The organism is Rhizobium sp. Rhizsp42 (assembly GCF_047304155.1).
In the GTDB taxonomy this organism is placed as follows: Bacteria; Pseudomonadota; Alphaproteobacteria; order Rhizobiales; family Rhizobiaceae; genus Rhizobium.
On the sequence record NZ_JBGLYS010000017.1, the window covers coordinates 1 to 57103 of the forward strand.

Below are 57103 nucleotides of genomic sequence, written 5' to 3' on the forward strand. Positions count from 1 at the left end.
GCGTTAAGTTGGTCATCTCCGATGCCCACGAGGGCATCAAGGCTGCCGTCTCCAAGGTCCTGTGCGCTAGCTGGCAGAGATGCCGGGTCCACTTCGCCCGCAATGTGCTGGCCCATGCAGGCAAGAGTGGCAGGCGGGTTGTTTCCGCCTTCATCGGAACAGCTTTCGCCCAGGAGACCCCGGAGGCCGCAAGCAGCCAATGGCGCAATGTCGCCGATCAAATCCGCCCTAAAGTGCCCAAACTCGCTGCGATCATGGATGAGGCCGAGCACGATGTACTGGCCTATATGAGTTTTCCGAAGCAACATTGGACCAAGCTTCACTCCACGAATCCAATCGAACGTCTCAATGGAGAAATCAAGAAGCGGACAGATGTCGTCGGCATCTTTCCAAACAAAGACGCCATTGTCAGGCTCGTCGGTGCGATGCTCCTTGAGCAAAATGACGAGTGGGCGGTGCAACGGTCGCGCTACATGACAGTAGAAACCATCGGCAAAATGAGCGATGATCCAATCATCAGCTTGCCAGCCGTGGCACGTTGATCCTCCCGGCCTTGCCGGAGAGCACGGTGGCCTCGTCGGCACTTACACCATCTCATGGGACACGATCCTTCCACGCTAACAGGAGAGCAGTCTGTCAGCGCGAATTCACCAGTTGATCGTCGAACTGCGAAGCGAGTGGAATATGCTCGATGCCAAAACCGCAGCGCTCAATTCTGAGTTCTTGGCGCTCGCACGAGATGATCTTGCAAGGCGTCGGCTAACAGCCATTCCGGGTATTGGAGTGTTGAATGCCACGGCTTTGGTTGCTGCAATAGGAAACGCCAGCAGCTTCGATCGCGCCCGCGATCTCGGCGCATGGCTAGGATCACCGTCTTGACGAAAAGCGTTCCGGGATCCTTGGCTCCTCCAAGGAGCACACCGCGATGACGGTCGATATGGGCATCAAGGTATTCGTAGAGATCGAGCAGATCTGGCAGGATCAGCCGAAATGGTTTCCGCCCGAAGAACGAGCCGGAGTTTTTGAATGCGACCGAGGGGGCAAAGACCTCCCGCCCATGGTCGCGATCACTCCAGCGCTGCTCGCCGCACCTCATATCTTCAACCCGGCGTTCTGACGTCGGGTAGTTTCCACGGCGGCAGACACGAATTTGGCAAAGGTTCTTATGTCGAAGCCCGAGATGGAGGCCAGGTTGGAGGAACATGAAGGACCTGACGGCTTCGGCCGCTGGCCGTGGGTAACGGCTTTCATCCGACACGGATCACGGTCGAGAGCGATAGAGCAGGTTCGGCCCTTCGCATTCACGAGCTTTTCCAACAGAATCCTTTTCACACGGCCAACCAGGTTGTTCAGATAACAGGTCTGTCCGCACCTACGGTCAACGCTGCACTTGCAGATCTGGAGCGATTGGGCTCCGTTGATGAGGTGACTGGCCGCAAGCGTGGCCGTGTGTTAAGCTATCGATATAATTCCAAGCTAGGGCACCGATCCCCTGCCTCTCAGTTCATGAAAATAGGTGGGCCAACGGTTCCGCCTTCACCAACACTTCAAGAACCCGCTTCCGGGCGCCACTGGCATTTCACAAGCAGTTGCCGCGATCACTATGAGGCCGACTGCCGGACCTTTGACAATCTTTGTCAAATGGGTTCACAGTGGACGTAGTTGGAGTGTACCGATGGCAATAATGAACGTATCCCTACCGGATCCGATCAGGGACTGCGTCGAGGCACAAACTCGCACAGGACGGTATTCAAACGCTAGCGATTACGTGCGTGATTTGATCCGCCGTGACCAGGTCCGGAATGACAAGGTCGCAGCGATGCAGAGTTTCGTAGACGCCGGGCTCGAGAGCGGCGTTGGAGTGCGATCGAAGCATGACTTGTTTGCTGAGGCTGAAGCTCGTGCCAATAAATCATGAGATATACGTTATCTGTCGAGGCGGAAGCGGACGTCGTCGCGATCGCCGAGCAAGGTTTGCGCATATTCGGAACACCGCAGGCACGTCGCTACAACAATGAACCTTTCGATTTACTTGATTTGATCGCCGATAATCCACGGATTGCTCGCGAGAGCTTCGAGATTAAGTCGCCGGTCAGAATTCATCCTTCAAAGCGCACCTGATCGTGTTTCGGATAATCGAAGATGACAACGTGTTCGTCATAAGAATTCGTCACGGGCATGAAGATTGGGCGAGCGATCCAGCGTGGTGCGGTGGACGAAGTTTAACATTTGGTACGCAAGTAGTTCTCCCATCAAAAGCCTAAAATAGAACGCGCGTGGCTGAGCCGGGCTTCCAATCGGTGAGCGGGTTTGGACTTTTCGACGCTTTATCTAGCTGGGGTACTTGCCTTTCGACACGAGGGAAGATCGATTTCTCTGGAGGTAGTTGCCGCGTCTCTTCTGCTGGGCTAGAAGCCCATCCTTCACGATCGTCTGGCCACCCAAGAGCAGTTGCACTGGCCAGCCACGCACCTCCTGCCCTTCATAAGGTGTATAGTCGGCGCCGTGCTGCAGGATATCATTTGTCACAGTGACTCTTTTGTCCGGATCCCATAACGCAATGTCGGCATCGGCACCGATGGCAATCGTGCCTTTGCGCGGATAAATACCATAAAGCTTGGCATGGTTGGTCGAGGTCACCGCAACGAACTGGTTGATGTCGATCCGGCCCTTCATGACACCTTCAGAGAAAAGAATCGGCAAGCGTGTGGCAACCCCGGGAATGCCGTTCGGAATCCAACGGAAATGCCGCTTGCCTTTCTCATTCAATTTTCCTTCGGGGTCATCGAAACGGAAAGGGCAATGATCGGACGAAAAAAGATCGAACACGCCCTGTTCCAACCCCTCCCAGCAGGCATCCTGGCTCGCTTTGTCACGCGGCGGTGGAGAGCAGACATATTTGGCGCCCTCCATCTCGTTCTGATCCAGATCGCCGGCGGTCAACATCAGATATTGCGGGCAGGTTTCGCCAACAATTTTCTGGCCGCGCTGGCGGGCGCGGCGTATTTCCTCCATCGCCTCGCGGTTCGAAACGTGGACGATCACGACCGGCACATCCACGATTTCGGCAAGCGAAAGTGCCCGGTGGGTGGCTTCTCGCTCGGCGGCAACGGGCCGCGTCGTGGCGTGGAACTTCGGCGCGAAGTTGCCCTCTTCCTCATGCCGGCCGATCAGGTAGCGGATCGCATCCTCGTTCTCGCAGTGAACCATGACGAGAGCGCCGGTGCGGCGTGCCGCATCCAGCGTCGCAAGAATTTCGTCGTCGCGCAACCGCAGGCCTTCATAGGTCATGAAGACTTTCAACGAGGTATAGCCGTCCTGCACCAATGCTGGTAGTTCCTGGCCGAGGACTTCTGGAGTCGGATCGGTGATGACCAGATGAAAGGCAACGTCTACGTGGCATTTCCCTTCTGCCTTGGCATGATAGACCTTCAATGCCTCCCGAAGCGACTGTCCCTTTTCCTGCATGCAGAAGGCCAAAACTGTGCTGTTGCCGCCAATGGCGGCGGAGCGGGTGCCGCTGTCGAAGTCATCGGCCATGACGATGCCATCGCCGGAGGGCTGGTCAAGATGGACATGGCTGTCGATACCGCCGGGCATCACGAAGAGTCCCGTGGCGTCTATCATCTCGTCGGCATCGGTCAGGTCAGCGGCAAGTGCAACGATACGACCATCCTTGATGCCGACATCGCTGACGAACGTGTCGCTTGCCGTCACCACGGTTCCGTGCCTGATCACCGTATCGAAACGCATCATTCCCTGTCCTCCTTGTCGTTCACAGCTCAGCTTGCTTTCGCAAATCCCGCATCTCCAGCCAGAATACGGTCAAGTGCTGCCGTGAAGCGATCGACCTCTTCCAGCGTATTGTAATGAACCATGGACACCCTCAGCATGCCGCCATGGTCGGTCAGCTCAAGATATTCGGCAAGCCGTTTCGAATGGAAATCCCCGAAACGCATGGCGATGTTTTCGCCGTCCATTGCTTTGCACAACTCGCCGGCCTCACGGCCATCGAAGCGGAAGGCAATTGTAGGCACGCGCTTCTCGTCCTGGTTGGCCTGGCCAACAATCCGGCAATCGTTTCGAGATCGTAGGTAGCCCAGGAGCCTTTCCGTCAGAAGATTTTCCTGTGCGGTGATTGCCGCAAAGGCTGCCTCTATTTTCTGGCGCACCGGTCCGGTCTCGCCTGCCTGTTCGCCGAGTGCGGCTAGATAATCAACGATGCCGCATGTGGAATATGCCAGTTCATAGTTGGGATTGCCCGGCTCCAGCTTGCCTGGCACTTTGTCCTTGCCGTAGAAATAATGGTATAGCGTGTCGAGTTCGAGCAGCAGGTCATGTTTGCCATACATCAGCGCGTAATGTGGGCCATAAGTCTTGTAGAGGCTGAAGACGTAATAATCGGCGTCTAGGGCCTGTACGTCAACGGCACGGTGCGGGGCAAATGCCACGGCATCGACGCAAATTTTTGAGCCACGCGCATGCACGAAATCGGCGATCTCGCGGATCGGATTGATCGATCCAAGGATGTTGGAAACGTGTGTGACGCAGACGAGCTTGGTGCGATCGCTCATCAGCAGCGCCAGGTCCGCGAGATCGAGCATCAACGTGTCTTTGTTGAGCGGCCAGATCTTCAGCGTGATGCCCGCCTCTTTCAGCCGGTCCCAGGGGCCGATATTCGATTCGTGATCGCTGACCGTGACGACGATCTCGTCGCCTGGCGAAAGCTGGCTCTGCATCGCGCGGGCAAGGTTTTGCAGCAACGCTGTGGTGGAATTGCCGAAGACGATCTCTTCCGGATACGAAGCGTTGACCAGGTGCATTGCTGCAGTCCGCGCTTCGTAGAGCGCTTCGGCGGCCGCCTGCGATACGGCGTAGGACCCGCCGATCTGCACGTTCTTTTCGATCAGAAATTTATTGATGCGATCCAGTGCGCCTTTAAGGATCTGAGATCCGCCAGCATTGTCAAAATAGGTCCAGCCGCGGTTTAGGCCTGGGAACTGGCTGCGCACGTAGTCGAGGTCGAGCGGTGATGAGGTGGTCATTCCTAGTGTCTCCCGAATGGTCTCAGTGATTGAGGACGGCGCGAAGGAAGCCACGCGTCCTTGCCTCTTTTGGATTGTCGAAGATGTCTGAAGGTGTGCCTGCCTCGACGAGGCGCCCGCCATCCATGAAGATGACGCGGTCTGCCACCTGACGGGCAAAACCCATCTCGTGTGTGACAATCACCATGGTCACTCCGGTGCCGGCCAGTTTGCGCATGACATCCAGCACTTCGCCGACCATTTCCGGATCGAGAGCCGATGTTGGCTCGTCAAACAGCAGAACTCGTGGCTCCATGGCCAGCGCCCGGGCGATGGCCACACGCTGCTGCTGACCGCCTGAGAGTTGACCTGGAAATTTCCCTGCCTGCTCAGAAATCCCGACGCGGGCCAAAAGCTCGCGCGCCTTGCGTTCGGCTTCCGCCTCTGGTGTCTTTCGAACCCTCATGGGAGCGATCATGACGTTTCTCAGAACGGTCATGTGCGGAAACAGATTGAACGACTGGAACACCATGCCGACTTCGGCACGCACCTTGGCTAGGGCCGGGCCGGGCGCAACGCGAATACCATCTACGGTGATGCTGCTATCTGGCTGAAAGGCTTCCAGATGATTGATGCAGCGAATGAGCGTGGATTTGCCGGAACCGGAAGGGCCGATAACGCAGACGACTTCGCCTTCTGCCACATCGAGGTCAATGCCATGCAGAACGGTAAATAGCCCATACGCTTTAGTCAGCCCGCGGATCGAAATCAGTGGGGGTGTGGTCTTTTCCATCAGCGTTTCCCCCGATTGAAATGTCTTTCAAGCCGCGCCACCAGGGCGACCATTGGCCAGAGCAGGGCGATGTAGATTAGGGCCGCACCGATCAGCGGCGTCGGGTTGGCGTTGAGCGCCTGCGCTTGGGTTGCCTGTTTTAACAAGTCCGGCATGGCGACGACCGATGCAAGGGCGGTGTCCTTCATGACATTGATGCAGTTGTTGGTAAGCGGTGGAATGACGATCCGGATGGCCTGCGGAAGAATGATATCCACCATCGTGTTGCGGTTGGAGAGGCCAAGGGCTGCGGATGCTTCAAATTGACCGTGGGGAACAGCCTCGATGCCAGCGCGAAAGATTTCCGCGGTATAGGCGGCAGAGACCAAGGATAGCGCGGTCACAGCAGAGAAGAATGGCGACAGCCGGATCCCGACGAATGGGAGGGCGTAATAGATAATGATCAACAGCACCAGCAAAGGGATCGACCGGAAGATGTCGATGTAGATACGGATCAGCGGCGTGAAAGTGGCCGGCGCATAAAGACGTGCCACCGCCAGAAATAGACCGCCGACCAGACCGCAAAGGATGCTGGCAATACCGATCTGAATGGTGACAACAAGTCCCCAAAGCAATTGCGGCAAGCTGTTGAGAAATACGGGAACGTTGAAGAAGGTATTTATGAGGTTCATGCCGGACAGGCTCCCTTGGCAATCTGGCGGGACACGAGTAGTCCCGCCAGACGCGGTGTAAGCCTACTTGGCCTTGGGCATATCAAGTACGGCAACGGTCGAGGTCGTGTCCTCGGCCTTCGCGCCGAACCAAGTTTCATGCAACTTGGCGATGAAGCCCTCGCCCTTCAGCTTGGTGATAACCGCGTTGACCTCTGCGGCCAACGGATCGCCCTTGTTGAACATGATCGAGTATTTTTCGCCTGTCGGAATACGCTCGACGACCTTTAGCTCCGGCTTGTCCTTGGCGTAGTAGAGCAGTGCCGGAATGTCGGAGATATAGCCATCGACACGGCCGGCAACGAGATCGAGCATGGCGGGCTGCAATCCTTCGAACTTGCGGATTTCGCCAAGCTTGTAATCACCCTTATGGGCTTCCGCCCACATATCGCCCGTCGATCCGGTGTCTACGCCAACGACCTTGCCACTCATGTCCTTCAGGCCGGTGATGCCGGAAGCTGCTGTCACGGTCAGAGACTGATCGCTATCGTAGTATGGCTGGGCGAAGCTAACCGACGCCAAGCGCTTTTCAGTGATGGTAATCGATGAAATCGCCATATTAATACGGCCGGACTGAACAGCGGGAAAGAGCCCGTTGAACGGCGTGTTGACGAACTCCACCGACTTGCCAAGGCGCTTTGCGATTTCGTTGACGAGATCGACTTCGAAACCAACGGTTTTCCCGCTGGCATCTTGAAACTCCCATGGCACGTTACCAATGTTGGCACCGACCGTCAGATCAGCAGCATGGACGCTGAAGACGCCGAGCGCCGATATCAGTCCGGCTAGAAATGTACTTTTCATGCGTGAAACGTGAAGCATTTGAGAACCCCTTGTTTTATGATTCAAGCCAATCTACGTTGGTCTAACTGGTCAGACCAGTATGACCAGACAAGCACGCGCTTTAATCCTTTGCAAGATCCCATTTGAAAAATGTATCGAAAGAGGCAGTGTAGGTTTCAGGGAGCAAGGATCGGATGCTGAATAAAACGCTTTTACCACAATCGGTTGCCCGCGAAATCCAGGCCATGATCCAGTCTGGAGAATTGAAAGCAGGCGAAAAAGTCCCTTCTCAACGTGAGTTCTCCCAGAGATTCGGTATTAGCCGAGCATCGTTACGCGAGGCACTATTAACGCTCGAGACATTGGGCTTGCTTAAAACGGAAGCTGGGAGAGGGACATTCGTGGCCGCCGGTGATGGGACTGTCGGCCAAACGGGCAACATGGCGCCGTGGCGTTATTCCGAAAGTTATTCTGTTTTTGATGTTTTCCAGACCCGTATCCTGCTAGAGGGTGAGATCGCACGCCTTTCCGCTGGGCGACTGTCCCAGGCACAGCTCGATATGATGGAAAAGGCAACCAAGACCATGGAGGAGTGCTGGGCTAATCAGGACCTGCTCGCCAATGTTGATGCCGATCTGGAGTTTCACGGCATCATCGTGTCCGCCTGCGCCAACTCCATGCTGAAGGCACTTTACCAGACGGTGCGCGATCAGGTTACGGAAACGCAGCGTCAGCCTATCCCCATCACGGATCCGGAACGAATGCGACAATCAATTGCGGAACACCGCCGCATTATCGCAGCTCTAAAGGCCAATGACGGAGATTTGGCGCGCAATGAGATGGAAACGCATATTCGAAATACCGCGCGTTGCGCCGGATTGCAGCCGTAGAAAAGTGATCGAGGGAGACGCATCTACGACACTGTGCTGACTGAAAGGCCCTGTTCCGTTCCTAATTTAATGAATTCTACCGAGGTAATTATCTAAGTAAACGGGTGTTCGATTCCGTTGTCTAATCGCTTGCATCGGGTCAAGCAGATTTTAAACGAGGTACGTCATTGCCGTGTTGCTAGCGCGACATCTTTCCTAGATTTTCTTTCGACATCTTTCATCCCTGCAAATTCGTCCGGTGCTGGGAGCACGGTTGTCTCCGCGGTCGACATGCAGTCGCCGCATGATGGGTTTTCGCAGGGCAGGTCTTCCTATGTTCAAGACGCAGTCTCAATGAGCTGCGACGGAATCGACGGAATGACCTAACCCACGTCCACAGCAGGGACGCCCAGCATCCCAGTCGGATTGAGGTGCTGAGGCAGGTAGGCCGGCGCTTCGGTTAAGCCGCTGCGCCGCCCAATGGATTGAACGCTTCCCCGGCCTTGAGCATGCTATGCATTATGACGGCAAGTTTTCGCGCAAAAGCAACCGCGGCACGTTTGAAGCCCAGCCGCTCACGCAGCATCAGCCCCCAGGTCTTTAGACTGCATTCGGTCCTAGCAGTGGTTGTTGTTAAGAGAACGGTTGCTGCCTCGTAGAGTAATCCTCGCAGCCGACTGTCACCGCGTCGCGAGATATGGCCACCATAATCTATTTCGCCAGACTGATAGCGCCGCGTCGTCAGCCCTAGCAAAGCGCCGACTGAGCGCGAGGTGGGGAGGTTTTCGGGATCTTCGATCGCGGCAATGTACGAGACGGCCGTGACGGCACCAACGCCTGGAATCGTCATCAGGAGCTTCTTAGCCCGGCTCTGTCTGGAAGCTACGAGCAATTGGTGATCAAGATTGGATGCGCGCTTACGTATGTCGCGCCATGCTTCGAGCAGGGGCAATATCACAGCTGCCAGGCCGCTATTTCCATCTAGCAGCGCTCTCACATTAGCATCAAATGCCCCGCCTTTCCCTTTGGGTACGATGAGACCAAACGTTTTTAAGAGGCCACGTATTTGGTTGCTGAGCTGCTTGGAAATGCTTAAGAGCTGGCTACGCGCTGCCACCAGTGTGCGCGTCACCATGTTGTCGAAAGTCTTTACTCGCACGACTTTGTAAAATCCGGCTTCTGCCAACTGCGCTAGGCCATCCGCATCATTGGCATCAGTCTTGTTGAGGGTTTCAGCCGGGCCCGGTTCCAATCGTGAGCCCGTATTTCCATCTTACCGGGGGCAACCACCCATGTCAGATATTGCTGAGGCAATGCCTTTGGGGGAAACCGACCCGCGATTACCCCATGTTCAAGAGCCACAGAAGTCTCAGCTAGCGATATAGATTCTCAGCATCGGAGCTGGGCTAATTTCACCTTCCGGAAATTCGCTGGGGCCTTTCGACCCCAGGATTTTTCCTTCCATCACTGACGCGAGGTCAGATCGTCGGGCAGTTCGGCATTGTGGTACTTGCGGTAGATGTCACGCAGTACCTTGTTGTCGAAGTTGGTCTTAACCCACTGGTCGAGCCAACCTTTCAAGGCTGTCTCGCCCTTGGGGATACCGATGCCCAGATTAGTTTCCTTCTGGGTAAATTTTACCTGCAGCGGATTTGCGGTCATCTTCTTGTTGATGCCGTTGATGACCGCCGACTGGCTGGACAGTATATCGACCTGGCCAGAGACGACGGAAGTGATCAGCGTCGCATCGTCCTCGAAGCGGACGATATCGGCGCCCTTGGCCTTGGCGGTGATGTCCTGGTCGTTGGTGGTTGCACGGGTCACGCCGATGCGCTTGCCGTCGAGATCGGCATAGTCCTTGATCGCTTCATCAGCCGGACCGGCAACGACGAGAGCGAGCGTCGCGTAGGGAACCGAATAGTCGATCGCCTTCTTACGCTCTTCGGTGATGCCGAGCGACGAGACGACCATGTCGGCCTTGCCTGTCTGGACCGAGGGAACGCGGGCGGCGTTGGTTATTTCCACCAGCTCCAGCTCGACGCCGAGATCCTTGGCGATCAGCTTGGCGGTTTCGACATCCGAGCCCGTCGGCTTCAGGTTTTCGTCGACAAAGGAATATTCCGGAATGCCCATCGCCACGGCGATGCGGACCTTCCCGGCCTTCTTGATGTTGTCAAGCACGTCGGCATTGGCGACCGATGCAAAGGCCAGCAGGCCAGCTCCGGCAATAAGTGCCAGTTTCGAAATCATTCTCGTCGGCATTTGAGTCTCCTCTCACGTTTTGTCCGACCCTGCGGTTTCACGCAGGTCCTCCTCCTCAGCTCACAGCTCTTCAGCCATGAACTCCCTCAGCTCCGGCGTCTGCGGATTGGAAAGGATGTCTGCCCCTCCGGTCTCCCAGACCTTGCCGGTATGCATGTAGATGACGCGATTGGCGGCGCGCTTGGCGAAGCCCATCTCGTGGGTGACGACGATCATGGTCATGCCGCCGCGGGCTAGATCTTCCATGACGCGCAGCACTTCACCGGTGAGTTTCGGATCGAGCGCCGATGTCACTTCGTCGAAGAGCATCACCTTCGGCTGCATCGCGAGTGAGCGGGCGATCGCCACGCGCTGCTGTTGGCCGCCGGAAAGCTGTTCGGGGTAGTTGTCGATCTTCTCCATTAGGCCGACCTTGGCGAGAACCTGCCTGGAGATCTCGTAGGCTTCGTCCTTGCGAATGTTCTTCACGCGGCGCAGCGCCAGCATGATGTTTTGCGCCACGGTCATGTGCGGGAAGAGGTTGTAGCTCTGGAACACCATGCCGATATCGCGACGAAGCGCGCGCAGATCGAGCTTCGGGTCCTCGACGTGGTGGCCGCAGACTTCGATCGTGCCATCCTGGATCGTCTCCAGGCGGTTGATGCAGCGCAGCGCCGTGCTCTTGCCGGAACCGGACTGGCCGATCAGTGCCACGACCTCCCCGGTATTAATTTCGAAGGACACGCCCTTCAGCACCTCAAGGATGCCGAAACGCTTGACGACATTGGTGAGTTTAACGGCGGCCGGCATTGAGTTTCCTCTCGAGCGAACGGCTCCAGACCGACAATGGATAGCAGACGCAGAAATAGAAGAGCGCTGCAACGCCGAAGACCAGGAACGGCTGGAACAGGGAGTTGTTGATGACCTGCGCGGCGCGCGTCAGCTCCAGGAAGCCGACTACGGATGCGAGCGAGGTATTTTTGACGAGCTGAACGAGAAAGCCGACCGTTGGCGGCGTCGCGATCTTCAGCGCCTGCGGAAGAATGACGTCGAACAGCGCCTGCCAGCGGGTGAGACCCAGGCATTCGGCCGCCTCGAACTGCGTCTTGGCGATCGATTCCACCGCGCCGCGCCAGATTTCGCCGAGATAGGAGCTCGAATAAACCATCATGCCGAGGCCGGCAGCGACGAGCGGCGGAACCGCCACGCCGAAGACGCCGAGGCCAAAATAAAGCAGGAACATCTGGATTAGCAGCGGCGTACCTTGGACGATCTGGATGTAGACGAGCGCCGCGCGCCGCAACCAGCGGAAGCGCGAGATGCGCGCCAGCATGACGAAGAAGCCGGCAATGCCACCCAGCACGAAGGCCAGCGCCGAAAGCACGACGGTCCAGAGCAGGCCGTCCAGCAGGTAGAAGAGATGGTTGGTCGAGAATGCGCCGAGCATCGTCACCTCACACGCCAAGCCCGAGCCGGCGGCGGCGCGGGAATGCGATGAGGCCAAGCCCGAAGAAGGCGGCGCGCATCAGATAGGTGATCGCGATATAGAGGAGCGCGACGACGAAATAGGTTTCGAGCGATCGGAATGTGTTCGACTGAATGTTGTTGGCAACGCCCGTCAGTTCTTCGGCCGAGATCTGCGAGCAGATCGACGTCGACAGCATCATCAAGATGAACTGGCTGGAGAGTGACGGATAGACGCGCTCGATCGCCGGCAGGAGGATGATGTCGCGGTAGATCTGGAGCTTCGAGAGGCCAAGCGCCTCGGCGGCCTCGATCTGGCTTGGATGGACCGAGTCCATCCCGGCGCGGACGATCTCGGCGGTGTAGGCGCCGACGTTGATGACCATCGCGAAGACCGACGCCGCGATGATCGGCAGGCGGAAACCAATGGACGAGAGGCCGAAAAAAATGAAGAAGATCTGCACGATAAACGGCGTGTTGCGCACTGTTTCGATATAGACGCCGACGATGCCGCGCAGGATGGTCGAGTTCGAGCGGCGGGCAATCGCGCATGCCACGCCGATACCCATTCCGATGATCACCGAAAAGAGTGTGATCTCAATCGTCGTCAGTGCGCCGGTCAGGAAATCCTGCCAATAGGGCACAAGTGCCCCGAAATCGAACTGATACTGCATAACTCCTCCGTGCGCGGCGGATCACGCCGGCGCTCATGCCTTATCGTGCGAGCCAGCCGCCATCGACCGGGATGACGGTACCGTGGACGTAGTCGGATGCTGCCGATGCCAGGAACACGGCGGTACCGCCAAGCTCCGATGGCGAACCCCAGCGTCCGGCCGGAATGCGCGCCAGGATCGCGACATTGCGGTCCGGATCTTCGCGCAGCGCCGTCGTGTTGTTCGTCGAGAAATATCCGGGCGCAATCGCGTTGACGTTGACGCCCTTTCCGGCCCATTCGCAGGCAAGCAGCCGGGTGATCCCGACGAGGCCGCTCTTCGATGCCGTATAGGATGGTATGCGGATGCCGCCTTGGAACGACAGGAGCGAGGCGATGTTGATGATCTTGCCGCTACCCTTTTCCAGCATGTGCCGACCCGCCGCCTGCGACAGGAAGAATGCCGTTTTCAGATTGGTATCGATGACCGCGTCCCAATCCTCCTCGGTAAAGTCGATCGCATCGGCGCGGCGGATGATGCCGGCATTGTTGATTAGAATGTCGAGGCCACCGTAAACCGAGATGGTTTCTGCAACGATATCTTTGACCGGGGCGATTGTGCCAAGATCCGCCTTGATCGCGTGGAAGCGGACACCTGTCGTGGTGACCAGCGCTTCAGTTTCCTCCATCGACGAGCGGCCGACGGCAGCGATCGAAGCGCCCGCTTTGGCGAGCGCGATGGCGATGCCCTGACCGATACCGGTATTGGCGCCGGTAACGATGGCGGTGCGGCCCGAGAGATCGAAGGGATTGCTCATCGCCCTACCTCAGATCCGCGATGGCGATATGGTCCATGTCGGTAAAGCTCTTGTTGTCGCCGGCCATCGCCCAGATGAAGCTGTAATTCTTGGTGCCAGCACCTGAGTGGATCGACCAGGGCGGCGAGATGATCGCCTGCTCGCTGGCAACCAGCATATGGCGGGTTTGCTGCGGCTCGCCCATGAAATGAAAGACGCGTTGGTCGGCTTCCAGATCGAAATAGAGATAGGCTTCCATGCGCCGGTCATGCGTATGGGCCGGCATGGTATTCCAGACGCTGCCGTCATCGATCATGGTGAAGCCCATGGTCAGTTGGCAGGACTGGCAGACTTCCGGGTGGATGAACTGATAGATCGAACGCTTGTTAGCGGTCGTTGCTTCGCCGGGCGTCAGATGGCGCGCCTTGTCGCGGGTCAGAAGCACGGTCGGATGAACCTCATGCGCCGGCGTCGAGACCAGATAGAACTTGGCGGGCTTGGCGGCATCAAGGCTTTCGAAGCGGACATCCCTGGCGCCCTTGCCGACATAAAGGCAGTCGTATTTCTGAAGCTCATGCGTATTGCCGTCCACGATAACGCGGCCTGTGCCGCCGATATTCAGCGCGCCGAGCTCGCGTTCAGCGAGGAAGGTTTCCTGACCAATCTCCTTCGGCGCGCCGAGCGTCAGGCCTTCATCTAGCGGCGTTGCGCCGCCGATGATCATGCGGTCATAGTGAGAGTAGGTGAGACGAATTTCGCCGCCTTCAAAGACTGTCTCGAGCAAGAAATGGCGGCGCAGCGTTTCCGTGTCGTAGCCGCGAACGGCCTCCGGATGGGAAGCGTGACGGACATCGATCTTCATTGATTTTTTCCCTTCTCTTCAGTGGGTGCCAAGGGAGATTTTGCATCCTCGACGAAATAGTTCGGATCCCAGATTTCGGCCTTCTCGACTTCGCCGAGCAGTTTGCCAAGATGAAAGCCCATGGCGGCGGCGGCACCTGCCTTGTCGCCCGTCTTCATGCAGCCGATCACCGCCGAATGCTCCTCGATGACGCGGACAAGACGACCTTCCTGCGGCAGGGTCAGCAGGCGGTAGCGATCGGAGTGGACCTTCACTTGCTGGATGATCGCCCATATACCGGGGAAGCCGGAGATATCGCTGATTAGCTTGTGAAAATCGTTGTCAATGACATGGAACGCGGCGACATCGTCGTCGCGCACGCAAGCGATGAGGTCAGTCAGATTGCGCTCCAGCGCGCGGATACCTGACGGTGTGATCTTCTCGACGGCCATTGACACGGTCGTATCCTCGAGCGCCTTGCGGACCAGGATCGCCTCGTAGAGCGCGCGACGTGGAATGCGCGAAACGAAGGTGCCGGATTGCGGAAAGACATCGACGAGGCCATCGTCGGAAAGACGCAGGACCGCCTCGCGGATCGGCGTGCGGCTGACGCCGAACTGCGCTTCCAGTTCTTTCTCATTGAGGAGGTCCATCGGCTTCCGGCGCAATGAGATGATGTCGTCGCGCAGCGCGTTGTAGACGAGCGTCGCCGCGCGCGGGGCAGCCGCGCGCTGATGCGACAGATGTGTGACGCCGGCGAGCGAGCGCTTCTTGCGAGCTTCGCTCATCGCGTCGCACGCCGCACGCCGACAAACATAGGCCCGAGATTTCTCTCCATCAGTCGCCACCTCCCGCTGGCTTGGAAATAAGTAGTATATTAGTATCCAACTTAGCGCAAGCGGGATGGGGTCCCTGCACGGCGTGCCGGCGACCGTAAGATTAAAAGTCGATCAGGCAGACTGTGCGACGTGGCGGCGCCGTGAAGGGCAAAGGCAAATGACGCGAACTCTGTTCCGTATTGGATTATCCGTCACAAGAATCTCATGGCGGCGATGCCATTCGTTAACATCGAAGGCCCTTGTCGTTCTCATTTGAACCGTATCAGACCTCCGTCCGATGTCGGGTGGGCGATCTTCCGATAACTTCGGGATCATCTTGAACGATCCCGTCGCGTTGGCGGCTTGATTTGGAGGACACAATGCGCATCACCACCCTGGCTTCCATTGCCGCCCTGTCTCTTGCCCTCGCCGCAAGTCCCCTCGCCGTCGCCGGTTTCGACATCGCGGCCATGGCGAAAGGCGGAAACGGTGGTGGCAATGGAGGGGGAAGCGGCGGCAATGGCAATGGTGGCGGTGGTCATGGCAATAGCGGTAGCCAAGGCAGCAGCTCCACGCATGGTAATTCACAGTCGCAAGGCAACGCCGCGAGAGGCAAGTCAGGCGAAGCTGTTGGTCAGTCGCAATCCAGGAAAGCGGAGCGAACACCTGCCGTTACCACGAAACAACGCAAGGCTTCGGCGGAACTTGCGGGTTTGAACTCACTCAATCGCAGCTTCAAGGCCTATCTGCACACGTCCGACCCTCGAATGACCGCCATTTCCGCCTACGCCGTGGCATATGCCCAATATGAACTTGATAACGGTGTCGAGCCGTCCGAGGACGACCCGATCCTCGGCGACCAGGCCCTGAAAGATGCGCTGGCATCGGCGACAAAAACCGGCGAAGTCAGCGCTGCCGCTCTCGAAAAGGCCAAGTCTATTCTCGGTGTCGGTGAGGCCGAGGGAAAGATTGATCAGATCAAAGCCACGCTTACGCCGACAAAGCCGACCGAGGACGCAGATCCCGCGGTTGTTCGATCGAATTGAGCGGGAGCGAAATCGGTGTATAGCTCAAAGCGATCCTGAAATGTCAGCAACGGATTGGGGTGAGGTCGGCATGTCTCTGAAACACAGCAGTCGGCGCTCGCTGCACTCACCCCTCTTCGTGAAGGCGGGCAAGGCAAAGCGGAGATTTGAGCGTATTAGGGAGTCGCCGGCGCATCTGGCGCTCGGTCGACTTATCGGGTTAATGCCCCATGACAGCGACGTTGGCCAACTGGTCCTCAACGACATGGCAAACTTGTACCCGACGCTAGCAGTTCAGCGCACCATCGCGCATAGGTCATGCGCAACCTTGCTTAAATGATAGCGGAAGTTAATCTCCTTGGAGGATTTGATTCGCACGATTGAGTGGGGAGCGCGATCATGGAGCATCAGAAGAGAGGATACCTTCTGGCGGACGAGCCAGTCGAGTTCCTTCTGCTCGCCGCCGGGTTATTGGCCATCACCATTTTGGCGGGCGCCGTGGTGATCATTGCCGCGATCTTTTAGCAGGACCGTCGGCGTCGATGCGGCGGACGATCAGGTTGTCGCCACCAACTTGGCGACGAATTGACGCTCGTGGCGGGGCGAGGGCGAAGCTGTTTGGATTACGATGAGATCCCCACTTCTGATCTGCGGCCTCGCAATAAATGACAAGGCGCGTAACGCATCGTGCTTGGCGAGATAATCGGCGATCTGCTCAAGACCGTTTCCCCTATTGCCGGTAGCACCGCCCGGCTGGTGAGTTTGGGTATGGCGACGACATTTCCTCAGCCAAGCCGCGAGGTCGCTCTTTAACAGTTCCCGGCGATTAAGGATCCAACGCAGTTCCTGGAGGCAATCGTCGTCTGCTTGCGCTGCAGCTGGCTAAACCGAGAATGCGGCAAGCCGTAAATACTTGCCACAGTCTCAGCAATAAGATCGTATCGGGGATACGGCGGCGCTCACGCCGCCGGCCCAGCCGATCATTTGACGGCTGTCAAAGTCGCGTGCATTCCGGCCTCGTAGTGACCCTTGATGTTGCATAGCAGGAGATATGCACCGGGCGTGAGTTTGGCCTTAAGCGATCCGTCAGCACCTGGCTTGAGCTCGGACACTTCACCGAGGCTCTTTAGCTGATGCTCGTCGACCCGGTGCTTGCCTTGTTGAACTGCTACCTCTTGGTTGATCGACTTGAGCTTCACTAGGACCATCTCGTGTTCCTCGGTCATCGCGTCGTTGTGTACTTGGAATACCACGTCACCTGCCTTCACGGTTGGCTGATCGACTGTCAACGACATCGCGCCGCCGCCTTCACCATCTTCAATGACCTTGACAGTGGTTGCAGCGAAAGAGGGCGCGGCGACGCAAAGCACGGCGACTGCGCCGAGTATGCTCTTGTAGTTCAACATGCGGCTATTTCTCCTCAGTGTTAGCCCAGCACTTGGACACCTACGAGGGCGGACTGACGCCTACCTGAACCCACGAAACATCGGGTTTGCGGATGCATTGCATTCTCCGCTGCGGATCGCGAACGTTGCTGGACTGATCCGCGCTACGAGTTCAGCCGGTTGTCATCTGGCGTAAAACATCTGTCCGGAAACAAAAGTGCTGGACAAGTGCCCCGAGGACATGGACCGCAACGACGACCCAAAGCACGACCTTCATTAAATCGGCGTGGATCGACCCAGCGGCATTAACCCCAAAGTAATACGCCGCAATCCCGCCCTTTGCGGACATCACACGATAAATTTTTACCCGTTGCATTGGAGCGCCATTATCGCGCTCGGGTTGTTCTCAAAGTTAGAACCCATGGCACTGGTGTGAGCGAAAATGATCGACAAAAGGACCTACAACAGACGCAGCGAACTCACGACATTCGCAACCATTGTAGCATTCGTCCTGCTTCGTATCGCGACATTCGCTTTCAATCTGAGCCTGTCGCCATTTCACTACTTGATGCTTGGTATAGCTATGGCTATCGGCTTATTCATTTGGAATTTCCGTCCCAGGCGGAAGGTGTATCGGTGTTAATCAGCAACCGGATTTTAGATCGATAGCACCTCTTTCCACCCTGCCCAAGCTCAAGCTGTCGCGGCTGCGCGACATTGGCTGGTCACTTTGGGACCCAATAGGGTTATTGAGTTCCGGACAGCGATGGGACGAGGCCAACGCGCAAGAGTTCGCGGATGAGTATGATTCCTACTTGATAGAGGCTGCCGGACTTATACATCGCGGCACCCCAGATCGAGACGTTGTAGAATTCCTCGTGAGAAAAGAGACAGCTCACATGGGTTTGACACTGCAAGCCGATACTTATGAACGCGCACTGTCGACTGTTGCAGCCATTAAGGCGGACAAAGAGCTTTGGACAAACTCGAATTCGACCTCCAGTCGTGGCGCGTAGTGGAAGACGGCAATCGGCCCGAAGAAGCGGACGTCGACCACAGAATAGCATACGTCATTCCCTGAGCTGACGTTCATTAGCTGCGTCGTATTTCCGGATATCGCCCTGCATTCGACCATGCCAACGGTCAACGAAAGCAATCGTGTCCGCCGCCGCAAGATGGGCGCTGAGTGCGGCCTGATCTACCCAGCGTTCCGCGATCAGCAATCGCCCTGATTCCGGCGCGTCGACGGCGGCATCATAGGAGATGTTTCCGGGGCGCTGGCGTGTGGCTGCGGCAAGCGCTGTGAGATCGGCCCGGAACTGCGCCAGATCGGTTGGGTCGACATGCATGTAGCCGGTGATGATCAGCATGAGATATTTTCCCATCCGCACCTCTGACGTCCGATCTTCGGCAATCAGAGGTGCCTGTTGTTCGGCAATGATCAGGCGGTGATCAGCACTATCTTGCCCTGGATACTTCTTTCGGAGGCGCGACGATGGGCCACCGACGCCTCGGCCATTGGATAGGTGCTGTCGATCGCCACCCGAACGGTGCCGTCCTCGAGAAGGCGGCCGGCTTGCGCCAATTGCGCACCGTTGGAGCGCACCTGGGTCGTTGACACGGTGATCTGTCGCTTGGCGGCATCATCATGGCCGGCAAAGCCCAACGGGTTGACGAGATACAGGCCGCCGCCCGGTTTGATGCTGGGCAGAAAGCGTTCCATGTGCGCGCCGCCGACGGCATCGAGCACCAGGTCGACATCCTTCGCTACCGTTTCGGCCGCCACCTTGGTGTAATCGATCACGGTGTCTGCGCCGAGGTCGGTGAGCAGCGCCCCGTGTTTGCCGGAGGCGACCGCAATCACCCGCGAGCCTTGCCATTTGGCGATCTGCACCGCCAGATGACCAACGCCACCGCCGGCGCCGTTGACCAGCACGCTCTTGCCGTTCAGCGGCATCGGCGTGTGCGCGAGGGACTGGAACGGGTTCGGCGCGTCATGGCCCAAGTCGACCAGAAACTGCCAGGCGGTGAGCAGCGACATCGGCGCGCCTGCAGCATGGACATGATCGATCCGCGAAGGCTTCAGCGCCAGTTCCGAGGCCGAGACGCGCACATAGTCGGCATAGGCGCCGCTACCAGTCATCAGGTCCTGCGGAAACCGGACCATCGCATAGACGTCGTCACCAACCTCAAATCCGGTAACACTCGCGCCAACGGCCGCTACGACGCCCGACACATCGGTGCCGAGGATCAAAGGGAAGGTCGGGCTGGGTTGCCATTCCGGCGGCAGTCCCCGGTAGCCGTCGCGCAGATAGAGATCCGGTGGGTTGAGGCTTGTGGCGTGGACACGGACCAGCACCTCGTCCGTCGCTATCTCCGGTCGCGGGGCATCCTCATAGAGCAGAACCTCCGGACCTCCGAATTCGTGCAGTCGCACGGCTTTCATCATTGCAGTCATCATTGCCTCGCTTAGCTATCTGTTCGTGGACAAGGATATGACTGACGCCGTCAATTGATAATGATCGCTAACTTCGCTTTAATAGTGCCATGAAGGAACAAATTAGATTTGATCGGCTGACGGGATTGATTGCTTTCGCGCGGGCTGGCTCGCTCGGAAGCTACACCGCCGCAGCCCGCTCGCTCTCGATCTCCCCGTCGGCAGTCAGCAAGAGCATCCAGCGGCTGGAAAAACAGCTTGGCGTGGCGCTGTTTGCACGCACGACACGCTCCCTAACGCTCACCAGCGAAGGGCACGACCTGCATGAAAGGGCGCTTCGGCTGCTACAGGACGCCGAGGACATCGAGCAGGCGGCGAAAGCGGCGCGCACCGAGCCGGCCGGCACAATACGTATTGCGGCATCGCTGCCGATCGGCCTGCATGTGATCGCGCCGGCCCTGCCACAATTCCGAAAACACTATCCCAAGGTGAGCATCGACCTGCGCCTAAGTGATCAGATCGTCGATCTGATCGAGGGCGGATTCGATCTGGCCGTCCGTATCGGCGATCTGGCCGACTCGCGCCTTCTCTCCCGACGACTCGCGCCGCATCGATTGTGCTGCTACGCCTCTCCCGACTATCTGGCGAGGCGCGACCCACCGACACATCCGGACCAGTTGCACGATCATGAAACGGTCAGCCTGCGCTACCAAAGCAGCGGCCAGATGTTCCGCTGGCCGTTTCGTATCGGGGATAGAGAGGTCGAGATCGTGCCGTCATCCGCGATCGTCGTCGATGCAAGCGAAGCGGTGCTTGCGACCATCGCCGCCGGTGCCGGGATCGGGATGGCGACTAGCTTCATGGCCGCCGCCTGGGTGAAGAGCGGTGCGCTCGTTCCGGTTCTGGCGAACTATGCCGTGGAGCGGCACAACATCACCGCCTTGTGGCCGGAAAGCCGGCGGTCCAATCCGGCGGTTCGCGCCTTCCTCGAAAGCCTGGTCACATTGCTCTGAAAACGGCGCGTCAATGACCGCTTCTGGCGCCAACAGCGGTCATGCCGTTCGGAAAAGTGAAGCGCTTTTCGCAGCGTTGGAAACCCGGGTTTGACGGTGAGGGGAATGACGAGGACGATCGATTTCGGTGCTCGATCGTCCTCTTGCGCGGCCGCTCATGTTGCTTCCCTTAAGCGAAGTCTGTCGAAGATGCAGTCTTCCGCCATGCACTGACGATGGCTGCATCGGCCGCATGTTTCGCCTCGATGGCCGCGACTTTATCGCTGCCCAGCGGTAACCGGACAGGCGGATTGGCTGTGTCCACGAAGTCCACCAGGACATCGGCGAGTTTGGACGGATCGCCCGGTTGATTGTGACTAATTTAGCGCATTGGCGTCAAGCAATAGATTGGCCAGGGGGCTGCTGATCGGCGGAAAATCGGCATTCGGAACAAGCGCATGAACCTCGGCACCGAGGTGCTGAGCCAGGGCTCGAGCGTGGAGTGCGATGTTGCTGGCATTTCCATCGGGGTAGGTATGAAGGGGAGAAGTACTTGAGTCACGAAGGGCGACTGCGAAGAGAGATCTTGGCTTCCGGTTCGATAGTCACGATCGTATTTTGATGCACCTCTACGAAACGCGATCCACGCGCGTTGCATCGTGGCTCGGCAAAGGCGCGTGATTATTGTCCTCGGATCGGCTAGTCTCCACTCTCACCGCGCGGTACGTGCCTTGCGAAAGGAAGAGCAGTGATCGCGCATGCCGTCATTATTGCGACGAGAAGCCAGGCTTCATTGATCGCTTCGACGGAACTCGCGGTTTGGACGAGTGGATCGAGCAACGCTGTCTTGCCGGCATCAAACGCGCCGGACTGATGAGCACTGACGATGCCCGCTGGAGCCCCTATGAATGCGGCGGTTTTCATGTTGCCACTCTCGAGGCCCTTCCAAAGCTTTTCGCCCAAGACATCGGTGCGGGTGTAGATGATGGTGTCGATCAAGGCGATCCCGATCGCGCCACCGAGATTACGCATGAGGTTGAAGAGGCCGCTGGCATCTGGAACCCGGTGGGGCGGCAGCCCACCAAGTGCAAGTCGGGTGGGAGGTAGAAGGCAAAACATGATAGCCACGCCGCGAACGACCTGCGGCCAGAACATCGCATCATAATCAGATCGTGGGTCCTGAAACGCGCTCATGGCAATCCCCACGGAAAACAACGCAAAGCCGCACGCCGATAAGACGCGCGGGTCGGTCTTCTTCTCCAACGCAACGGCAATCGGCGCCGTGATGAGTTGGGCAACGCCCGTGACCAGCATCGTCATGCCGATTTCAAACGCGTTGTGTCCCCGGACAAACGCCAGAAAGACTGGCATCAGGTACACGGATCCAAACAGCCCTATGCCAAGAGTGAAACTTAGGACCGAACCAACTAGAAAGTTGCGGTCTCGGAAGTTACCCAGTTCGACGAGCGGTGGTGATCGCATCGTGCAACGCCATGTGAAAAGCGATCCGGCGAAAAAAGAGCAGCCGAGGCAGCCAACTACGTACAATGAGATCCACCCACTCGTCGGCGCTTCCTTGAGCCCGATTTGCAAAGCGGCGAGAGCTCCCGCCATCAACAGCAGGGATATCCAGTCGAGCCCCTGACGTGCTGAATGATCCACGACATGGCGTGGTAGGGTTCGCGATGCCACCGCGGCCGCGAGCGTGCCCGGTGCCAGGTTGATCAGAAAAAGCCAATGCCAGGAGTAGGTTTCGGTGAGCCAGCCACCAGCTATCGGCCCAACCGTCGGCGCGAGAACAGCGAGGACGCCGGCAATCGTTGTCGCTAGTGCCTGTCGCTGGCTGGGAAACAGGATGAACACCGCGGAAAAGACTGACGGGATCAAAGTCCCACCGGAGAACCCCTGGAGGACACGCCAGCAAACGAGCTCGCTGAACTCGCCGCTCGCGGCGCAGCCCGCCGAAGCAATCACGAAAAGGATCATTGAACCCACGAATAGCCAGCGCATGGTCAAAACCCGGGTGAGGTAGCCGGTGAGCGGGATGGCGACGACCTCGGCGATCAGGTAGGCGGTCTGGATCCAGCTCATCCGATCCGGGTTGATTTCAAGCGCGGATTGGATCGTTGGGAGCGACGTCGCCACAACCTGGACGTCAAGGATGGCCATGAACATACCGGCGCACATCGCCACGAACCCGATCCAGACTAAAAGCGAAGCGCGGAGACCTAGAGGAGGATCAGAGGTGGGCATCATATGGTGGTCCTGAAAGCGCCGCGTTCTCGGTCTTGATGCGTACAAAGAGTATAATCGCGTTGGCGATGGAAAATACAACCGCGTAAACCGGTTGGCCAAGGCATAAGGGAAGCACGGCGATCTCGCCGACCACGACAACATAGTTGGGATGGCGCGTAAAGCGATAAGGGCCCGTCCGCACAAGCGTCTCACCGGGCACAACAATAATTCGGGTTGTCCAGCGCGTGCCGAGCGTCAGCAGGGTCCAGAGCCGCAAAGCCTGCAGCAGACCGAACGCCGCCAGCCAGCCAAGATCCACCGTGGAATTCCATGATAAAAGCCACAGGCCCGTGAGCCAGGAGGCGTGAAGCGCGACGATCAAGCCATAATGTTGCCTGCCAGTCTCGTGGCCACCTCGCCTTAGCAACGCTCGAGTGTTGCGTCCCGCTAGCCAAAGCTCACCCACGCGCTCAGCGGTGACAGCCGACAATAACACATACGCCCAGATCATGCGGTTGTCCTTAGCGAGACACAGCTCACGGTGAAACCTGGACCCATCGCCGTCAGCAGTATGCGTGGCGGAGGAGCGGACGCAATAAGCCGATCGAGAACGAACAAGGCTGTCGGAGAGGACATGTTTCCGAATTCCGAAAGAACATTGCGTTCATGGTCGAGTGTGCCACGATTGACTATCAGGGCGCTCTCGAGCGCGTCAATGACCTTTGCACCGCCGGGATGGCATGCGAAGCGATCCACATCTCGGATTGATAGATTGGATCTTGAAAGTATTCCTTCAATCGCGGGGCGAAGATTTTCTTCCGCGAACGGCGGGATGGCGCGGTCGAAAATAACCCCCAAGCCTTCGGGATCGACACTCCAGCCCATGATGTCGAGAGTGTCGCACCAGGTATGCTGGCCGCTCATTTCGATCTCAGCCAAGCCCGCGTCGCCTGCCCTGACTATGCAGGCGGCGGCACCGTCGCCGAACAAGGCGGTCGCGACGATGTTGGCCTTCGTCAGCTTGTCCAGCCTGAACGCAAGCGTGCAGGTCTCCACGGCGACAAGAAGGACCACGGAATTTGGACGCGACGCCGCCAGTCGGGCCGCGATCGACAGACCCGAAACGCCCCCCGCGCAGCCGAGACCAAAAACAGGTACTCGCTCGACGTCTTCTCGAAATCCCATCTCTTTAGCGACGCGAGCCTCCAGGCTGGGCGTCGCGATTCCCGTTGAGGATACCGTCACGATCGTATCGACGTCGGACGCGGCAAGGCGCGCGGCTTCAAGGGCACGCTTCGCCGCTTCAACGAAAAGAGCGCTCGCACCCTCGATAAAAGCGGCGTTTCGGGCTGGCCATCCGGCCGTGGCCAGATACCAGTCAATCGAGCGGACGCCATAGCGTCGACGTATACCGGAGCTTTCGAAGACGTTTGCCAGCCGCTCGAAGTCGCGAAATCGAGCCGAAAAGGCCTTGTACGCAGCGGTTGCGGCGTCTCGCTGATCAATGATGTGTGGGGGCAGGGCGGTCGCGAGGGAGACCAGTTTCACGGATGGGCGCATTGGGATCCTAGGGCGACTGTCTTTGAGACCGAGCTTCGCCAAGACTTCTGGTCCGAAAGTAGGAACGTTCTCCCGGGGTCCAGGGTTTCCAGGACATTATTTTTATTCCAGGGAATTTGCGAAAAAGCAGAACTTAATGCGCTTTGGTGCCGGCGCCGCCCATCGTCCTAGCGTCACGGCTATCAACCAGGCCATATCTTTAACGAGCATCACTATCGCTTTCCGAGGCCGTTGAGCTGACGTTTGGAACAAGCATGCGCTCCATGGCTTATATAACTTGGATCACCAAGCCTCAGCGCATTCTTGAATTCCGGTGCCTGGCGCATCCATCTTTCGGGTTATCGTGCTCGACCTCGACCCTATCTGAAACAGAACGGCGTGGGTTGAAGCCGCCCAATGCCGGAAAAATTAGCTGGGAACCAAAGATGCCATCACCAATCCGATTGGAACCTTCACGCAGGGAGCTGCTTGTGTCCTCAGCCGCGACGGTGGCGATTGCCGGAGCCGCGACGGGTGTATGCGCGGCCGACATTAGGAGAGAAATCGTGGAAGAACAAACGAAAGTCGTCTTTGAGGTCAACGGAGAAACGAAGCATTTGACGTTGGATAACCGGACCACCCTTCTCGATGCGCTGCGCGAGCACCTCCATCTCACTGGGACGAAGAAAGGCTGCGATCACGGCCATTGCGGCGCCTGCACCGTCATCGTCAATGGCCGCCGCATCAATTCCTGCCTGACACTCGCGGTCATGCATGAAGGAGAGAAGATCACGACCATCGAAGGTCTCGGGCGGCCCGGCAATCTTCACCCGATGCAAGCCGCGTTCGTCAAGCATGATGGATTTCAGTGCGGTTACTGCACCCCGGGACAGATCTGTTCTTCCGTGGCGGTACTACAGGAGATTGACGCCGACATCCCGAGCCATGTCACCGAAAATCTTATTGCCCAAGCAACCGTGACATCCGCGGAGATCCGCGAACGCATGAGCGGCAATATCTGTCGATGCGGAGCCTATTCCAATATCTTGGACGCCATCAAGGAAGTCGCGGGAGTGCCGGCATGAGGGCGTTTTCCTATGAGAGAGCATCGTCCGTCGAAGCCGCGGCGCGAGCGGCGGCGCAAAATCGAGAGGCGAAGTTCATCGCCGGTGGCACCAATCTGCTCGATCTGATGAAGCTCGAGATAGAAAAGCCATCGCATCTTATAGATGTTAATGGCCTTGGACTCGACAAGATCGAAAAAGCACGGGATGGCGGCTTGCGCATCGGCGCCCTGGTGCGCAATACCGATCTCGCGGCTGACCAGACCGTGCGCCGCGACTACGGACTTCTTTCGCGCGCGCTCGTGGCCGGGGCGTCCGGGCAGCTGCGCAACAAGGCGACGACAGCCGGTAACCTTCTTCAGCGCACGCGCTGTCCCTATTTCTACGATCCCAACCAGCCTTGCAATAAGCGTGATCCGGGCAGCGGCTGTTCCGCCATTGGCGGGATTACCCGCCAGCTCGGAGTGATCGGTGGGAGCGAGGCCTGTATCGCCACCCACCCTAGCGACATGGCCGTGGCGATGCGGGTGCTGGACGCGGTCGTGGAGACCGTCAAGTCCAACGGAGAGAAGCGTTTCATTCCGATCGCCGACTTTCATCGCTTACCTGGCGATACGCCGCATCTCGAGACAACCCTCGAGCGGGGCGAGTTTATCACGAGTGTAACCTTGCCTCCGCCCATTGGTGGCAAACACATCTACCGAAAGGTTCGAGACCGCGCATCCTATGCGTTCGCGCTGGTATCGATCGCGGCCGTTATCCAGCCCGATGGTAGCGGCAGGGTCGCGGTGGGCGGCGTCGCCCACAAGCCGTGGCGCGTCGAGACCGCGGAAGCCGAACTAAACAAGGGCGCTCGCGCGACGGCGGCGGCGCTTCTTGCCGATGCACGCCCGACCGAGCAAAACAAATTCAAGATAGGCCTGACCGAGCGCACGCTTGGCGCCGTTTTGTCAGAGGCGAGGGAATAGGTCATGCAGTTCGAAAAACCAGCAACAACTAATCCGATTGATCAACTCAAAGTCGTTGGGAAGCCCATTCACCGCATCGATGGCGAGCTAAAAACCTCGGGCCGAGCCATGTATGCCTACGAATGGCACGACCCGGCGCTACGATATGCCTATGGCTACCCTCTTGGTTCGGCCATCGCCAAGGGACAGGTCATATCCATCGACAGCGCCGCCGCGAGAAAGGCGCCTGGCGTGCTCGGGGTCATCACCACACTCGAGGTCGGCGATCTGCGGAAGGGCAAGATGAACACCGCGAAGCTCTTCGGTGGCAGGGAGATTAAGCACTACCACCAGGCGGTCGCCGTCGTGGTGGCCGAGACATTCGAACAGGCGCGCGCCGCGACCGCCTTGATAAAGGTTGACTACGCGCCTGAGAAGGGTGCGTTTGATCTAAGGGCCGAGATGGCAAATGCCAAGACGCCGGATCCCTCGACCGAACCCGAGAGCGCCGCGGGTGATTTCCAGGCAGCCTTTGGTACTGCCCAGGTTACGCTCGACGCCGAATATACCACGCCGGATCAGTCCCATTCCATGATGGAGCCCCCCGCGTCGATCGCGGCTTGGGACGGTGATGAGGTCACGGTCTGGACATCAAGCCAAATGATCGACTGGTGGCGTACCGATCTCGCGACGACGCTTGGCGTCGAGAAGGAGAAAGTGCACCTGATGTCACCATTTATCGGTGGTGGCTTTGGCGGCAAGCTTTTCCTTCGTGCTGACTCGGTGCTCGCGGCCTTGGCCGCGAAGTCAATTGGACGACCGGTCAAGGTGGCGCTTCCGCGACCGATGATACCGAATAACACGACACACCGGCCGGCGACGATCCAACGTATTCGCATTGGCGCCGAACTAGATGGGAGGATCACGGCGATCGCGCACGAGAGCTGGTCAGGCGATCTTCCAGGCGGTGGTCCGGAAACCGCTGTGATGCAAACGAGGCTGCTTTATGCTGGTGAGAACCGGATGACGGGGATGAAGCTTGCCACGCTTGATCTTCCGGAAGGAAACGCCATGCGTGCGCCCGGCGAAGCTCCCGGTCTAATGGCGCTCGAAATCGCCATGGATGAAATGGCGGAGAAGCTCGCCATCGATCCAATCGAGTTCCGGATCAAGAACGATACCCAGGTCGATCCGGAAAATCCCGACCGCCCGTTCTCCCATCGCGATCTGATTGGCTGTTTGAGACTTGGTGCCGAAAAGTTCGGCTGGGACAAGCGGACGCGCCCAGCGAAACGGCGCGAGGGAAACTGGATGATTGGCATGGGGGTCGCGGCAGCTTTTCGCAACAATCTCGTCATGCCATCCGGGGCGCGGGTCAAGCTCGATCAAGATGGTGTCGTCACGGTCGAGACGGACATGACCGACATCGGCACCGGCAGTTACACGATCATCGCTCAGACCGCCGCCGAAATGATGGGCGTCAACGTCGAAAAAGTCGCTGTCCGGCTCGGTGATTCCAGGTTCCCAGTGTCGGCGGGATCGGGCGGTCAGTTCGGTGCCAATTCCGCGACTTCGGGAGTTTACGCGGCCTGCGTCAAGCTTCGCGAGGCAATTGCCAGCAAACTGGGATTCAACTCGGCCGACGCCGTGTTTGAGAATGGTGAGGTCAAATTGGGCAACCGGATCGTGGCGCTGGCAGAAGCCGCTGGAACCGATGGTATTGTCGGCGAAGATACGATTGACTGGGGTGACCTGACCAAGACCCACCAGCAGTCCACCTTTGGCGGGCATTTCGTGGAGGTCGGCGTTGATGTCGCCACTGGTGAGACGCGCATTCGCCGCATGCTGGCCGTGTGCGCGGCCGGCCGCATTCTTAATCCGATCACCGCCCGCAGCCAAGTTATAGGCGCGATGACGATGGGCGCGGGTGGGGCATTGACGGAAGAGCTTGCGGTTGATACTCGCCATGGCTTCTTCGTTAATCACGATCTCGCGGGCTACGAGGTACCCGTTCACGCGGATATTCCTCATCAGGAGGTCATCTTCATGGACGAGACGGACCCATATTCGTCTCCGATGAAGGCCAAGGGAGTGGGTGAACTCGGTCTATGTGGCGTCTCGGCGGCTATCGCGAACGCGATCCATAACGCGACCGGCGTTCGGGTCCGACATTACCCTATCACACTCGACAAACTGATCGGCGAGCTGCCGGATATTGCCTGATGGTATGCGGTGGCCGGGCGAGGCCGCCGCCTCATTCATCAATGGCCTAGCTGGAATCCCCGATTACGCGGCTGCCCGATGCTGTCGACAAATCGTAAGCCTTGCCGCGATGATATTGGTCGCCAGTCGCAAGCGGCTCGAGGAGAGCGATAGTTGGCTGCGTTTCAAGCCAAGCCAGACAAACATTGCCGCTGACGCAATTTGCGATGAGGTTTGGTCAACACCTCGCACGAGACTGGTGCCTACGCTTAAAACGAAAGGCTCGCCATAATGGGAGTCCTCGCAATGAGTGGGGAAACGAGGGCGGTGCCGTCTAGGAATATCATTCGCGTCGCATCAAACAAAAAGAACACCCGTGGACCAGATAATGCTGCGAGCGTCAGTCCTCTCGAAGAGCTCGCCTTTGCTCGTGGAGACGTCAAAATTTCAAGTATCGACACCCTCGATAGCGGGCTGTCTCGCCCAAAACGAGCCGCTATTAGCCTGAGCGAGATCGAACTTCAACACCTCGCCTCAGACCTTAGTCTGAGATGTCTCCGACCTAGGTCCGACCACGGAACTACCAGCAGGCAAAGCCGTTTTCTGGCTGCGACGAAGCTTCCAAAAGGAGATGAACATGTCTTTCAAACTTACAGCGACCGCGATCGCGGCGATCACCCTCATGTCCGGCGTCGCCGTGGCGCAGTCGGGCACTGTTAATGGCGCGGCTGGCGGAGCGGTCACCGGCGCCATCGTCGGCGGTCCCGTCGGTGCGGCCGTGGGCGGCGTCACGGGCGCCGTGGTCGGTACGATCATCGATCCACCGCCCGCAAAGGTCGTTACCTATGTTCGCGAAGCGCCGGCACCGGCGGAGCCCGTGATTGTGCGGGAAAAAGTCGTGGTTGGCCACGCCTTGCCAGAGACGGTCGTGGTCACACCGGTGCCCGAAAATCCGAAGTACGGCTACGCGATCGTCAACAACGAGCGGGTCATCATCGAACCTTCGTCCCGCAAGGTTATTCAGGTCATCAATTGATCGAACTCGGTTGGGCGGCGCGGCAAATGCCTTGCCGCTCAAGCCGATTCGACCACCGCCGCCGATATGACGCTGGCAAATGTCTTCGCACAAAATGGATACTGACGATGAACGGGCTCGCGAGTGTCGCGTTTGGAATAGTCACCGTTATGGGCACGGTCACGCTTGCCGCGTCGATTGCTTCGATCGGCATGGCGGAAAACACGCAACAAGACTTGCGCGGTCTAATGGATGCCAATCTTTGGACAACCGAGCCCACGCGTGTCTATCCGGCCCTCCAGACTTATATACGATTGCCCCCCGCACTTTCGACGTATGCGATGGCGGACACCCGGGAGGTTGCGAAGAAGCCACTAGCGGTCGCCGCGTCGGCGCCCACCGATACATCGCCGCTATCGACCGGAATGTCGGTAGCGCATCTGAATTGGTGCTCATCGCGCTACAGATCGTTCGACCCGACGACGAACACATATCGCACCTTCGAGGGACAGGTCCGCGTGTGCCAGCCGCCGTTTGAAAGCCGCGATCCGGCGTCGACGTCGCCAGTCGCGGCCCTCCCGGCGAACACGGCAAGATGGTGCGCCAGTCGCTACAGATCCTATCGCGCGGACGACAACACATATCAGCCCTACTCTGGGCCACGCGTGGAATGCACGCCACCGGCTGAAGCCCAGACGGTCGCGGCGATCGAATAATCGGCGCATCCTGGACCAAAGCCCGTTTTGCTCTGCAGTTCGTTGTGGTTAGCTTCCTAGGGACGATAGGAAGATTAGGTTTCGCCGCCAAGAACATCGACCGAAACTTGGCAGAGCCACAAACCGTACGCGATGGATGGGCCCACGGTGAGCGGATTGTACTTTTATCGCGCATCTTGCCCGAGCCGCGGAATATCAGGACAGACCTGCTTGGCCGTGTCAGGGCGCGCAAGTTCGAGCTTGGAATTTTTGCCGCACCCGATTCCGACCTGCGCCACTTGGCGCCGACGATACACTAGGAGCGATCATGCGTGTTCTGATTGTCGAGGATGAGCCGGCTTTTGCGTTGATGGTGGAAGACATCGCGATGGCAGAGGGTTTCGAGATCGCGGGGATTGCCCGAAACACGGCCGAGGCGATGGAGCTGGCGCCCGAGGCTGATATCGCAATTCTGGACGTGCGCCTCGCCGATGGGCTGACAGGGCCGGAGATCGCAAGGCAGCTGGTCGACCATTTCAACGTCGGCATCGTCTACCTGACGGGAAATCCTGATCTTGTTGGCGACCGGGACGGGGTGCACGTCGTCGTCAAACCACCGAGTTTACCGAGCGTTGTCGACGGCCTACGCCAGGCCGCAGCGTGGCGCAGCCGCCGTGCGCGACAACAGAATGCACAAGATGGCGTGGGAAATGCCACGTCCAAACCGCAACAGCACTGACAGGAGCACATCGTGACAAACACTCGAGCTAGGCACGCCAGCGGTGCGGTCGTCGAGATCATGTCGGCGGACCGGGCGTCGTTGCGAACCAGTTCGCCTGATGCCAACGACGCGGCCACCGAACTCGAGCGTGGCTTTGACCTGCTGTTCTTCCTCCGGGAGATGGACATTCTGGCCGATGAACTTGCCAAGCTTGCCCCATCGATGGATCGGACCGCGCTTGAGCTTCGCCTGGCGCAGATGCGGCAGGTGGTTGAATTTCGCCACAAACAGCGCACCGATCGCCCAGAGGTCGAATGATCGATGCGAAAGATCTGTGCGGCGGAGATCCATGCGCCATTATCTGCGTAGACAAGGGCATAAAGGCCGGAAAGGGCGCAATCATGCTTTCAAGGCGCTGCCTACTGAGACTGGGATGCGGGGCGACCGTCGCCCTTTTTATCTCGGCGATGCCACTGACGCTAAGTTTCGGGCCGCTTCCGGCGCCGACGACGAATGCCGCGCATGCGAAGGACGGCAATGACGGCAACGGCAATGGCGGCGGAAATGGCAACGGCGGCAATAATGGAAACGGTTCCAGCAATGGCAACGGCAACGGCGCAGGCAATGGAAACGGCTCGGGCAACGCCGGCAACAGTTCCAGCAACGCGGGTGGTAACGGGAACGGCAATGGCAACGGGGGCGCGGGCGCAAGCGGCAACTCCGGCAAGGGCGGCGGCTCGTCGCCATCATCTCCCTCCGCATCATCAGCCTCGGGCGTTAAGGCCACGGAAAGTTCAGATGGCAGTGTCGATGTTCGCCACGGCAATGGCATAACCGAAACGCTTCGGCGCGGTCGCTACATCATGCGGGATTCGAAAGGCCGCACCATCGTGGACAGGCAGGCGACAGCCAACGATGTTCGGCGGCTGAACCGGTTTGTTCGCTAGAGCGTGTAGACCCTAACCCTTCCCACGCCAGCGCAGCGCCGCCTCGGTTCGGTTCGAAACGCCCAGTTTCGTCAGGATTTGCGTCATGTGATGCTTGACGGTCTTTTCCTGCAGATCAAGCCGCAGCCCGATATGCTTGTTGGAGAGACCCTCTCCCACAAGGTCCATCACCTCGCGTTCGCGTGGAGTCAAAGCGTTCTTGGGCGGCTCCTTGTCCAGCGAGACATCCACCACTTTCGCGGACATGGCTGGAGACACATAGCGGGTTCCCTTGAGGATCGTCCTGATCGCCTCAGTGAGCCCCCTGGAGCCGACGCCCTTCAGAACATATCCCATCGCGCCCCTTTGAAGCGCTGCCAGCAGCGTGTCGATTTCCTCCGACGCCGTCAGCATCAACACCTTCGTCGATGGGCTGCGCCGCAGGATCTCACCGATCGCGCTCAAGCCACCGCCCGGCATGGAGACATCGACCAGCATGACATCGGGATGCTTGTCGGCCGCGATCATCGCCGCGTCGTCGCTGGTGGCACCTTCCCCCACGACCAGGAAGTCCTTGATTTCGGAAAGGCTGCGCGTCACACCTTCGCGAAACAATGGATGGTCATCCACGATCCCAACCGTAATGGACGTCATCTCTGCTCTCCCGTTTCCATTGGTTCGAAGGTCATCGTCAGGATCGTGCCCTTGTCCCCGGTCTTCACTTCGAACGTTCCGCCAAGACTATCGACCCGCTCGCGGAGCCCGACAAGCCCCAGGCTGGATGGCCTGACATGGTTTGGATCGAAGCCGTCGCCACGATCACTGACCTCGATCGTGACATGCCCGCGATGGAGGGAGGCCCAAACGGCCTGCTGGATGCCACCACCGTGACGATGGGCGTTGTTCAAGGCTTCCTGAATGAACCGATAGATACAGATCTTGACCGCCGCCACAGGCTCCGACCCGTCCTGCTCGATCACGGTGTTAACGGTCGTGTCGGTTCTCATCTGGTGGGCTACGGTGACGCGATTGACGATCTCGGCAAACGAAGCCTTTTCGATCTCCGGAAGCACCAGTCCCTTGCAGATATCCCGGATCTCGGTCATCGCCTCGGCGAGGCTGGAGCGGATCCAGGTGAGCTCCTTCTCACGCTCGTCGGGCAGCGTTTCCGCGCTGATCAGCAATTCGCTGTCCAGCCGCAGCGACGCATAGGCAATGTGTTGCGCCGGCCCATCGTGGAGATCGGCGCCGATGCTGCGCAGATAGGTTTCGTTCAACGATGCGGCGCGTTGGGAGGCACGCTGCAGCCGGCCCTGCAGCCCCTTGTTCTCTGCAAGCAATGCGGAGAGTTCCGCGACGCGTTTGGCGAGATCCTTTTGTTGGTCCTCGATCGTTCGGCTCCCGCGAAAAACCAGCCCTGACAGGACGGCGAAGAACACGGAAGTGAGACCGGCGACGCCAAACCAGCTCCACAATCTCGCTCGCGTCAGGCTTTCGCCCAGCCCTTCGGCCGTCTCGTAAAATTCGAGAACAGCGACGGCCTGGCCAGACCAGGGCTGGAGCACGGGATTGTAAATCTCCATCAATGGCTTGCCGAGCGAACGTTCGGTGGTGCTTTCGGGGTCGTCGGCGATCTCATAGCGCGCAACCAACGTTCCGGCGAATGCCTGGCGAAGCTTGTCGTTGACAGTGAACTGTTTGCCCACGAGCGCCTTGTCGTTGGAATAGAGAATTGTTCCGTCGCCGCGCCACAGCTTGAACGACACCAATCGCTTTCCGAGCGCTCCTTGGCCAAGCGTCTCATCGAGCGCCAGCGCGCTCGCCTCATCGAGCGGCGCGGCCTTCTGCATGTCGGGAAGAAGCGGAGCAACAACGCTATCGACATAAAGGGCGGTGGCGGCGCCGGAATTATGAATCACCGCATCTTCGATGACCTTCGACACCAGATAACCGACGATGAACATAGCCGCCAAACTGACCAGACCGCCGACGACGACAAATCGCAGGGCAAGAGAGCGTGCCGTCCAGCGGGAAATCCAGTTCATGATCAACCAGTTGTGTGTGACCTCCGATACCTATCGCTCGTTCAGAGTTTTTCCAGATGCTGGCTACGCCAGGCGCCCATGCAAAATCACGCCAGCTGCCACATCGCTCATCCGTCATCGCGAATGACATTTATGAAATTGACCTGAAACTGTTCCAACGTCGGCTGACGGCTTGCCAGGCGGCCCGTGATTTCCATCAGATGTAACCCGTGACCGGTTCCTTGCCGTGAGCTAACCTAGACAAAGAGGATGTGTCCGTACGTCGCAATCGGGGCGGCCTGCAAGAGTGCCGCCCCGACGCCATGAACTAGCGCAACGACTTGAAGGCGGCTCGCAATTCCTCGGCGAAGACCTGCGGTTGCTCCCAGGCCGCGAAATGCCCCCCTTTTCGCGCTTGGTTGTAATAGATGAGCGAGGGATAGGCCTGCTTGCTCCAGCTCTCCGGTGCCTTGTAGATTTCCTTCGGGAAGGCGGTAATGGCAACCGGCACTTTGATGTCTTTGGTCTTCTGGGTGTCGGAACTGAAATTATTATTATTGTTTTCCCAGTAAAAGCGGGAAGACGACGCGCCGACGTTGTTCAACCAATAGAGCGTGATGTCGTTCAGCATCTCTTCGCGCGAGAGTACGCGCTCTGGCTCCCCATCGCTGTCGCTCCATTGCGCGAACTTCTCATAAATGAAGGATGCCAGGCCGGAGGGCGAGTCAGAAAGCGAGTAGCCAATGGTCTGCGGACGCGTCACCATCATCGCACCATAGGCCGCGTTTCGGCCGAAGAACGTCGAAAGCGATTGGTACGCGTCCTTCTCGTCCCGCGACAGGCTGCTGGGGGCGGGGTCGCCAGCATTGATACCCTTCATGAGTTCGCCAGGCACGGTGGCTGGCATATTGAGATGAATGCCGAGGAGGCCGTTCGGATTCTGGCGCGCTAGCGCGTCGGAGATGACGGAGCCGTGGTCTCCACCCTGGGAAACATAGGTTGCGTAACCCAGACGCTTCATCAGGACGTCCCAAGCCTTGGCAACTCGATCCGGGCCCCAGCCGAGTTCGGTCGGCTTGCCCGAGAAGCCATGGCCGGGGATCGATGGGATGACAACGTCGAAAGCGTCTTGCGTGTGTCCGCCAAACGCGGTCGGGTCAGTCAATGGCCCGATGGCCTTGATGAATTCGAACTGCGATCCCGGCCACCCATGGGTGAGAAGGAGGGGAAGGGCGTTGGGATGGCGCGAGCGAACGTGAATGAACTGGATGTCGACGCCGTCGATTTTCGTGATGAATTCCGGTAGCGCGTTTAGTTCGTTTTCGGCTTTTCGCCAGTCGTAGTCGGTACCCCAATATTTCACCAACTTCTGGACCCTGTCCAGTTGGATGCCTTGCGAGATGTCATCGACAGTTTGCTTGTCTGGCCAACGTGTCTCGGCAATTCGCTTGCGCAGATCGTCTAGCTGTGACTGGGGAACATCTATCCTGAACGGACGGACGGCCTCGTCTTGCTCCGCCCTTGGAGTATCCGGTATTCGCGCGTCTGCCGCGTTAACCTGGTGCGCCGTAACAGCTGGAAGCATCATCAGGGAACTGAGCGCTATCGCGAACCCACGATGAGCGGCTGGCTTACGGCGGCATGCCTTTCTTAGATTGATCATTGGATCCTCTCCTTGTTTGGGCCGACGCGGCCACATTTGATGCGGAGGTGATCTACGAACCTGAGGTATCCGGTATGTTTCCGAAACGTTGAGAGTTGTATCAAAACGTACAGCTTGGAATTGAAGGGCACGTGGCACGGGGAAATCACCAACACCCCTACATGCCGGACCGTTACCGCGAGTTCGGCGAATTATTTGTAACCTCGGATGATCAGGCGCTTCCGATCCTTCCGGACAGTGCCCTTGCCGTTTACCCGAAGGCGCGGAAGGGGTCTTATCATGCGATTTGTTGGCTCGAAGGTGGCTGCTGCCGCGATTTTAATCAGGCTACCCCGTCGCGTGCCGATCGCCGCTTGCATGATCCGCCGTTAGCCTTATGTCTTGATGCGATAACAGGACGAATAGCGTGAACAAAGCCCGACCAGCTCTTCTTCTCTTGAGCGCCTCGCTTATACCGGTCATCATCCTGGCGGCGGGAATGTCTTGGTATTTCGTGACCCTGCAGCGTGAGGCGCTCGATGGAAACGCGCGGATCATGGCGAGTGCCATCGCCGCGACACTTCAGCGGGAATTGGACACGCAGATTCAATTGCTGACGGTCGTGGCCGACTCGCCGCGCTTTGATCTCCCAATTTCGCGCTCGAGCTTCGCCGAGACCGCTCGTCGACTGCGCGAGCGCATTCCAAAGTGGGAGCAGATCCGTATCTCGGACGAGAGCGGCAACGTCGTCCTGGCCTATCCACCGCTGGATTCCTCCGCGAACCGGCGTGTGGTCGACATCGAAAGCCACGAGCGCCTCATACAGTCTAGAACAGCGGTGGTCGGCAACATAGTTAGTGGATCCAAGGGCCGGCCGGCTTTCGCCATCCGCGTTCCGATCGAGCGCAAAGACAACCTTCGGGCCGTTGTTTCAGCGGTTATTCGTCCCGCGACGGTGGCGGATCTTCTGCGCACGGCGGGTCTGCCCGGGACATGGTCGGCTTGGGTGATGGACGGGCAGGGAAGATTGGTAGCCTCGACCGCTGAACCGAAGCTCGCTGGCACGGAAGGTCGAGCGTTCGCGATTGTCTCCGCCTCGGATCCCGACAGAGTCAGTTTGGCTGGCGGCGGCGATGTTCGAGTTGGTGAGGCTTCGCTGCAAGCAACGCCCTGGCGGGTGAAGGTGGGTCTCCCGGTTTTGGAATATGACCAGTTGGCTCGTAGAGCTTGGATATTTGCTTTCGCCGGTTCGTCCGTGGCCCTTGTGCTGACGGGAACCGCCGCGTTTTTATTCCAGCGGGAGATCAACGCGCGAAATTTGGAGCGTGAGAGCGTCGCGAATTGGCAACGGATGGATGCGCTCGGAAAGCTCACGGGTCAGGCGGCGCATGACTTCAACAACTTGCTGATGGTGTTCCACTCCGGCGTCGAGGGCATTAGGCGACGTCGAGACAATGAGCAAAGGGTGACGCAACTTCTTGCCCACATGTCCGAGGGAATAACGAAAGGCAAGGCGATAACGCAACGTCTGCTCGCTTTCTCTCGGCGCTCCAATCAGGGCGCCACTCATGTTGAACTCGACCTCAAACTTCCGGAGCTTGAACCGCTCCTGCGTCAGGCCCTGAACGATGCGGTGGTATTGGACCTTGCCATACCGACCGATACTTGGCCCGTTTATGTGGACCCCGCCGCGCTGGAGATCGCTCTCGTTAATCTTTTGACAAATGCGCGAGAGGCAATGGAGAACGGCGGTCTTGTCACGGTATCGGCCAGAAACGTACCCGAGGGCGCCTGGGAAGATTCATCGATATCAGGCGCTTTCGTCGCGTTGACCGTGACTGACACGGGGAGAGGCGTCAGCCAGGCGGATCTCGGACGAGTGTTCGAACCCTTCTTTTCGACAAAGGAAAACGGCCGGGTGGGCTTGGGGCTTACCCAGGTTCACAGTTTCGCGAAGGCGACAGGGGGGGCCGTCAAGGTTAACAGTATTTTCGGCCGCGGCACCGCACTCACTTTAATGCTGCCCAAATCGACAGAGCCCCGTATTGTTCGGGAGACAATAAACACCGAATTTGGCTTTTCGGGCAAAATTCTCATCGTTGACGACACACTATCATCACTTGAATCGGCAGCTATTGCGCTGGAAGGAACGGTGTCGGGCATATTCAAGGCGGAAAGCGCGAAACAAGCTCTTGCGATCCTCGAGAAGCATAATGACATTGAAGCCGTCTTGAGCGACATCATGATGCCGGGTATCTCCGGCATCGAGCTCGCGGAGGAAATTCGTGGGAAGTATCCGCGAATGCTTGTTGTGTTGATGACGGGATATAGCGATCGTATCGAGGTTGGCGCGGCCATAAATTACCCCGTGGTTACGAAACCATTCCGGCTCGAGGAACTGACCGCGGCGCTCCAGTCGGGTCGTTCACGGACCTACGATCACAGCAACGTGGTTCGCCTAGATGGCCTCTCAGGAATTTAAGTCCATATCGTCTGGACATCAAAGGCGGATGACGTGTCCAAGCACATCAAGGCTTCACTAGGGATGCGCCTTCCATGACCCCGCATGGTCGGCCATGGTTTGTCGGAGGTCACGCGGTATCAGCTTCTTGTCGAGAACCGCCACGGCAACGCGGCATCAAGGCGAGAACCTCGGAGCGCGGCAAAGGCTTTGACAAGAGAAATCCCTGCAGGTCATCGCAGCCTAGGCTCTGAAGCGCTGTCAGTTGTTCACTCGTCTCCACGCCCTCCGCCGTGATCTTCAAGCCCTTTGCCCTGGCCATCTCGATCATGGCGATAACGAGGGCTCTGTTATCGGCTCGATGCATTTCATCAATGAACGATTTGTCGATCTTGATTCGATCAACGGTAATCTTTTGCACGCGGGAGAACGAGGAGTAACCAGTTCCGAAGTCATCTATAGCGAAGCGAACCCCCGCCTCTCTAAGCCTGGTGATCGTTTTCTCAAGCTCTCCACTTTCGCCAGCCGCGGCCGTCTCCGTCATCTCGATCTCCAGCCGAGCGGGACTGACATCCCACTTACAAAGAGCGCTTAGGACTTGATCGGTATAGCCTGGTGTCGAGAGCTCGAACGCTGAAGCGTTGATCGCGACGTGGATCTCTGGAGACTGTGCCAGCATCATGCAGGCATCCTCGAGGACAAGGGCGCCGATTTCGTTAATGAGACCAATTTCCTCGGCGAGTGGAATGAACTGGTCAGGGCGAACGTAACCCAATGCGGGATGCTTCCATCGCGCGAGCGCCTCGAGCGAATACAATTTTCCACCATCCGCGGTAAAAACTGGCTGATAGAATACCTCCAATTGACCGCCGGAACCTATCGCGTGGCGGAGGTCTATTTCCAGCATTCGGCGACTTCGCAGCAATTCGTCCATGTGAACCCCAAACATGGCATAGGTATTTCGACCCGCCGCCTTTGCGTGATAAAGGGCGATATCCGCCTGCCGTGTTACCTCATCGGGGCTGCAACGACCCCGCGCGAAAGCAACACCTATGCTTGCCCCGACCGAGATATGCGCACCGTCGATATCATAGGGAGTCTTGAGCCCCTTGACGAGCAAGCCTGCCTTCTCTTCAGCGGATCGCGCATCTTCGTTATCAAGCAGGACGATGAATTCGTCGCCTCCTATCCTCCCTATAAGGCCGTTGGGAAGAAGTGAGCGCATCCGAGCTGCCGCGAGGCTTATCAGTTTGTCGCCGATTGGATGACCATGAGTGTCGTTGACCGCCTTGAAGCGATCGAGATCAACAAACATCACGCAACGTAGGTCATTCGCGCTCCCCAAGCCCAGTTTCAGTTCCAGTTGCTCGGAGAAATGCGCGCGATTGGCGAGACCTGTAAGCGTGTCGTGGGAGGCTTGATGACGAAGCTGCGCACGGCTCAACGCGAGCCGATCAGACCTTCGCGATATGGCGTTGGCGGCGACACTGGACGCGGCGAACAAGGCAACCAGTGCGGCGAGTAGCGTCGGCATGGTAGCCCGCAGAACGTGCCTGCCAGGCTGAAAAGGTTCCCAAGTGAAAAAGCCGAGAACCTTGCCATCGCTCGTGTTTAACGGCGCCGCGGCCAAACTTGGCGAATTTGGCGCCGTGGCGGAGAACTTCAAATCCGCGAACTCATATTCTCGTCCGATTAACCGCGGCAAGTCTCCATCAAGAAACCGAACGGCGACGTGAAGCATCTGTTCGCCGGGTATTTGTTCGATATCTCCCGTATCGGATACGATCGGTTTGACGCTGACGATCGCCGGCCGAAAGCCGACATATCTTAAATCGGATTCGCCGATCGATAGCACGCGCGCGTCCGTGCCTTTCGTATCGCCAACGGAAAGTCGCGTATGTAGCTTGCGCGCCAGTGGCAGATAAGCGCTCTTTAGGTTGGCGGCGGAATATCCATTTTCGAACCCGGCTGGAAATTGATATAGAACCGACAGATCTGGGCGCAGTACGAGCGCAGCGTCATATCCGAAATAACTGTGCATCCACGTGCCGAGGTTTGCTTCAATCCAGCCCGGGTCTGGGTTGGTGGTATTTTTGACGGCGTCGTCCCAGACAGTGGCACTTTCCTGATCATGTGCGACACCGGCCTGAAGCTTGGCAATCGTGAGCGTGACAAGATCGCGCTGCCTAAGGGACGCGACCTCATCCGTGGAGGATGCGGCCCATTGCAAGCTGAGCACCAGTAACCCGCAAAGTGTCAGCGAAAAGAATGCTGGTAGGATAAACCGGAGAAACCACTGAGAACGAAGCTGCACTGCCATTTGCGATATGTCACCCTGTACCGCAGGAAACGTTAAAGCAGCTCCATTAAGACAGCGGCAAATAACACGGTTAGAGAAGTGTCAACGGCATATGTACCGTGTACCCATGCCGAGCATCCGGCCCCGGTCCAACCGCTGGCCACCGGAAAGCATCACTCAAGCCTCACCTCCGATGCGCCGTCGCGGAAAATAGGTTAGCGTCCCACGTTCAGCAGCCCTTGTGTCCCTCGCCGGAGCCTTGGCGGCGGCCGCGCGGTTTATTGGCGGTGTTGGGCCTGGCTGGCTTTATGCCCCTACCGAGGGAGCAGTTGCGACCTAGGTCCGATGGTGCATCCGACTGAGGTCCCCCATGCGGAACAGCGGGACCAAACCCTAGTTTGTTGAATAGCACCGACCGACAGAATCGGGCGCTAAACGCAAATCCACTAGGAGGAAAAACCATGTTCAAGGTTACCAGCATCGCACTTGCAACGGCCCTCGTCGCCGGCACCGCATTTGCTCAAACTTCAAGCACGATCGGGACAGGCGGTTCGTCCGCTGGCGGTGGTACGTCCAGCAGCACCGTGGGCACGGGCGGAAGCTCCTCTGGCGGCGACTGCGCCGCGGGGGGCACCAGCTGCCCGTCTGGCACCTCCTCAACGGTCGGTACGGGAGGTTCGTCCGCCGGCGGAGGTACGTCGAGCAGCACGGTCGGAACCGGCGGGTCATCGGCTGGATCAGGTTCGGGCTCCGCGTCGACGCTCGGCACGGGAGGTTCCACGTCTGGTGGCGGCACGTCGAGCAGCTCGGTCGGTACCGGCGGTTCCTCGGCGGGGGACGGCCAGTCAGGAAGCACGGCCGGCACCGGCGGCAGCCAGGCCGGATCCCACGATAGCAAGGGCAAGAAAGGCTGCGCTCCAGGTCAAGTGAAGAAGAACGGCAGTCATTCTTGCTAATCGGCTTGGCCGACGTCACGAGCGTCGGCCTCCTTTCTTGGAGGCAACAATGTCTATCATCACGAAATCCTTGATCGTCGCGGCCGCACTGTTGACCGCTGGTCATGCGTCAGCCGAGAGCATTACGCTCGATGACGGGACGGTCTGCACGATCATCGAAGGCCACTCGGTCACTGGCGGCATGTCTACATCGGTGACCGCGGGCAACGGCAAGGTGACCTCATCGACGACGACCGGACAGACCGCCTCGTCAAGCACGGCGACTTCGTCCGCGTCTAGCTCGTCGGCTGGCTCGGCAAGCGCCGACAGCTTCTCGACAGCGAGTAAAACGCGGGCCGACGGCTCGGTGGTGACGAAGCGATCCGATGGCACTTGTTCAATCACCAACCCATCAAAGTAGGAGGAGGGGACATGCAAAGATTTGCGTTGATGCTAGCCGTGGTTTGTGTGTCGGCAACGACGACCGCCCTGGCGCAAGATTGTAGTTTATCAGGAACGGTCGGAAGTGGAGGAAGTGCCAGCGCTGGCGGGACATCCGCGAGCTCGGTTGGGACCGCGGGTGCCTGTCAGACCGACAATGGCACCTCATCTTCCATTGCTTCAGGAGGCGGCGCCGCCACCGATGGCGGTAAAGCCATGAGCAATACGCACGTCAACGACAACGGCGACAAGCTGAAGGCACGGACAAAGGCTCAGGCTGTCGACAAGGGAACCTTCAGCAAATCCCAGACCAAGACGACCACGGACGGCGATAGCCTGGAAAGCACCACGCGCACAATGTCGCACGTTCCGGGGGAGAAACCTGTCAAAAGCAGGACTAACCAAACAATCATACCGGAGGAGGAATAACCCTTCTAAACAAAGGAAAGGAATGTAAAATGAACAACTTGATCTGGCTAGTGGGGGCGGTTGTTATCGTTCTCGCTATACTGAGTTTCTTCGGATTTCGTTGAAGGAAACGTTTTTGAAGGCCGTGCCGTCATCCATGGCGCGGCCTTTCCTCCAAGGATCAGGGTAACATCGTCATGCCTCACGTGGTCCGGCAAGCTCGTGATCCTTTAGAATTCGATCATGGACAAGCATGTGATCGAGTTCGATGTTTCACGGCTCCTTGGACGAAAGGGGGCATCGGATGGCGCTGTCATCGAAAACACAATTTCCCGGTGTCGGACGACCATGTGCCTGATCAAACCGCGCTTCGGCTGGACCGCGACGCAGGCCTGACGACCCGACCTCCATTCGCGTCCATCGCTCTTAGTTCGGTCTACTTCCCCAGGTCGGTGACCTCATGCTCAGCGAACGACTGCTGGGCTGCGTCATAAAGTTATGAGTGAGTAGCGCTTCCGGGCCAGATGTCCGAACGAGGTCGCGGCTTCATCAAAACCAACGGCTTGTTGCCTTTGAACCGATGGAGTCTCGTCCGGGCGTTCCGGGTCCGGGCCAGCTTCGTGGCTGTTGCTTTCTCATCGATCTTTACTTTCCATGCGCTCGCGTAACTGAAATAATCAGCGCAAGGCCACATGACCGACATTTCGAGATTTCCTTCCTCCATCGGCCTCATGGCTGAAAAGGTCAGGGCCTTCCCGTGGGACCAAACGCCATTGGGCGCTATCGAGAGGTGGCCGGCAGCCCTGCGTATCACGGTCGACGCGATGATTTCGTCGGACTTCCCCCAATGCCTTTTTTGAGGTGATGACCTCATAGCGATTTAGAACGACGGCTACGTTCCAATGCTTGGCAACAGGCAGGGGGCAGTGGGACAGTCGCTAAAAGTGACTTGGAGAGAGAACTGGGAGCAGCTGCGGCCGATCACGCAAAAGACGATGTCCGGCGAAGCGGTTTACCACGAGATTTTCCGCTCGAAACCACCCGACATGGGCAGGCGGAGACCGCGTATCTCACCTTTTGCTACAGTCCTATCCGAGATGAAAACGGCACGGTTCTCGGCATGATCGACACCGTGATCGAGACGACGGAAGCCGTGCGTGGGCGCCAGCGGCTTGCATCGGAATGGGAACGCGACAGATGTTCGAAAACGCGCCCGGCTTCATGGCGATGCTGAGTGGGCCTGACCATGTGTTCCAATACGTCAATCCCGCCTACTCGAAGCTGGTCGACCATCGCGATGCGGTTGGCAAGAGTGCTGCCGAGGTCCTGCCGGAAGCGACGTAGCAAGATTTTCTAGCCGCTCTCAATGAGGTTAGGCGAAGCGCGAAGCCGCATTCGGCGCTGGGAGCGCTCCTCAAAATCAAGGGACGTCATGGTGCCACCATCAACCTGTACGTCGACTTCGTATACCAGCCCATCAAGGACGCCTCGGGTGTGATAACGGTCATTTTTGTTTCGGGATCCGATGTCACGGAGCGGATGGAGGCCGACGCCGCCTTGCGCCGGTCCGAGGCACGATTACGCTTCCTCGATGATCTAAGCAGGCAAACAGGCAATAGCCGCGACGCTGACGCTTTCCTCGACATCACGACAAGCATGGTGGTGACATATCTTTCGATCTCCAACTGCGCTTATGCGGACATGGATGAGGACGGCGACGGCTTCACCCATACGAGGTGACTGGGCAACCGATGGCGCGCCCTCAATTGTTGGCCACTACAGTCTCGCCGACTTTGGCGAACTTGCCGTGGAGAAACTCAACAAGGGCCAGCCGCTGATCGTCAACGACAGCTTGGCCGACCTCGCGCCGGAAGCGGCCAAAACCTTTCAAGACATCGGCATCGCGGCGACAATATGCATGCCCTTGATCAAGGAAGGCAAGCTGACCTCGCCGATGGCCATCCACGATAAGGTGCGTCACCGCTGGATGGACGAAGAGCTCGCGTTGATCAAGGAAGTTACGGAGCGGTCCTGGGCACATATCCAGCGCGTGCGATCAGATGCTGAATTACGCAGCACCGCGGCGGCCTCGGCGATCTCAACGCCACCCTCGAAGCCCGCGTCGAAGACCGCACGGCAGCCTTGGTGCAAGCCGAGGAAGCGCTAAGGCAAGCTCAGAAGATGGAGGCCGTTGGCCAGTTAACGGGCGGTCTCGCCCACGACTTCAACAACATCCGCGCCGTCATTGCTGGCAGCCTTGAGCTAATGCGGACACGGTAGCCCAAGGCAGCGTCGACGACATTGATCGCTACCTAAGCGGCGCCCATGCCTCGGTCAAGCGGGCGGCGGGCTTGACACAGCGCCTACTCGCCTTCTCAAGACGGCAGACGCGACGACGTTCCTCGACGTGGGCCAGCTTGAGAACGCGCTTCTCGATCTGTGCACGAGATGCCATACCGAACGGCGGAAAGTTGACGATTGAAACGGGTAACCGCTAACTCGACGATCGCGCGGCGAGGGCGCGCGGTCTGGCGTTTGGGCACTTTGTCTCGCTCTGCGTGAGCGATACGGGCACTGGCATGACACCCGACGTTGTCGCTCGAGCGTTCGACCCATTCTACACAACCAAGCCAATCGGTAAGGGGACGGGGCTCGGCCTGTCCATGGTCTACTGGAGGACCGCCCGCATTTATTCGGAAAGTGGCAAAGGTTCGAGGGTCTGCATCTACCTCCCGCGACATCATGATAATGCCCGCCATGAAGAGGTCCTTGTTCCAACGGTCGAAACGCCGTGGGCGCCGGATGTAAAGACAATCCTATGCGTGGACGACGAACCGCTCGTAAGGATGGTGGCGGTCGACATGCTTGAAGAGCTTGGCTACGCGGTTCTGGAAGCGGACGACGCGCCATCGGCGATGAAGCTGCTCGACGCCCGGCCGGGTATTGACCTGCTTGTCATGGATGTCGGATTGCCAAACGGCATGAACGGGCGCCAGCGTCGCGGCCGCCGCCCGCGCTCAGCCCTCAGCGTCCAGAGCCCAGAGCTGCGCGTGCTGTTCGTCACCGGGTATGCGGAAAACGCCGTCCTAAACCATGGTCATTTGCAAGACGGCATGCTCGTGCTGACGAAGCCGTTCGCCGCGGACGCGTTCGCGCTCAAGATTTCGGAACTTCTGATGAGCTAGACCAAAGCGCCGGCGAATTAGTTGATCGTTTCTTCGAAATGATTCTTTTTTCGCGCAAGCAAGCGCTTACCGTATGTCCGTGGCTTGACGGCGCCAAACGCGCGGAGGACAGGACGTCACTCCGCGTTAGAACTTTTCCCGGTCCGAGTATTCGTCGAGCAGCGATGATGGCTTAAGGCGAAGAGCGTGGCAGATTGTCAAGAACGTGGGAACGGACATGGTGTTTTGACCACTTTCATACTTGCCGATTTGCTGGAACGAGACGCCCAAGGCGTTTGCCAAGTGAGTTTGGCTAAGTCCCAGTGATTTTCGGGCTGACTTTACGCGTCTTCCTAAATTGCTATTTATCCGCGAATGGATCGACTTATCACCACTGGGTATCATTACTTTTTCCAACCGATTAGAGACAAGAAGCTGTTTCTTTACACGTGTAGGGCGATCGTTTGGATCTCCTCGACCTTAAAAAATACGTCAGTTTAACACTCGCGAGCGTCGATCTTGTCCTTGTAACGCCGACGCTTGGTGGGGTGCCCGAGGTGACGGCTGCAGAACGAGTTGGGTATCGAGATGACGGCTACGCCAGGCGCCGCGGGGCCGGAGGCGCGGTCATCTGATCGTGACGAAACCGCGTTCTTCAGCTTCCCGGGAGATGGAGCTGGGGCGTGAGAATCGGCGTGGACGCAATCTCAGTGGTCGTTGCGTGATAATGGGGATGGCGCTCCCTGGGTGGCATTGCGAAGGGCGCGCCCGCGCGGCGATGGCGACGACTAGCGGCCGTGCGGTGGTCGCGAGCGTGGCGTCCTTGACCGCGAGATCTCCGGGATGCTCGCTGGTCTAAATTCGCGGCTCCTTGGTTCGACAACGGCGTGGTCATTGCCTATTAGGGGGCGCGCGAGTAAGGGTTCCTGACCTGCCTTCCATGCTGCGAGATTCTGATGAAAAATAGGCCTGCCTCTCAATTGTCGGATCGATCCTTGGGCCTCGATCCCGGGGTGGCGATCGGGCTGGCCGGCACGCTCGTCTTCTTCTTGATCAGCGGTCTCGTTGCCTTTCTCAATCTTCAGGCGTTGGAGGCGAGCAATCAACGCATCGTGCAGACGCATGTAGCGATCGTTGCGCTTGATGAATTACTGTCGCGAGTCCAGGACGCCGAGACGGGGCAGCGCGGCTTTCTGCTGACATCCAACGAGGCCTATCTCGAACCATTCGATTACGCTCTGCGGGCGATACCATCGAAGCTGCAAGACATAGATCGGTTAACTGCAGAAAATTCTGGCCAGTCGGAGCGGCTCGCGACGCTCAAGCAGCACGTCGACGCCAAGCTCGCCGAGTTGAGGGAAACGATCGACGTCCGGCGAAAAGAGGGATTGGAGGCGGCACTGGTGGCCGTGAACTCAGATCGCGGTAAAAGCGCGATGGACGCGATTCGGGCACAGATCTCCGCCATGGCGCAGCGTGAGGGAGAGGTTCGCCTGCAGCGCATCGCGGATATGAAAGGCGCTCAGCGGACGGCACTGACGAGCACAATATTGTCTGGCCTGGTCGGCATGGTGCTGACCTTGGTTATCGGCGCGCTGATACGACGTGCGACGTTGGCGCGTCGACACGAGGATTGGTTGCAATCGGGTCAAGTTGGACTGGCGACCGCCATGATGGGCGACCAGCCTCTCGATCAGCTAGGCAACAGCATCCTGGAGTTCCTGATAGGTTACGTCGGGGGAATAGCTGGTGCCGCGTTTGCGATAGACAGGGATAAATTCAAGCGCATCGCCGCCCTTGGCGTACCAGGCAATGCAGCCATTACAGACCATTTTCGGTTACGCGAAGGGCTTTTGGGCCAAGCCGCGGCGGAAGGGAAACCGTTGGTCTTCGGAGAGGTGCCCGACGGCTATCTGGCTTTTGGTTCGGCGCTTGGCAGGGATAAACCTCGCCATCTCGCAATCTTTCCCGGCTCGGTGGACGGGCAGGTTAACTCCGTCATCGAAATTGGCTTTTTGCGTCCCATGGACCCGCGTGTGCGAACGCTTCTGGAACGGGCGTCCGAAGCGGTCGCGATCGCCGTGCGATCCGCCACCTACCGAAGTGAGCTGCAAGACCTGCTTGAGGAAACTCAGCGCCAGTCGGAAGAGCTGCAGACCCAGAGCGAAGAGCTCCGCGTATCGAACGAAGAGCTCGAGGAGCAAGGTCGTGCGCTGAAAGAATCGCAGACTCGCCTTGAGCAGCAGCAGGCCGAGCTGGAACAGACAAATTCGCAGTTGGAAGAGCAGGCGCAGGAACTCGAGTTCCAGCGCGACAATCTCGAGCGCGTCAACGCGTCCGTAGAGCTGAAGGCGAGAGAGCTCGAGCAGGCCAGCCAGTACAAGTCCGACTTCCTCGCCAACATGTCTCACGAGCTCAGGACGCCACTCAACTCGTCATTGATCCTCGCGAAGTTGCTCGCGGACAACCCGGACGAGAACCTGACCGCTGAGCAAGTCAAATATGCGCAGACCATCCAGTCATCGGGCAATGACCTTCTAAACTTGATCAATGACATCCTCGACTTATCGAAGATCGAGGCTGGTCATGTGGAGATGAGGCCGGAGACCGTCGTGATCGAGCGCCTCGCGAACAATTTGAGGCAGGTTTTCCAACCCGTGGCCGCTGAAAAGAAACTCGATCTTGTAATCGAAGTTGCCCAGGATGTCCCGGCGGCGATCGAGACCGATCCGCTTCGTCTGGAACAGGTACTCAAGAACCTGCTGTCGAACGCCATCAAGTTCACCCAGTCAGGCAGCGTCGTTCTCAAGATCACCGGGCAGGATGCGCGGGGAATTTCGTTTGCTGTAACGGACACCGGTATCGGCATCGCTCCTGATCAGCAGCAGCGCATATTCGAGGCGTTCCATCAGGCTGACAGTACGATCAGTCGCCGTTATGGTGGCACGGGTCTTGGCCTCTCGATCTCGCGTCAGCTTGTACGGCTGCTCGGTGGTTCGATCGAATTGGTGAGCCAGCCTGATAAAGGCAGCACCTTCACTGTCACTGTGCCGCGGAGCCATGATCCGGCGGCCCTGCTTGCCTTGGGAGATGGGTTGACCCGCCACACAACGATGGCCGAGGGCGCCGTGAACGAAGTCGTGCCAGCGGCCAGGACGCAACCTCCGTCGCACGCGACGCGCGCGCTCGATGACGACCGCGCCGCGCTCGATAGCGCAAGACGCGTTCTGCTTGTGATTGAGGACGATGCATCCTTCGCGGCAATCGTCAGGGATCTCTCGCGCGAGATGGGTTTCCAGGCCTTGGTCGCCGGCACCGCCGAAGAGGCGCTCAGGCTCGCGAAGGAATACAGACCAAACGCGGTCATCCTTGACGTCGGCTTGCCCGATCAATCCGGCCTGGCGGTTCTTGATCGCCTCAAGCACGACGTCGAGACCCGCCATATGCCTATCCATATGATTTCCGCCGAGGACCACAGCGAAACAGCATTATCCCTGGGCGCCGTCGGCTACGCGGTCAAGCCGGTCAAACGCGAACAGCTTGTCGAGGTTTTAGAGAAGCTCGAGCTAAAATTGGCACAGGACGTACGACGTATCCTGATCGTCGAGGACGATCCGGTTCAGCGGGAGGCGGTGGCGAAACTTCTCGGCTCGCGCGGGGTGGAAACGCTGACGGTCGGAACGGCCGCTGAATGCTTGCAGGTCCTCAAGGATGGCACGGTCGACTGCATGGTTCTCGATCTATCGTTACCTGACGCCTCGGGCTACGCCCTTCTCGAGACCTTGAGCCAGGAAAGCGCGTACGCCTTCCCGCCGGTCATCGTTTACACCGGAAGGGACCTATCGCAGGACGATGAGCAGCGACTTCGACGTTATTCCAAGTCAATCATCATCAAGGGCGCCAAGTCGCCCGAACGTCTCCTCGACGAGGTCAGCCTATTCCTGCATCAGGTGATCTCCGAGTTACCGCATGAACAGCAAAAGATGATCCGCAAGGCGCGCAATCGCGACGCTATCCTGGAGGGTCGTCGTATCCTCGTGGTGGAGGACGATGTTCGCAACGTCTATGCCTTGACAAATATTCTCGAGCCCCGCGGCGCGATCGTGGAAATAGCTCGCAATGGCCAGGAGGCGATCACCGCGCTCGAGAAGGCCTCACGAACGGATGCGGCGATGATCGACCTCGTGCTAATGGACGTGATGATGCCCGTGATGGACGGGCTGACGGCCACCCGCGCGATCCGCGAAAATCCCGCCTGGAAAAAGCTGCCGATACTGACCCTGACGGCGAAAGCGATGCCGGACGACCAGCAACGCTGCATTGAAGCCGGAGCGAATGACTACATGGCCAAGCCCCTCGACGTGGAGAAATTGCTATCGCTGGTACGGGTGTGGATGCCGAAATGACGGAAGCGGAAAACCCAAGAAACGTCGAGGATATCGAGATCCGGCTGCTTCTGGAGGCACTGTTTCTCACCTATCATTATGACTTTCGCAATTACGCGATGGCCTCGGTCAAGCGTCGCCTGCGGCAAGCCCGCCAAGCCCTGGGGTTTGCCACGATCTCGGCGATGCAGGAAAGCATCTTGCACGATCCATCACTGCTTCCGAAGCTATTGGGCTACCTGACCGTGCAGGTCAGCGAGATGTTTCGCGATCCCAGCTTCTTCAAGGCGATTCGTGAAAAAGTGGTTCCGCACTTGAAGACGTATCCTTCCCTGAAGGTATGGATCGCGGGATGCAGCGGCGGCGAGGAGCTCTATTCGATGGTAATCCTTTTTCGCGAGGAAGGCCTGGAAGAGCGCACCTTATTTTACGCCACGGACATCAACGCGGAGGCGCTCGCCGTGGCCGAGGCTGGCGTATACGCCCTCGATCGTGTGCAACTGTTCACGGAGAACCACCGAAAATCGGGCGGTAAATCGTCATTGTCCGATTATTATCAGGCTGCCTATGGGAGAGCATCCTTTGACAAAAGCTTGCGGCGCAACGTGGTTTTCTCGGATCATAGCCTGGTCACCGATGCCGTCTTCGCGGAAATGCATCTCATCTCTTGCCGCAATGTCCTGATCTACTTCGACCGCGATCTGCAAGACCGCGCCATAAGGCTGTTTGAAGGTTCCATGGTGCGAAAGGGATTTCTAGGCCTGGGTGCGAAGGAAAGCCTGAGGTTTTCGGCTCTCGCGGGCTCCTTCGAGGAACTTTCCAGGGAAGAGAAACTCTACCAGAAGCGGGGTGGGTGATGGCGGGGCGTTTTGACGCCGTGGTGATTGGAGCATCGGCTGGGGCCCTGGAGGCACTCTCGGCCATTCTTCCCTTGCTTCCCGCGAATTTCTCGATGCCGATTATCGTTGTTGTCCACATACCGCCGAACAGGCCAAGCGCCTTGGCCGAACTGTTCGCGGTCAAATGCCATATGGCCGTGAAGGAAGCTGAGGACAAGGAGCCGATCTGCGCGGGCACTATCTATTTCGCGCCGCCCGACTATCATCTACTCGTCGAACTCGATAAAACATTTGCTCTTTCAAGCGATGAGCCGGTCCTTTTCTCCCGTCCGTCCGTCGATGTTTTGTTCGAGACCGCCGCCGATGCCTATAGGGAAAGGCTAGTCGCGATCGTGCTATCTGGCGCCAACAGCGACGGCGCTCAGGGGTTGAAGGCGGTGGTTGAGGCGGGTGGCGTCGGATTGATCCAGGATCCCGCCACGGCTTATGCAGCTTTAATGCCGGACGCGGCCGCCAAGGCAAGTCCGGAAGCTCACATTATGACGCTTGCGTCGATCGCGGAATATTTGAAAAAGGTTTGAATACATAATGGACGCCGTGCCTTTCCTGCTTGTCGACGATCTGGAGGAGAACCTTCTTTCACTCGAAGCGCTTCTCCGCCGTGAAGACCTGATTCTACTGAAGGCTCGATCGGGCGATGAGGCATTGGAAATGCTTCTTCATCACGACGTCGCCCTCGCCCTCGTCGATGTCCAGATGCCGGGCTTGACCGGCTTCGAGCTCGCCGAGCTAATGCGTGGCAACGAACGCACCAGGCGCATCCCCATTATCTTCGTGACCGCTGGCAGCACCGATGGACAGCGTCGTTTCCGTGGCTATGAGGCCGGCGCGGTCGACTTCATTCAAAAGCCGATCGAACCGGATGTCCTGCGCAGCAAGGTGGAGGTCTTTTACGAGTTGTTCCGCCAACGTCAGCAGTTAGCCGCTCAGCGTGACGAATTAAAGGTTCAACGTGACGAGCTTGCATCGCAAGCTGAAGCGCTCAAGGCGGCGGCGGGCCATAAGGACGTGCTGCTGCGGGAAATCAATCATCGCATCAAAAACCTGTTCAGCGTGACCGCCGGATTGATCTCCTTGAGTGCCCGGCCCGCGAGAAGCGTTGCCGAACTGGAGGCCGATCTCAGGTCCCGACTGCATGCGCTATCGCGAGCGCACGAACTGACGTTGCCGGATCTCGCGCTCGACGGAGCCGGGAGCGAGATCGCGACGACGGTGAACGCGCTCCTTCGCGCGATCGTGGCGCCACATGAGCATGACCAGGATTCTCGCATCGAGATATCAGGAGCGGACGCTCCGCTGACGGGCAGCGCGCTGACCTCCCTTGCGCTGCTGCTGCATGAACTCACAACCAATGCCGCCAAATATGGGGCGCTTTCGATCCCGGATGGCAAACTGAAAATCGAGGTAGAGTCGCAGGGCGAGGTCTTATCGATCAATTGGTCAGAGGAAGGAGCGATGAGACTGGAGGGGCAACCAAAGCGGGAGGGCTTCGGATCGACCCTCGAGAAGGCGGCGCTTCAAGGCCTAAGCGGGCGGATCTCACGAGATTGGACCAAGGAGGGGCTTCGACTGCGGGTCCTCATTCCGCTTCCATCCCTTGTCAGGCTATGACTGGCGTCCTGGAATGGATATCCAACCTGCCACGAGCTTGTTGGACTTGATCTCACCACAAGCTGCCTAGATTCTCAGCCACCAGCGGTAAAAGTTGCATCGTCAGACATGAAAAAACATACCGAAGAGCGTCTTGCGGCCATCGTCGAGTCGTCGTTCGATGCGATCATCAGCAAGGATCTTGCAGGAATGATCGTCAGTTGGAACAGGGCGGCCGAGCAAATGTTCGGCTATCGAGAGCAGGAGGCCGTCGGCCAGTCGATATACCTGCTTGTTCCTGACGATAAGCACGACGAAGAGGCACGCATCCTTGAGCAACTCAAGCTTGGTGAACGCATCGAGACTTTCGAGACTGCCCGCCGGCATCGTGACGGCAGGCGAATCCCGGTATCGATCACCATCTCACCCATCAAAAGCCGAGCCGGGAAACTTGTAGGCTCGTCAAGCATCGCCAGGGATATTTCGCAGACAAAGGAAAGCGAACGGCGGCTGCACCTGTTGATGCGCGAGGTCAACCACCGAGTTAAAAACCAATACGCGGTGGTGCTCGCGGTAGTCCGGCAAACGGCGATGCGTGCCGGATCGGTAAAGGAATTCGAAGCACGCATCCGTGAGCGGATCATGGCGCTGTCCCACTCTCACGATCTGCTTTCCCAGGTCGACTGGGCGGGCGTAAGTCTTGCCCAACTTGTTTCGCACCAACTCAAGACGTTCGAGATGAGCCAGACGGTGAAGGTCTCTGGCCCGGACATAACACTCGACGCCAACGCGGTTCTAAACATAGGCATGGCGCTTCATGAACTGGCTATAAACGCAATCCGTTTCGGAGCGATTGAAAGCCAGCACCCCTCGGTGACATGGAGCATACTGCCCGCAACGGACGGTAACGGCCAACGTTTCGAGTTAAAATGGTCCGAGTCGGCGGTCGAATACGCCGAGCTGTTGATGCAGGAAAACGGTTTTGGCGCGCTCGTACTCCGCAAACTCGTGCCGTCGGCTCTTTCCGGGCAGGCGGCTTGGAGCATGCATGGCGGTTTCATTCAGTGGACGCTAATTGCTCCTCTCTCCGCTGTCCAAGTGGCACCTCCTTAACAGCCTCAACGTCGAAATCTTGTTTACCCCTGTATTGACCGAGACGGAGTGCCAGTATCTGACAGCTTCGGGTCTCCGTTGAAGAAGATCTCGGGACGGATGGAGACTTTTGGCTGCGCGCGGCTCGGACACCATATTCCCAAACTTAAAGCGTGTCGCGATCCTTCGGATTCGTTTGCCATGCTTTATACCTTTTTTTTCTAACATGTCGGAGCCGCAAGGCCGCTGCGCACTTTTTCCCGCGCGTCGAGAAGCTGCAGGTCCGCCTCCGCAAATCGGTTGAGGCTCGGCTCTGTTCTGGATCACTGCGAATATACCATCCAAACGGTGGAACTCCGACATTCTAGATCTTCGAATGAAGCCACGTTCGCGCCTTGGGTTCCGAGGCTGCGTCCCAAGGGTCATTCTCGGACCCCAGCGTGGGACAAGGTGGCTTGATGAGCAATGTGTTGGTCCGTATTTCGAAATCCGGGAAAAAAAGGGACGTCGCGCCGAGCGCATGCTAAGACGTGATCGCAAAGTTCCGGTATCCTTGTCGGTTCACGCCTTCCGTGCGCGGTAGAAATTCGGAAACACAATCTTGCTGAACGATGCTCTGCCGAGCGATGCGGATATAACGTCCTGCGATCTAGAACCAATCCACATCCCTGGCTCGATCCAGCCACATGGCATTATGCTCATTGTCAACAACGAGCTCAAGGTGATCGGCGCGGCTGGAGATATCGAGGGGCGTTTAACGGAAAACTGGGCTGGACGCGCATTGATTGACCTTGTCGGCGGCGACTGTGTCGCGAAGGCCGCGCGCGTCGAGGAAGACGCTACGCTCATCCTTGGACGGGTCGAGGGCGCCAGTGGCTACCTCAATGCCATCGCGTACCGATCAGCGGGACGCTTGGTTGTTGAGATGGACGCCGCCGAACCGGAGCCAACGCTCAGCGCGCCCTTCCTCTTCGGACTGGATGCCGCGGTAAGCCAATTTGAACGCGCGCCGACCGTGGAAAGCCTGTGCCGGCAGGCGGCGGCCACGTTTCGCGACCTGACAGGTTATGGTCGCGTAATGATCTACCAATTCATTGATGGCGATGCGGGCGTGGTTGTTGGCGAAAGCCTTGACGAAGGGTCTTCAAGCTTCCTTAACCACCATTTCCCGGCAACTGATATTCCCAAACAGGCGAGGGCCCTCTATGTTCGCAACAAGGTCCGCGTTATTCCGGATGTCTCTTACATTCCCGCGCCGATTCGCTCCGTCCGAGAGGACTTGAGGGGACTTGATCTTAGCGATTCCACGCTTCGTAGTGTGTCGCCTGTTCATATCCAATATCTGAAGAACATGGGTGTCGCCGCCTCCGCGTCGATTTCCATTGTCAAGGACGGCGTCCTTTGGGGATTGGTGGCCTGCCACCACCACGAGCCCAAGGAAATCACGCTCAACGTCCGGATCGCCTGTCTTGCCATCGCCGGGTCTCTCGCTCGGCAGATCCGTTCCAAGGAGGAGGCCGAACTCTATCGGGAACGGTTGCGTTTTCGATCGCAGGAAGAGACGGTCTTGTCCAAGCTCGGCGCTGACGGTTCGCTGAGCGAGTTCTTCGAGCGGTCCGGACGCGAGCTCGCCAACCTTTTAAGTTCCGATGGGTTCGCGGCCGTTCAGGGGCAAGATCTATTTACCTACGGCAAATGCCCTGACAATATCGATATACGCGCCATAGCGGATTTTATCAGGAGGCCGGCCGCGTTGCAGCCTTTCGCGACGCCCAGCCTCAAGACCAAGATGCCGGAAGCGGAAGCCTACGCTGATCGCGCAAGCGGACTTCTCGCGGTGACAATGTCCACCGAGATCCCGACAATTCTGATCTGGTTTCGCGCGGAACATCTCGAAGTGCTGGAATGGGCGGGCAACCCCCATAAGGGTGTCCCCGTGGAGCCGGGTGTCACACTCACACCGCGCGCGTCATTCGAGGCTTGGTCGGAGGAGGTGCGCCATAAGGCACGGCCGTGGTCGCACGGCGAAGTCGAGGCAGCGGGCCGGGTCGTCCGGTTGATGCTCGAGCGCAGGAACGACTTGAGGGTGCGTGAGCTTAATCGCGAACTGACCACGACCATCGCCGAAAACGAGACCCTTCTGCGACAGAAGGATTTCCTGTTGAAGGAGGTCAATCACCGCGTTCAAAACAGTCTCCAGCTGGTGGCCGCGTTTCTGCGATTGCAGGGCAAGACCTCCGGGGATGACGCCGTCAGGCTCCAGCTTGAAGAAGCTGACAGACGGCTCAGCGCGGTCGCTCTGGTTCACCGACGCCTTTACCGAGACGACAGCGTCGAGGTCGTCGACCTATCGCGCTATCTGGAAGATCTCGTGAGTGAAATGAAGACGACAATGGACGACGAGTGGGCGCGCCAGTTCGACCTGGAACTTGCCCCTGTGCAGATCTCCACCGATCGAGCCGTGAATGTCGGTCTTGTCCTGACCGAACTGGTCATCAACGCGCAGAAGCACGCCTATGAAGGGCGACCTGGCCGGCTTTCCGTCATTCTCGAGCAACACCGCGGGATGTTCCGACTTATCGTGATGGACCACGGCGCGGGGAAAAAGTCGGGCGGCGGGTCGGGATTTGGGAAGCGAATGCTCGCTGCCGTCGTGGATCAGCTTAAAGGAACCATCGATGAACAGGACAATAAACCAGGTTTGCGCACCGTTGTGACCGCGCCAATAGACACGCCCTGAAACGTCTGGTGGTGGGTTCCACGGGGTTTTTGCTCATGCGCGCGCCGGACCGATCTAGCTCGGAAGGCTCGTGTACCGGCTTGATAGTCCACGCGGTCGAGGCCTTTTCCACCCAGCCAAGTCAAGCCATCGCCATTGTCCGACGTTTCGCAACGGCAATGGCCTCGTCCATGGCTCGAACGGTGGCGCGGCCTCCTTCGTGTCATTGACTGGCCCAAGTTGGGTTTGATCAGCCTTGGCGACCTTCCCAGCGCTGGAGTTGGACTTGGATCTCAATTCGGATCTAGATCTGGATGCAACCGGGTGGCGGTTGAAAAGCGAGTTTTCGCGGCCTTCGCGCCACGGTCCACTGGCGCGACACACATGACCCGAACAGAAAGATTAACCTCTTGACGCTCCTCCCCAGGTCGAGAGCGCTTGAAATCTCTTCCAGGAGAAGCCATCTCACCGCGGTCTGTTTAGAATGGAGTTAAGGATGACGACAGTTGAAGAAGCGCAGCCCGAGCAACACGCTTTTGAAGCCGATGTTAGCCGACTGCTGCACATGATGGTGCATTCGGTTTACTCGGACAAGGATGTATTCCTCCGGGAATTGATTTCCAACGCCGCGGATGCGTGCGAAAAGCTGCGCTACGAGTCGATTTCCAATCCACGGCTCTCGTCCGATGGCCTCGAGCCGGGGATCCTCGTGAAACTCGATGAAGAAGCGCGGACGCTTATTGTTGAGGACACCGGCATCGGCATGAGCCGTGAAGAGATGGTCGACGCGCTTGGCACGATCGCGCGTTCCGGAACCAAAGCTTTCATGGATCGACTAGAAGCGGCCAAGGCTGGAGAAAAGGCGGAAT

General features: G+C 58.2%; 51 protein-coding genes and 8 pseudogenes (1 of these 59 cut by a window edge). 32 read left to right on the forward strand and 27 right to left on the reverse strand.

The annotated features are described in order from the left end of the window. Both ACCD05_RS17170 and ACCD05_RS17175 read left to right on the forward strand, forming a co-directional pair. Positions 1-542: transposase (locus ACCD05_RS17170; protein WP_413394204.1), on the forward strand; the 542-nt coding region annotated here is incomplete at its 5' end. Positions 543-627: 85 nt separating this feature from the next. Then, positions 628-867 (forward strand): annotated as a pseudogene (locus tag ACCD05_RS17175) (transposase); the annotation flags it as partial. 1 nt (position 868) lies between these two features. Here the strand turns inward: ACCD05_RS17175 and ACCD05_RS17180 are convergent. After that, a pseudogene (locus ACCD05_RS17180) lies at positions 869-1252 on the reverse strand (hypothetical protein); the annotation flags it as partial. Between the two features lie 5 nt (positions 1253-1257). Between ACCD05_RS17180 and ACCD05_RS17185 the strand changes: the two are divergent. From ACCD05_RS17185 to ACCD05_RS17195, 3 genes and pseudogenes are all read left to right on the forward strand, one after another. Further along, positions 1258-1510 (forward strand): annotated as a pseudogene (locus ACCD05_RS17185) (winged helix-turn-helix domain-containing protein); the annotation flags it as partial. A gap of 165 nt (positions 1511-1675) precedes the next feature. Continuing rightward, positions 1676-1918 (forward strand): type II toxin-antitoxin system ParD family antitoxin, encoded by a 243-nt coding sequence (locus ACCD05_RS17190; protein ID WP_111564759.1) that lies wholly within the window; start codon positions 1676-1678, stop codon positions 1916-1918. After that, positions 1915-2264 (forward strand): annotated as a pseudogene (locus ACCD05_RS17195) (type II toxin-antitoxin system RelE/ParE family toxin). Before ACCD05_RS17190 ends, ACCD05_RS17195 begins: the two are co-directional and overlap by 4 nt. Positions 2265-2331: 67 nt before the next feature. Here ACCD05_RS17195 and hydA read toward each other — a convergent pair. The 5 genes from hydA to ACCD05_RS17220 all read right to left on the reverse strand — a co-directional run bounded on the left by hydA (position 2332) and on the right by ACCD05_RS17220 (position 7331). After that, positions 2332-3753: a dihydropyrimidinase gene (hydA, locus tag ACCD05_RS17200; protein ID WP_413394289.1), complete on the reverse strand. Its 1422-nt coding sequence runs from the start codon at positions 3751-3753 to the stop codon at positions 2332-2334. Positions 3754-3782: 29 nt separating this feature from the next. Further along, entirely contained in the window at positions 3783-5045 is a 1263-nt protein-coding gene (locus ACCD05_RS17205; protein ID WP_112950314.1) for a cysteine desulfurase-like protein, read from the reverse strand. A 22-nt stretch (positions 5046-5067) separates the two neighbouring features. Then, positions 5068-5817, reverse strand: coding sequence for an amino acid ABC transporter ATP-binding protein (locus tag ACCD05_RS17210; RefSeq protein WP_111564757.1), 750 nt, complete (start codon positions 5815-5817; stop codon positions 5068-5070). Then, positions 5817-6488 carry an amino acid ABC transporter permease gene (locus ACCD05_RS17215; RefSeq protein ID WP_112436348.1) on the reverse strand — a complete coding sequence of 224 codons (672 nt, stop codon included), beginning with the start codon at positions 6486-6488 and terminating at the stop codon, positions 5817-5819. Before ACCD05_RS17215 ends, ACCD05_RS17210 begins: the two co-directional genes overlap by 1 nt. Positions 6489-6551: 63 nt before the next feature. Further along, positions 6552-7331, reverse strand: a complete 780-nt coding sequence (locus ACCD05_RS17220) for an ABC transporter substrate-binding protein (protein ID WP_413394208.1) — start codon at positions 7329-7331, stop codon at positions 6552-6554. 173 nt (positions 7332-7504) lie between these two features. On the opposite strand from ACCD05_RS17220, the gene ACCD05_RS17225 reads away from it, so the two are divergent. Then, the gene (locus ACCD05_RS17225) at positions 7505-8200 is read left to right on the forward strand and encodes a FadR/GntR family transcriptional regulator (protein ID WP_112950313.1); all 696 of its coding nucleotides are present in this window, start codon (positions 7505-7507) and stop codon (positions 8198-8200) included. 439 nt (positions 8201-8639) lie between these two features. On the opposite strand, the pseudogene ACCD05_RS17230 reads toward ACCD05_RS17225, so the two are convergent. The 8 genes and pseudogenes from ACCD05_RS17230 to ACCD05_RS17265 all read right to left on the reverse strand — a co-directional run. After that, positions 8640-9404: pseudogene (locus ACCD05_RS17230) on the reverse strand (IS110 family transposase); the annotation flags it as partial. A gap of 239 nt (positions 9405-9643) precedes the next feature. Next, positions 9644-10441 (reverse strand): transporter substrate-binding domain-containing protein, encoded by a 798-nt coding sequence (locus ACCD05_RS17235; RefSeq protein WP_112950312.1) that lies wholly within the window; start codon positions 10439-10441, stop codon positions 9644-9646. A 60-nt stretch (positions 10442-10501) separates the two neighbouring features. Beyond that, a complete protein-coding gene (locus ACCD05_RS17240) occupies positions 10502-11230 on the reverse strand; it encodes an amino acid ABC transporter ATP-binding protein (protein ID WP_111564752.1) in 729 nt (242 codons plus the stop codon). Next, positions 11214-11867, reverse strand: a complete 654-nt coding sequence (locus ACCD05_RS17245) for an amino acid ABC transporter permease (protein WP_111564751.1) — start codon at positions 11865-11867, stop codon at positions 11214-11216. The genes ACCD05_RS17240 and ACCD05_RS17245 overlap by 17 nt, the downstream gene beginning before the upstream one ends. Before the next feature lie 7 nt (positions 11868-11874). After that, positions 11875-12558 (reverse strand): amino acid ABC transporter permease, encoded by a 684-nt coding sequence (locus tag ACCD05_RS17250; RefSeq protein ID WP_111564750.1) that lies wholly within the window; start codon positions 12556-12558, stop codon positions 11875-11877. A 40-nt stretch (positions 12559-12598) separates the two neighbouring features. Continuing rightward, a complete protein-coding gene (gene kduD / locus ACCD05_RS17255) occupies positions 12599-13354 on the reverse strand; it encodes a 2-dehydro-3-deoxy-D-gluconate 5-dehydrogenase KduD (protein ID WP_112950311.1) in 756 nt (251 codons plus the stop codon). 4 nt (positions 13355-13358) lie between these two features. After that, positions 13359-14195, reverse strand: a complete 837-nt coding sequence (gene kduI, locus ACCD05_RS17260) for a 5-dehydro-4-deoxy-D-glucuronate isomerase (RefSeq protein WP_111564748.1) — start codon at positions 14193-14195, stop codon at positions 13359-13361. After that, positions 14192-14962, reverse strand: coding sequence for a GntR family transcriptional regulator (locus ACCD05_RS17265; protein WP_111564747.1), 771 nt, complete (start codon positions 14960-14962; stop codon positions 14192-14194). The genes kduI and ACCD05_RS17265 overlap by 4 nt, the downstream gene beginning before the upstream one ends. Positions 14963-15372: 410 nt before the next feature. Between ACCD05_RS17265 and ACCD05_RS17270 the strand changes: the two genes are divergently transcribed. Further along, a complete protein-coding gene (locus tag ACCD05_RS17270) occupies positions 15373-16038 on the forward strand; it encodes a hypothetical protein (protein ID WP_111564746.1) in 666 nt (221 codons plus the stop codon). 378 nt (positions 16039-16416) lie between these two features. Further along, complete coding sequence (locus ACCD05_RS17275; protein ID WP_283193903.1) at positions 16417-16542, forward strand: hypothetical protein; 126 nt, start codon at positions 16417-16419, stop codon at positions 16540-16542. A gap of 455 nt (positions 16543-16997) precedes the next feature. On the opposite strand, the gene ACCD05_RS17280 is transcribed toward ACCD05_RS17275, so the two are convergent. The 4 genes and pseudogenes from ACCD05_RS17280 to ACCD05_RS17295 all read right to left on the reverse strand — a co-directional run bounded on the left by ACCD05_RS17280 (position 16998) and on the right by ACCD05_RS17295 (position 19860). Beyond that, positions 16998-17423 (reverse strand): sulfocyanin-like copper-binding protein, encoded by a 426-nt coding sequence (locus tag ACCD05_RS17280; RefSeq protein WP_111564744.1) that lies wholly within the window; start codon positions 17421-17423, stop codon positions 16998-17000. Positions 17424-17574: 151 nt separating this feature from the next. Then, positions 17575-17736: pseudogene (locus ACCD05_RS17285) on the reverse strand (cytochrome b/b6 domain-containing protein); the annotation flags it as partial. A 736-nt stretch (positions 17737-18472) separates the two neighbouring features. Then, positions 18473-18772 carry a putative quinol monooxygenase gene (locus tag ACCD05_RS17290; protein WP_111564740.1) on the reverse strand — a complete coding sequence of 100 codons (300 nt, stop codon included), beginning with the start codon at positions 18770-18772 and terminating at the stop codon, positions 18473-18475. A gap of 71 nt (positions 18773-18843) precedes the next feature. Further along, positions 18844-19860 (reverse strand): NADP-dependent oxidoreductase, encoded by a 1017-nt coding sequence (locus ACCD05_RS17295; RefSeq protein ID WP_413394214.1) that lies wholly within the window; start codon positions 19858-19860, stop codon positions 18844-18846. Positions 19861-19949: 89 nt separating this feature from the next. Here ACCD05_RS17295 and ACCD05_RS17300 point away from each other — a divergent pair, with 89 nt between their 5' ends. Further along, positions 19950-20852, forward strand: a complete 903-nt coding sequence (locus tag ACCD05_RS17300) for a LysR family transcriptional regulator (RefSeq protein ID WP_112950309.1) — start codon at positions 19950-19952, stop codon at positions 20850-20852. 169 nt (positions 20853-21021) lie between these two features. On the opposite strand, the pseudogene ACCD05_RS17305 reads toward ACCD05_RS17300, so the two are convergent. From ACCD05_RS17305 to ACCD05_RS17320, 4 genes and pseudogenes are all read right to left on the reverse strand, one after another. Next, a pseudogene (locus ACCD05_RS17305) lies at positions 21022-21213 on the reverse strand (short-chain dehydrogenase/reductase); the annotation flags it as partial. Between the two features lie 317 nt (positions 21214-21530). Then, positions 21531-23006 carry a DHA2 family efflux MFS transporter permease subunit gene (locus ACCD05_RS17310; RefSeq protein WP_413394216.1) on the reverse strand — a complete coding sequence of 492 codons (1476 nt, stop codon included), beginning with the start codon at positions 23004-23006 and terminating at the stop codon, positions 21531-21533. Between the two features lie 64 nt (positions 23007-23070). Continuing rightward, positions 23071-23577 carry an isoprenylcysteine carboxyl methyltransferase family protein gene (locus ACCD05_RS17315; protein ID WP_111564737.1) on the reverse strand — a complete coding sequence of 169 codons (507 nt, stop codon included), beginning with the start codon at positions 23575-23577 and terminating at the stop codon, positions 23071-23073. After that, positions 23574-24626 carry a type III polyketide synthase gene (locus tag ACCD05_RS17320; protein WP_111564736.1) on the reverse strand — a complete coding sequence of 351 codons (1053 nt, stop codon included), beginning with the start codon at positions 24624-24626 and terminating at the stop codon, positions 23574-23576. The genes ACCD05_RS17315 and ACCD05_RS17320 overlap by 4 nt, the downstream gene beginning before the upstream one ends. A 425-nt stretch (positions 24627-25051) precedes the next feature. Between ACCD05_RS17320 and paoA the strand changes: the two genes are divergently transcribed. The 8 genes from paoA to ACCD05_RS17360 all read left to right on the forward strand — a co-directional run bounded on the left by paoA (position 25052) and on the right by ACCD05_RS17360 (position 32196). Next, complete coding sequence (paoA, locus tag ACCD05_RS17325; protein WP_413394219.1) at positions 25052-25690, forward strand: aldehyde dehydrogenase iron-sulfur subunit PaoA; 639 nt, start codon at positions 25052-25054, stop codon at positions 25688-25690. Next, a complete protein-coding gene (locus tag ACCD05_RS17330) occupies positions 25687-26637 on the forward strand; it encodes an FAD binding domain-containing protein (RefSeq protein ID WP_111564734.1) in 951 nt (316 codons plus the stop codon). Before paoA ends, ACCD05_RS17330 begins: the two co-directional genes overlap by 4 nt. A 3-nt stretch (positions 26638-26640) precedes the next feature. After that, complete coding sequence (paoC, locus tag ACCD05_RS17335) at positions 26641-28839, forward strand: aldehyde oxidoreductase molybdenum-binding subunit PaoC (protein WP_283193902.1); 2199 nt, start codon at positions 26641-26643, stop codon at positions 28837-28839. 616 nt (positions 28840-29455) lie between these two features. Beyond that, positions 29456-29854 carry a DUF1236 domain-containing protein gene (locus tag ACCD05_RS17340; protein ID WP_111564732.1) on the forward strand — a complete coding sequence of 133 codons (399 nt, stop codon included), beginning with the start codon at positions 29456-29458 and terminating at the stop codon, positions 29852-29854. Positions 29855-29961: 107 nt separating this feature from the next. Continuing rightward, positions 29962-30549 carry a BA14K family protein gene (locus tag ACCD05_RS17345; protein ID WP_162724759.1) on the forward strand — a complete coding sequence of 196 codons (588 nt, stop codon included), beginning with the start codon at positions 29962-29964 and terminating at the stop codon, positions 30547-30549. Between the two features lie 307 nt (positions 30550-30856). Beyond that, positions 30857-31267 (forward strand): response regulator, encoded by a 411-nt coding sequence (locus tag ACCD05_RS17350; protein ID WP_283193901.1) that lies wholly within the window; start codon positions 30857-30859, stop codon positions 31265-31267. A 12-nt stretch (positions 31268-31279) separates the two neighbouring features. Then, on the forward strand, positions 31280-31567 hold the full coding sequence (locus tag ACCD05_RS17355) for a hypothetical protein (RefSeq protein WP_146618549.1): 288 nt from the start codon (positions 31280-31282) through the stop codon (positions 31565-31567). An 83-nt stretch (positions 31568-31650) separates the two neighbouring features. Then, positions 31651-32196 carry a hypothetical protein gene (locus ACCD05_RS17360; RefSeq protein ID WP_413394223.1) on the forward strand — a complete coding sequence of 182 codons (546 nt, stop codon included), beginning with the start codon at positions 31651-31653 and terminating at the stop codon, positions 32194-32196. A 12-nt stretch (positions 32197-32208) separates the two neighbouring features. On the opposite strand, the gene ACCD05_RS17365 is transcribed toward ACCD05_RS17360, so the two are convergent. From ACCD05_RS17365 to ACCD05_RS17375, 3 genes are all read right to left on the reverse strand, one after another. Then, positions 32209-32829, reverse strand: coding sequence for a response regulator (locus tag ACCD05_RS17365; RefSeq protein WP_111564728.1), 621 nt, complete (start codon positions 32827-32829; stop codon positions 32209-32211). Further along, positions 32826-34220: a sensor histidine kinase gene (locus ACCD05_RS17370; protein ID WP_112989541.1), complete on the reverse strand. Its 1395-nt coding sequence runs from the start codon at positions 34218-34220 to the stop codon at positions 32826-32828. The genes ACCD05_RS17365 and ACCD05_RS17370 overlap by 4 nt, the downstream gene beginning before the upstream one ends. Before the next feature lie 307 nt (positions 34221-34527). Further along, on the reverse strand, positions 34528-35787 hold the full coding sequence (locus ACCD05_RS17375) for an epoxide hydrolase family protein (protein WP_283193940.1): 1260 nt from the start codon (positions 35785-35787) through the stop codon (positions 34528-34530). A 481-nt stretch (positions 35788-36268) separates the two neighbouring features. Here ACCD05_RS17375 and ACCD05_RS17380 point away from each other — a divergent pair, with 481 nt between their 5' ends. Further along, positions 36269-38323 carry a response regulator gene (locus ACCD05_RS17380; RefSeq protein ID WP_413394225.1) on the forward strand — a complete coding sequence of 685 codons (2055 nt, stop codon included), beginning with the start codon at positions 36269-36271 and terminating at the stop codon, positions 38321-38323. Between the two features lie 109 nt (positions 38324-38432). On the opposite strand, the gene ACCD05_RS17385 is transcribed toward ACCD05_RS17380, so the two are convergent. Continuing rightward, positions 38433-40622 (reverse strand): bifunctional diguanylate cyclase/phosphodiesterase, encoded by a 2190-nt coding sequence (locus tag ACCD05_RS17385; protein WP_112950137.1) that lies wholly within the window; start codon positions 40620-40622, stop codon positions 38433-38435. A gap of 440 nt (positions 40623-41062) precedes the next feature. Here ACCD05_RS17385 and ACCD05_RS17390 point away from each other — a divergent pair, with 440 nt between their 5' ends. From ACCD05_RS17390 to ACCD05_RS17420, 7 genes and pseudogenes are all read left to right on the forward strand, one after another. After that, positions 41063-41557 carry a hypothetical protein gene (locus tag ACCD05_RS17390; RefSeq protein WP_112950136.1) on the forward strand — a complete coding sequence of 165 codons (495 nt, stop codon included), beginning with the start codon at positions 41063-41065 and terminating at the stop codon, positions 41555-41557. A gap of 49 nt (positions 41558-41606) precedes the next feature. Continuing rightward, positions 41607-41957, forward strand: a complete 351-nt coding sequence (locus ACCD05_RS17395; protein WP_111564723.1) for a hypothetical protein — start codon at positions 41607-41609, stop codon at positions 41955-41957. Between the two features lie 11 nt (positions 41958-41968). Further along, positions 41969-42406: a hypothetical protein gene (locus tag ACCD05_RS17400; protein WP_111564722.1), complete on the forward strand. Its 438-nt coding sequence runs from the start codon at positions 41969-41971 to the stop codon at positions 42404-42406. A 1176-nt stretch (positions 42407-43582) separates the two neighbouring features. Next, the gene (locus ACCD05_RS17405) at positions 43583-43729 is read left to right on the forward strand and encodes a PAS domain-containing protein (RefSeq protein ID WP_162725569.1); all 147 of its coding nucleotides are present in this window, start codon (positions 43583-43585) and stop codon (positions 43727-43729) included. A 361-nt stretch (positions 43730-44090) separates the two neighbouring features. Further along, entirely contained in the window at positions 44091-44552 is a 462-nt protein-coding gene (locus ACCD05_RS17410; protein ID WP_283193897.1) for a GAF domain-containing protein, read from the forward strand. Between the two features lie 412 nt (positions 44553-44964). Further along, positions 44965-45063: pseudogene (locus ACCD05_RS17415) on the forward strand (hypothetical protein); the annotation flags it as partial. A gap of 144 nt (positions 45064-45207) precedes the next feature. Next, entirely contained in the window at positions 45208-45570 is a 363-nt protein-coding gene (locus ACCD05_RS17420) for a response regulator (RefSeq protein ID WP_283193939.1), read from the forward strand. Positions 45571-45696: 126 nt separating this feature from the next. Here ACCD05_RS17420 and ACCD05_RS17425 read toward each other — a convergent pair whose 3' ends face one another. Next, positions 45697-45954 (reverse strand): helix-turn-helix domain-containing protein, encoded by a 258-nt coding sequence (locus tag ACCD05_RS17425; protein WP_111564720.1) that lies wholly within the window; start codon positions 45952-45954, stop codon positions 45697-45699. A gap of 590 nt (positions 45955-46544) precedes the next feature. Between ACCD05_RS17425 and ACCD05_RS17430 the strand changes: the two genes are divergently transcribed. From ACCD05_RS17430 to htpG, 7 genes are all read left to right on the forward strand, one after another. Further along, complete coding sequence (locus ACCD05_RS17430) at positions 46545-49955, forward strand: response regulator (protein WP_413394229.1); 3411 nt, start codon at positions 46545-46547, stop codon at positions 49953-49955. Beyond that, a complete protein-coding gene (locus ACCD05_RS17435; protein ID WP_111564813.1) occupies positions 49952-50791 on the forward strand; it encodes a CheR family methyltransferase in 840 nt (279 codons plus the stop codon). Before ACCD05_RS17430 ends, ACCD05_RS17435 begins: the two co-directional genes overlap by 4 nt. After that, a complete protein-coding gene (locus ACCD05_RS17440; protein ID WP_112437091.1) occupies positions 50791-51354 on the forward strand; it encodes a chemotaxis protein CheB in 564 nt (187 codons plus the stop codon). The genes ACCD05_RS17435 and ACCD05_RS17440 overlap by 1 nt, the downstream gene beginning before the upstream one ends. Before the next feature lie 7 nt (positions 51355-51361). Then, positions 51362-52444 carry a response regulator gene (locus tag ACCD05_RS17445; RefSeq protein ID WP_111564717.1) on the forward strand — a complete coding sequence of 361 codons (1083 nt, stop codon included), beginning with the start codon at positions 51362-51364 and terminating at the stop codon, positions 52442-52444. 108 nt (positions 52445-52552) lie between these two features. Then, positions 52553-53536, forward strand: a complete 984-nt coding sequence (locus ACCD05_RS17450; protein ID WP_112437093.1) for a PAS domain S-box protein — start codon at positions 52553-52555, stop codon at positions 53534-53536. A gap of 580 nt (positions 53537-54116) precedes the next feature. Then, positions 54117-56255: a histidine kinase dimerization/phosphoacceptor domain -containing protein gene (locus ACCD05_RS17455; RefSeq protein ID WP_413394232.1), complete on the forward strand. Its 2139-nt coding sequence runs from the start codon at positions 54117-54119 to the stop codon at positions 56253-56255. Between the two features lie 475 nt (positions 56256-56730). Further along, on the forward strand, positions 56731-57103 hold the beginning of the coding sequence (htpG, locus tag ACCD05_RS17460) for a molecular chaperone HtpG (protein ID WP_112950151.1). It continues 1520 nt past the right edge of the window; only the first 373 of its 1893 coding nucleotides appear in the window; the start codon lies at positions 56731-56733; the stop codon falls past the right edge of the window.

Excerpts from the sequence above, each read along its gene's own strand:
- ACCD05_RS17190 (WP_111564759.1), top strand. The coding sequence starts at position 1,676 with ATGGCAATAATGAACGTATCCCTACCGGATCCGATCAGGGACTGCGTC.
- hydA (WP_413394289.1), bottom strand. The coding sequence starts at position 3,753 with ATGCGTTTCGATACGGTGATCAGGCACGGAACCGTGGTGACGGCAAGC.
- ACCD05_RS17205 (WP_112950314.1), bottom strand. The coding sequence starts at position 5,045 with ATGACCACCTCATCACCGCTCGACCTCGACTACGTGCGCAGCCAGTTC.
- ACCD05_RS17210 (WP_111564757.1), bottom strand. The coding sequence starts at position 5,817 with ATGGAAAAGACCACACCCCCACTGATTTCGATCCGCGGGCTGACTAAA.
- ACCD05_RS17215 (WP_112436348.1), bottom strand. The coding sequence starts at position 6,488 with ATGAACCTCATAAATACCTTCTTCAACGTTCCCGTATTTCTCAACAGC.
- ACCD05_RS17220 (WP_413394208.1), bottom strand. The coding sequence starts at position 7,331 with ATGAAAAGTACATTTCTAGCCGGACTGATATCGGCGCTCGGCGTCTTC.
- ACCD05_RS17225 (WP_112950313.1), top strand. The coding sequence starts at position 7,505 with ATGCTGAATAAAACGCTTTTACCACAATCGGTTGCCCGCGAAATCCAG.
- ACCD05_RS17235 (WP_112950312.1), bottom strand. The coding sequence starts at position 10,441 with ATGCCGACGAGAATGATTTCGAAACTGGCACTTATTGCCGGAGCTGGC.
- ACCD05_RS17240 (WP_111564752.1), bottom strand. The coding sequence starts at position 11,230 with ATGCCGGCCGCCGTTAAACTCACCAATGTCGTCAAGCGTTTCGGCATC.
- ACCD05_RS17245 (WP_111564751.1), bottom strand. The coding sequence starts at position 11,867 with ATGCTCGGCGCATTCTCGACCAACCATCTCTTCTACCTGCTGGACGGC.
- ACCD05_RS17250 (WP_111564750.1), bottom strand. The coding sequence starts at position 12,558 with ATGCAGTATCAGTTCGATTTCGGGGCACTTGTGCCCTATTGGCAGGAT.
- kduD (WP_112950311.1), bottom strand. The coding sequence starts at position 13,354 with ATGAGCAATCCCTTCGATCTCTCGGGCCGCACCGCCATCGTTACCGGC.
- kduI (WP_111564748.1), bottom strand. The coding sequence starts at position 14,195 with ATGAAGATCGATGTCCGTCACGCTTCCCATCCGGAGGCCGTTCGCGGC.
- ACCD05_RS17265 (WP_111564747.1), bottom strand. The coding sequence starts at position 14,962 with ATGAGCGAAGCTCGCAAGAAGCGCTCGCTCGCCGGCGTCACACATCTG.
- ACCD05_RS17270 (WP_111564746.1), top strand. The coding sequence starts at position 15,373 with ATGCGCATCACCACCCTGGCTTCCATTGCCGCCCTGTCTCTTGCCCTC.
- ACCD05_RS17275 (WP_283193903.1), top strand. The coding sequence starts at position 16,417 with ATGGAGCATCAGAAGAGAGGATACCTTCTGGCGGACGAGCCAGTCGAG.
- ACCD05_RS17280 (WP_111564744.1), bottom strand. The coding sequence starts at position 17,423 with ATGTTGAACTACAAGAGCATACTCGGCGCAGTCGCCGTGCTTTGCGTC.
- ACCD05_RS17290 (WP_111564740.1), bottom strand. The coding sequence starts at position 18,772 with ATGCTGATCATCACCGGCTACATGCATGTCGACCCAACCGATCTGGCG.
- ACCD05_RS17295 (WP_413394214.1), bottom strand. The coding sequence starts at position 19,860 with ATGACTGCAATGATGAAAGCCGTGCGACTGCACGAATTCGGAGGTCCG.
- ACCD05_RS17300 (WP_112950309.1), top strand. The coding sequence starts at position 19,950 with ATGAAGGAACAAATTAGATTTGATCGGCTGACGGGATTGATTGCTTTC.
- ACCD05_RS17310 (WP_413394216.1), bottom strand. The coding sequence starts at position 23,006 with ATGTTCATGGCCATCCTTGACGTCCAGGTTGTGGCGACGTCGCTCCCA.
- ACCD05_RS17315 (WP_111564737.1), bottom strand. The coding sequence starts at position 23,577 with ATGATCTGGGCGTATGTGTTATTGTCGGCTGTCACCGCTGAGCGCGTG.
- ACCD05_RS17320 (WP_111564736.1), bottom strand. The coding sequence starts at position 24,626 with ATGCGCCCATCCGTGAAACTGGTCTCCCTCGCGACCGCCCTGCCCCCA.
- paoA (WP_413394219.1), top strand. The coding sequence starts at position 25,052 with ATGCCATCACCAATCCGATTGGAACCTTCACGCAGGGAGCTGCTTGTG.
- ACCD05_RS17330 (WP_111564734.1), top strand. The coding sequence starts at position 25,687 with ATGAGGGCGTTTTCCTATGAGAGAGCATCGTCCGTCGAAGCCGCGGCG.
- paoC (WP_283193902.1), top strand. The coding sequence starts at position 26,641 with ATGCAGTTCGAAAAACCAGCAACAACTAATCCGATTGATCAACTCAAA.
- ACCD05_RS17340 (WP_111564732.1), top strand. The coding sequence starts at position 29,456 with ATGTCTTTCAAACTTACAGCGACCGCGATCGCGGCGATCACCCTCATG.
- ACCD05_RS17345 (WP_162724759.1), top strand. The coding sequence starts at position 29,962 with ATGAACGGGCTCGCGAGTGTCGCGTTTGGAATAGTCACCGTTATGGGC.
- ACCD05_RS17350 (WP_283193901.1), top strand. The coding sequence starts at position 30,857 with ATGCGTGTTCTGATTGTCGAGGATGAGCCGGCTTTTGCGTTGATGGTG.
- ACCD05_RS17360 (WP_413394223.1), top strand. The coding sequence starts at position 31,651 with ATGCTTTCAAGGCGCTGCCTACTGAGACTGGGATGCGGGGCGACCGTC.
- ACCD05_RS17365 (WP_111564728.1), bottom strand. The coding sequence starts at position 32,829 with ATGACGTCCATTACGGTTGGGATCGTGGATGACCATCCATTGTTTCGC.
- ACCD05_RS17370 (WP_112989541.1), bottom strand. The coding sequence starts at position 34,220 with ATGAACTGGATTTCCCGCTGGACGGCACGCTCTCTTGCCCTGCGATTT.
- ACCD05_RS17375 (WP_283193940.1), bottom strand. The coding sequence starts at position 35,787 with ATGATGCTTCCAGCTGTTACGGCGCACCAGGTTAACGCGGCAGACGCG.
- ACCD05_RS17385 (WP_112950137.1), bottom strand. The coding sequence starts at position 40,622 with ATGGCAGTGCAGCTTCGTTCTCAGTGGTTTCTCCGGTTTATCCTACCA.
- ACCD05_RS17390 (WP_112950136.1), top strand. The coding sequence starts at position 41,063 with ATGTTCAAGGTTACCAGCATCGCACTTGCAACGGCCCTCGTCGCCGGC.
- ACCD05_RS17395 (WP_111564723.1), top strand. The coding sequence starts at position 41,607 with ATGTCTATCATCACGAAATCCTTGATCGTCGCGGCCGCACTGTTGACC.
- ACCD05_RS17400 (WP_111564722.1), top strand. The coding sequence starts at position 41,969 with ATGCAAAGATTTGCGTTGATGCTAGCCGTGGTTTGTGTGTCGGCAACG.
- ACCD05_RS17405 (WP_162725569.1), top strand. The coding sequence starts at position 43,583 with ATGTTCGAAAACGCGCCCGGCTTCATGGCGATGCTGAGTGGGCCTGAC.
- ACCD05_RS17410 (WP_283193897.1), top strand. The coding sequence starts at position 44,091 with ATGAGGACGGCGACGGCTTCACCCATACGAGGTGACTGGGCAACCGAT.
- ACCD05_RS17425 (WP_111564720.1), bottom strand. The coding sequence starts at position 45,954 with ATGATACCCAGTGGTGATAAGTCGATCCATTCGCGGATAAATAGCAAT.
- ACCD05_RS17435 (WP_111564813.1), top strand. The coding sequence starts at position 49,952 with ATGACGGAAGCGGAAAACCCAAGAAACGTCGAGGATATCGAGATCCGG.
- ACCD05_RS17440 (WP_112437091.1), top strand. The coding sequence starts at position 50,791 with ATGGCGGGGCGTTTTGACGCCGTGGTGATTGGAGCATCGGCTGGGGCC.
- ACCD05_RS17445 (WP_111564717.1), top strand. The coding sequence starts at position 51,362 with ATGGACGCCGTGCCTTTCCTGCTTGTCGACGATCTGGAGGAGAACCTT.
- ACCD05_RS17450 (WP_112437093.1), top strand. The coding sequence starts at position 52,553 with ATGAAAAAACATACCGAAGAGCGTCTTGCGGCCATCGTCGAGTCGTCG.